The sequence below is a fragment of the uncultured Enterococcus sp. genome (assembly GCF_913775425.1).
GTDB lineage: Bacteria > Bacillota > Bacilli > Lactobacillales > Enterococcaceae > Enterococcus_G.
Window position 1 is genome coordinate 1 of record NZ_CAJYIS010000079.1, and the last position, 51,421, is coordinate 51,421.

Sequence of the window (51,421 nt, forward strand, 5' to 3'; positions counted from 1 at the left end):
AACATGAGAGTGATATATTAATTTCAAGTCATTTTTCATTAGTTTTTATCAGCATCCTGTTCTGATAAAAGTTAGTGAAGAGAGCTTCACTAACGTAACGACTCGCCGTGCTTGATCACCGAGTTGGTACGTTTTTTTTATTTTAATCATACATGCATTACGCATAGTCGACTATCAAAGGAGTCCTTTTTTGTGAACCATATCGTCTTATTTGAACCACTTATCCCAGCGAATACTGGGAACATTTCGCGCACTTGTGCAGCGACAAATAGTCCATTACATCTGATTGAACCTTTAGGGTTTTCAACAGATGATAAACAATTAAAACGTGCTGGACTAGATTATTGGGAAGCAGTAGATATTACGTATCATAAAAGCTTAGCAGCTTTCATGGAGTATTTAGGAGATCGCCAGTTGCATTTGATCTCAAAATTTGCCAATGCGACTTACTCAGATGTCGATTTTAATGACAATGAGGATCATTTCTTTTTATTTGGAAAAGAAACAACGGGACTACCAGAAGAATTTATGCGTGAACATGCAGATAAATGCTTGCGTATTCCAATGAATGACGAGCATGTCCGTTCGCTAAATCTATCGAATACAGCAGCATTGATCTTATATGAAGCATTGCGTCAACAAGATTTTCCAAATCTTGAACGCACACATCATTATCCAAACGATAAAATCGATTAATCATCAAAGGAGCACTCACATGGACCTTTATTTTACGAGACACGGAAAAACCGAATGGAATTTGGAACGTCGTTTTCAGGGGATGAAGGGAGATTCTCCTTTATTAGCGAGTAGTTACGAAGAAGTTGCGCGTCTGGGTCAAGAACTTTCTGATGTAGCATTTGAAGCGATCTATTGTAGTACGGCCAAACGAGCTGTCGATACGGCGCATGCTATTGAAGCGCAATTGTCTCATTCTGTGCCCATCATCCAAAAATCCGGACTTTTAGAGATGGGATATGGTGCATTAGAAGGCCAATTGATCGACGAGATGCGCCGAAAGTATGGCTCAAGTCTGGAACAGATGCGCTATCGCTTAGATTTGTATGACCCAAGTGCATTTGCCGGTGAGACAGTCGATGAGATGCTGACACGAATGACGTCAACAATCACAACAGCTGTACAAAAACATGACGGACCATTATTATTTGTAGGACATGGAACTTCGATGACAGCCGCGATCCAATCGTTGATCGGCAAAGAAATCGCGCAATTACGTGAGATGGGTGGATTGTATAATAATAGTTTGACGATTGCCCATACTCAAGATAAACAAGTCCCTTATACACTAGTGAAATGGAATGACGTTTCGTTTTTGGACGACCCAACTAGTGCGGATTCATTACTTTAAACAGAAAGGAGCGGAGACCTATGCCAGAAAAAGAAGTTTTTGTCGGCAAGGTAGCCGCTATTTTTTATCAAAATCCAACGAACTTTTATAAAGTACTTTTAGTAAAAGTCGAGGAAACGACTGCGCAATATCGGGAAAAGGAAATCGTGGTGACGGGGAGTTTTGGCGATATTCAAGAAGAAGAGAGTTATCGATTCCACGGACAACTGATTGAGCATCCTAAATACGGCACACAATTAAACGCTGAAACGTATCAAAAAGAGCAACCGACTTCAGCTGCAGGAATCGTCCATTATTTATCGAGCGATAAATTTCCAGGGATTGGTAAAAAAACGGCACAAGGAATCGTAGATGCTTTTGGTGAACAGGCAATTGAAAAAATCTTAGATGATCCAAGTATTTTAAGTTCACTCCCTCATCTAAATAAGAAAAAACGCGACATGATCGTAGAAACGCTACGCTTGAATCACGGGATGGATCAAGTGATCGTAGGATTGACAGAATATGGGTTTGGTAGTCGTCTATCGTTTGCGATCTATCAAAAGTACCGCAATGAAGCGCTTGAAATCATCCAAGAAAATCCGTATCAACTCGTAGAAGATATTGATGGGATCGGATTTAAAAAAGCTGATATGATCGCAGCGCAGCTTGGTATCACGCCTCATGCAACGACACGGATCAAAGCTGCGTTGTTCCACCAGTTGATGCAAGTCTCGATTCAAACAGGAGATACGTATGTACAAGCAAAACAGTTATTGGAACAAACGATCTCGTTACTTGAAACGAGTCGACCAGTCGAAATGTCTGCAGAACAAGTAGCCGATGGGTTGATCGAATTGGTCGAAGAAGAAAAAGTTCATCAAGAAGGGACCGCAATTTACGAGAAGCGCTTGTATTTTTCAGAAATCGGAATCGCACAATCGATCCATCGTTTGATGAAACGCAAACAGACGATCAAGTATACAGATAAGGAATTAGATCAAACCTTTAAAAAAGTTGAAAAAGAATTAGGGATCCGTTATGGTGCTTCTCAAGAAGAGGCTATCAAAGAGGCGATTCGTTCTCCATTTTTTCTATTGACAGGTGGTCCTGGAACGGGGAAAACCACAGTGATCAACGGAATCGTGAGAATGTTTGCGCACTTAAATGAAGTTGAACTTGATCCTAGTCAATATACCAGTGAAACGTTCCCGATCTTATTAGCAGCCCCGACTGGACGAGCAGCAAAACGGATGAATGAAACGACTGGATTACCAAGTGGTACGATTCACCGTATGCTAGGGTTGAACAATCAAGAACAAGACGTCGAGATGGAAACAAAAGAATTAGAAGGTGGGTTATTGATTGTTGATGAAATGTCAATGGTCGATACTTGGTTAGCACATGCTTTGTTCAAAGCCTTGGCGACAAATATGCAGATTATTTTAGTCGGCGATAAAGACCAGTTACCATCTGTGGGACCAGGTCAAGTCTTGCATGATTTATTGCAAACCCCATTTTTGCCAAAGTTTGAGTTGACTGAAATTTATCGACAAGGTGATGGTTCGAGTGTGATTTCGTTAGCACATGAAATCAAAAATGGCCGCTTGTCTCAAAATTTTGCGCAAAATCAAGCAGATCGTTCTTTTTTTGCTTGTGATGCCTATCAGATCGAGCCGATTATTGCCACGATCGTACAGCGTGCAAAAGAAAAGGGCTTCACTGCACAGGATATTCAAGTCTTAGCACCGATGTATAAAGGATCTGCGGGTGTCGATGCTTTAAATAAAATGATGCAAGAAATCTTTAATCCAAACGATGGTCGTAAAAAAGAAGTGAAATTCAATGACACGGTGTATCGCATCGGTGATAAGGTCTTACAATTGGTCAATTCACCAGAAGATAACGTGTTCAATGGAGATATGGGGCAGATCGTCGGGATCACGTATGCCAAAGATTCTGAAGATAAAGTCGATGAATTGACGATCCAGTTTGATGCGACTGAGGTGGTGTATCGCCGAAATGATTGGCAAAAAATCACGCTATCGTATTGTTGCACAATCCATAAATCTCAAGGTAGCGAATTTAAAATGGTCATACTGCCGATGGTGCACCAATACCAACGAATGCTACAACGCAACTTGTTGTATACGGCGATCACACGGAGTAAAGAAAAACTGATTCTACTTGGAGAAATCGAAGCGTACCAGCGTTGTGTCACGCAAGAATCAAACTTGCGTATGACGACATTAAAAGAACGTTTATTAGAAGTAGAAGGAAAGGCTCGTGCTGTTCAGACACCATCTGAAGAGAAAGCGTTCATTTCAGAAGAAGAAGAACAATTGCCGAGCGAGCCGATCTTGACTTTAGAGTTGATCCAACAACATGCTATCGATCCGATGATCGGAATGGATGGAATTACACCAAACGATTACGAAAATAAAGTGTAACAGAAGTCTGTTACACTTTTGAAAATAAGCCGAACCATTATCGAAAGTGATAATGGTTCGGCTTATTTCTTGGCGCTATCCATCTGTCACAATCTGATGGGGTTACCAGAAAAATTGTGAAGTCAAGGTGATCGTCAAATCGTAACTTTTACCTTCAAAAGACTCGCCATCAAGGTGGACATCTTGAGGAGTCGTCGTGATCACACGCAATTTTTTAAGAGAATAGTGCTTAAAGTAACGCGAGCGCAATTGTTTTTTACGTAAAATAAGATAAAACAAATGCACGAGTTTAAAGAATGCTGTTTTTTGGACGACGACCAATTTGAAGCTATCATCTTTCAAATCAGCATGTGGTGCAATGGCGATGCCGCCACCAAAATAAGGATGATTGGTAACGGTAAATAAAAGTGTTTTTCGAAAAATCCGTTCTTGCCCATTGAATTCTACACGAATGGGAAAGGGACGTTGTTGAAAAAAGCTCGTCAAGATACTAGAAAAGTAGCTCATTTTGCCGATATGTAGTGAATGAAACCACTTTTTTCGTTTGCTATGATTGACTTTTTTGACGATTTTGCCATCCAGACCGATTCCTAGATTATTGCAAAAGACACCTGTTTGATTGGTTACCGCTTCTTGATAACGTAAAATCGGGATTTTGACTGGCGCTGTTTGCTCTAAAATTTTCCAAAAAGCTTCCTCTGGTGTTTTGGTCATACGAAATGCCCGTGCAAAATCATTGCCGCTCCCCGCTTTGATATAGGCTACAGGATACCTTGTGCTATAGGCATGCAATTGGTTTAAGACCTGATGTAGTGTTCCATCGCCACCGATTACGACAAAAATCGGTACGATATCTTGTTCTGAAAAAACAGGCTCGTTTGAAAGTGGGGTGATTTTTTTTGTCTGTATCAGCATTTGGGTCAGTTCGATCTCGTGACCAGGATATTCCGTTGCATAAAGAAAATAAGTATAGCGGTATTTTTTCAACAATTCAATGATCTGTTTTGCTGTTTTGGCACCTCGTCCACCACCGGCATCCGGATTGACGAGTATATGAAAGATTCGTTTCATGAGTACACTCCAGTAAAAATCAAATTGACCTTTATTATACCATATCTCTTTTAGAACCAAATAAAAAAGGACCTGATCGAAAATAAAGGTGGTCTGCACACGTACTGCACTTTATTTTGCGATCAGGTCATGGATAATGGTGAGTAAGGAGCGAGTCCAATTCCCACTTGATTTGATAGAGGCCTACTTGAAAATTCTGTTTAGACATTACCTACATCGAATGTCTGACTGGGAATTCAGCGTTCCTCCTTACAACTTTAGTATACTAAAACTCTCTTTTTTTAGCAAGCGTTTACATTTTTAAAGCAGGCAAAATCGCTTGCTTTCTCTTTATTTTTTGACTATACTTTTGCAAGCGAAGGGGTGACACTATGAAATATTATCATTTGATTGGGGCTTCTTTAGGATTAGCAATTATTCAATGGGCATTACAAGGTCCACTAGCAACAGTACGCTGGCTGAGTTATCTTTTTTTGAGTATACAAGGGCTCTTATTAGGCAGTTATGTTGTCTTGATGTGTGGTTATTTTATCTTAATGCGACCGACTAAAGCAATTGAAGAAGAACCTGTAGTCGAATCGACAACTAACACATCACACAGACAAGCAGCACATTATACGCGATCAACACAGAGTCAAAAAGCAGCTTGACATTTTACTTGAATTTATTTAGACTTGCTAACGGTGCTAAGCACACGTCACGCGGTTCATCAACCATCCCGCGTAATCAAAACTTGGAGAAAGTAGGAACTAATACATGATAAAATCTAAACAAGCAACATCGGTACGTACCTTAACTGCAAATGCCGTGATTATGGCCATTTATGTCGTTTTGTGTTTTATTTTACCGTACCAATCAGGTGCGATCCAATTTCGATTATCTGAAAGTTTGAATCACTTAGTGGTATTCAATCGTAAATTTATTTGGGGCGTATTTGGTGGGGTAGTCATCTACAATTTATTCTTTGGAAATGGGCCATTAGATGTCTTATTTGGTGGGGGCCAAACGTTACTTGCATTAGCGGCAACGATTTGGGTCGGTAAATTTGTAGAAAACAAACTCGTATTGATGATTTGTAATATTTTCTTCTTCACGATCAGTATGTGTTTGATCGCCTGGATGTTGCAATTAACGTTAGATTTACCATTTTGGCCAACGTATGCGACGACTGCATTAAGTGAATTGATCATTATGACAATTTCGGCACCCGTCATGTTTGCGGTAGATAAAGTGGTTCATTTTAAAGATCGTATTTAAAAAGACGAACGAAGTGTTTCCTTAATCGCTTGTGTGAGTAAGGGTCACCTCGTCGTCTTTTTTTAGCGTTCTGCTTTTAGATCTTCGATTTCAACAACTTTAAAGAGTTTGCTTTCCAGTTGTTCGATGATTTTGTCTAATGTTGTTTGAGTCGTTTCAGCTGGTAACGTGATCAACGTTCGACGAATAAACTCATCTTTGCCGATATCTAACGTAATACAACTGGCAATACTGCTGTATTTGGCAATGATTTTCGAGATAGCTGCCAAATCACCTTTTTTACCAGTAGAAGCAATCGTTAAGACATAACTTCCTTGTTCGACATTCCAAGATTGCGCCAGGACTGAAAGTAAAGAACTATGTGTTAAAATGCCATAAAAATGGTCATTTTCATCTAATACAGCAATGTAAGGCAATTCTTTGATCGTAAAGAATACATTGAAGAATGAAGAATTGACATAGATAAATTTTGTTGCATTTTTTAATAATGATGTAACAGGTAAGCTCATATCGCCACCATTAGCCTTATGCCGGTAAATGTGCATCTTATAGATATTTCCACGGAAGATTTTACCCGTTTCATCTAAAATCGGTACACAACGATAACCAGAATCTTCTAAGATCGTCAAGGCTTCGGCTAAAGTTGCCGTTTCTAAAACCGTCGTCAAGTCAGCTTTTTTGTAAACCATTGATTTTAATAACATAAATAAACCTCCTTATCCTTTGGGTTTATGATAGCATACCTAACCGAAAAACTATAGAAATAATTTTGATCCTGATTGACAGTTTTTTTAAATCATGCTAACTTTAAGAAGTGAGAAAAGAGACGGACAGGAGGCTATTTTATGGCAACAAAAAAAGCAGCATTGGCTTGCTCTGTTTGTGGTTCTCGAAATTATTCGAAATCAGTCAGCGAAGGCAAAAAAGGCGATCGCTTAGAGATCAATAAGTTTTGTAAATATTGTAACCAATATACAATACATAGAGAAACAAAATAAAAAACGGAGGCAGCTCTCATGAAATTTATTCGCAGTGTAATTCACGAAATGAAAAATGTTACTTGGCCTTCAGGAAAACAATTGCGCAAAGATACGATCGTAGTCATTGAAACATCATTGATTTTTGCTGTGTTGTTCTTCTTGATGGATACTGCTATTCAAAATGTATTTTCATGGATTTTAAAGTAGACTTATTCGTTTACGACTAGAATTATTCGCTATTCCATGCTATACTTTGGTACGAGAGAAAAAACTTCGGTGTGACTGAGGTTTTTTTATTTTAGAAAAAAATAAAAGGAGTCCTTATGTGATGGAATCTTTTGAGAGAAGTTGGTATGTACTTCACACATACTCAGGATACGAAAATAAAGTAAAAACAAATATCGAGTCTCGTGCGCAAAGTATGCGAATGGGAGACTACATTTTCCGTGTAGTGGTACCTGAAGAAGTCGAAACAGAAGTAAAAAATGGAAAAGAAAAAGAGATCGTACACAAAACATTCCCTGGATATGTGTTAGTTGAAATGATCATGACAGATGAATCTTGGTATGTGATTCGAAACACACCAGGTGTTACCGGATTTGTCGGTTCTCATGGAGCGGGAAGCAAACCTGCACCACTATTACCTGAAGAAATCAACAGCATCTTGCGTTCATTAGGAATGAGTACACGTGCAGTTGAATTGAATGTCGAACTTGGCCAAACAGTGAAGATCATCGAAGGCGCGTTTTCTGGTCTAGAAGGTCAAGTTGTTGAAATCGACGAAGAAAAACAAAAATTAAAAGTAAATATCGACATGTTTGGTCGTGAAACCAGCACTGAGCTTGACTTTGATCAAGTAGACGATATCGACTAATGCAAAACCGTAAGCGAAATTTCGTTTGCGGTTTTTTTAAGGAGTGATAGGATGTACAAATGGATTGGATTGTGGCTAAGTATGTTGTTACTTCTTTCAGGATGCGGGGGAGCACTGCATGAACAAAAAACTGCAGCTTCTAGTTCTAAACCTGTAGCTAAAACATCAGAACCTGAAAAAACGGCGATCCCGACAGTATTTTTCCATGGTTATTCAGGAGGGAAGAATTCGTTTGGAGGGATGATGACACGTTTAACGTCTTTAGTTGGTGCAAAAAAAGAAGCAGTGATCACCGTTTCTGCCACAGGAGAATTAACGCAAGAAGGAGAGTTGACTAAACAAAAAGATGATCCCATGATTCAAGTGCTTTTTGAAGACAATACTAGCACTCAAGAAAATCAAGTTAGCTGGATCACTGAAGTTCTTGCTTCTTTAAAAACACAAGGGATCAACACGGTCAATATCGTGGGGCACTCAATGGGAGGCGTAAGCGTTATGGATTATCTCATGCAAGCACAAGAAGAAACGCAACCAAACGTAGCCAAAGTCATTGCGATTGGTGCGCCATTTAATGAGTTTTTAGATACACTTACGACACAAACGCAACAAGAATTGCTTCGCGACGGACCAGATCAAGTTTCCCCACGCTATCAAGCTTACCAAGAAAGAGTAGCACTTTTTCCTAAGACGACTCAAGTCGAGATCATTAGTGGTCAGTTAAGTGCTGATGAACTAAGTGATGGAACGGTGCCACTTGCCAGTAGTTTAGCGATAATTCCATTATTAGTAGCACAAGAAATCGATGTGCACTCAACGATTATTACTGGCGAGGACGCACAACACAGTGCATTGCATGAAAATCGTGCTGTTGATCGTGTTGTTGCTGATTTTTTATGGAAATAAATAAAGCGTCCCTTTTTGTAATGGTCATCAAAGCCGTACAAAAAGGGACGTTTTAGTGTTATTCACCCATGATCTCTTTGGTCAATCGTCTAGCAGTAGGTGTTGCAGCAAGTCCACCTTCACCAGTTTCTCTAAAGATCGACGGCATTTGGCGTCCGACTTGATACATGGCTTCGACGACTTCATCTGGTGGAATGACGCTTTCGATCCCAGCTAAAGCCATGTCTGCTGAGATAAACGCTTGTGAGGAACCAAGTGCATTGCGCTTGACACAAGGCACTTCTACAAGCCCTGCAACAGGATCACAAATCAGTCCCATCATATTTTTTAACGTAATTGCGACGGCTTGAGCCGACTGATGTGCAGATCCGCCATTAATTGCTACAAGTGCTGCAGCTGCCATGGCACTAGCTGATCCGACTTCTGCTTGACAACCACCTTCAGCTCCTGAGATCGAGGCATTGTTGGCAATGACTAGTCCAAATGCACCAGCCGTAAATAAAAAGTCGAGTTGTTGCTGATGAGTGAGATTGAGGCGTTCACGACAAGCCATCAATACTCCCGGAACGACACCGGCACTTCCAGCAGTAGGCGTCGCACAGATCAATCCCATTTTCGCATTGACTTCATTGACTGCGATCGCATTGCGCACAGCTGTCAGAATCGTTTCGCCGCTTAAAAATTGACCATGTTCTAAGTAATCGTTCATTTTTACCGCATCACCACCGGTCAAACCGGTTACAGACGTTACGCCATTCACACCTTCTACGATCGATTGTTCCATGACTTGTAAGTTACGTTCCATCAAGGCATAGATCTCTTCTCGTGTCCGTCCAGTCATCTCGATTTCTGTAGCGATCATCAGTTCAGCTACTGAGGGGTAATTCGCGCTTTGTGCCACAAGATCTTCTATTGAATAAAACATATTTGTACTCCTTTAGTCAAAATACGAGGCACTATGGATCTGTGCGATTTGACGGATTTTTTCTAATACTTCTTGGTTACGTTCATCGACTTCGATGATCATAATGGCATTTTCACCTTTTGATTCACGTGTAACGGTCATCGTCCCGATATTGACATTGGCTTCAGATAAGACGTTACTCACACGTGCGATCATGCCTGGGACATCTTGGTGGACGATAATAAAAGTTGGTGTACCAAGCGTCAATGAAAGTTTAAAGCCGTTGACTTCAGAAATCTGAATGTTCCCGCCACCAATAGAGATACCAGTGACCGATAATTTACGTGTTCCTTTTGACACGATCATTTGCACCATATTTGGGTGTTCTGCTTTTTCTTTTTTTGGGGTAAAGAGGACTTCCATCCCCGATTCATAGGCAAGTTTTAGTGAATCGCCCAACCGTGGATCGTCGGGTTCCATTCCAAGCAGACCGCCGACGAGTGCGATGTCCGTTCCATGACCACGATAGGTCTTAGCAAATGATTCATATAAAAAAATATCGACGACTTCAGGTTGTTCACCGAAAATATGACGAATCACTTTTCCGATTCTAGCAGCTCCTGCAGTATGTGAGCTACTAGGGCCTACCATAACAGGTCCGATAATATCAAAGACGCTACGATAATTTAATTGTTCCATATTGTTTCTCCTCAATCTTTAGGTTTCGTTTGTAGTGTAGCACAGGAACGAATGAAGCGTATGAAATTTGTTTGAAAATGAGAGAGAAATTAGTTGAAATTTATTTTTTCTTTGCTATAATATACCAGTATGCTTCAATTCGTGTTGAAGTATGTTTTTAACGTGGGAGGAGAAATACGTATCTCCAATTCACCACATCACGGACTTAAGGAGGTTTGTCTCGTGGCAAAAAAAGTAGAAAAAATCGTTAAATTGCAAATTCCTGCAGGTAAAGCAACACCAGCACCACCAGTAGGTCCTGCATTAGGTCAAGCGGGTGTAAACATCATGGGATTCACTAAAGAATTCAACGCTCGTACTGCTGATCAAGCAGGTTTAATCATTCCTGTAGTGATTTCTGTATACGAAGACCGTTCATTCACATTCGTTACAAAAACACCACCGGCTGCAGTATTATTGAAAAAAGCTGCAAACATCGAAAAAGGTTCTGGTGAACCAAACAAAACTAAAGTTGCAACTGTTTCTAGCGATCAAGTTAAAGAAATCGCTGAATTGAAAATGGAAGATCTAAACGCTGCTAGCTTAGAAGCTGCTATGCGCATGGTCGAAGGAACTGCACGAAGCATGGGAATTATCGTAGAATAAGACCCTAAGGAAGTAGCTTCTCAGTTCGTTCTATATTGAAAGATAAAGAACACGTGGGAGGTTCTACCGCTATAACCACATCCAAGGAGGAAACACAAAATGGCTAAAAAAAGCAAAAAAATGCAAGATGCATTGAAAAAAGTTGATGCGACAAAAGCTTACTCTGTTGAAGAAGCTGTTGCATTAGCGAAAGATACAAATATCGCGAAATTCGACGCAACTGTTGAAGTTGCTTACCGTTTGAACGTAGATCCTAAGAAAGCAGACCAACAAATTCGTGGTGCTGTGGTTCTACCTAACGGAACTGGTAAAACACAAAAAGTTTTAGTATTCGCTAAAGGCGATAAAGCTAAAGAAGCTGAAGCTGCTGGTGCTGACTATGTTGGCGATGCAGATATGGCGAAAAAAATCCAAGGCGGATGGTTCGACTTTGACGTTGTTGTCGCTACACCTGACATGATGGCTGAAGTTGGTAAACTAGGACGCGTTTTAGGACCAAAAGGTTTAATGCCTAACCCTAAAACTGGTACGGTAACAATGGACGTTACAAAAGCAATCAACGAAGTAAAAGCTGGTAAAGTAACTTACCGTGTTGATAAAGTAGGAAACGTTCACGTACCAATCGGTAAAGTTTCTTTCGACAACGAAAAATTAGTTGAAAACTTTAAAACAATCAATGATGTATTAGTGAAAGCTAAACCATCAGCTGCAAAAGGTCAATACATGAAAAATATCACGATCACAACAACATTTGGTCCTGGTATCCATGTAGATCAAGCTTCTTTCTAAGAAAAAAGCAAAAAACACTTGACTTCCACGCTTTATCTATGATAAGGTGTGGAAGGTTAATAATTAACTGTACCGAAGACAGTAGGTGGCCTAGCCATAATTCCTACCGAGGACACGTATTGAAGCGATTCAATTGTCCCTCTATGTCTACGGTGGCATAGGGTTTTTTTATTGTAAAAAAACTCTTCCATCAAAATCAGGAGGTGAAACATAAAATGAGTGAAGCAGCTATCGCAAAAAAAGCCGCTATCGTTGAAGAAGTATCTGTAAAATTCAAAGACGCTGCATCTGTAGTCGTTGTGGATTACCGCGGATTAACTGTTGACGAAGTGACTCGTTTACGTAAACAATTACGTGACGCTAACGTAGAAATGAAAGTAATCAAAAACTCTATCTTATCTCGTGCGGCTAAAGCAGCTGGATTAGAAGGACTTGATGAAGTATTCACAGGACCGACTGCCGTTGCATTTAGTAACGAAGACGTAGTAGCTCCAGCGAAGATTATCGATGAATTTGCACAAGAAGCAAAAGCATTGGAAATCAAAGGTGGGATCATCGAAGGTAAAGTTTCTTCTTTGGAAGAAATCACAGCTTTGGCGAAATTACCAAACCGCGAAGGAATGCTATCTATGCTTTTATCTGTACTACAAGCGCCTGTGCGCAACGTGGCTTACGCTGTCAAAGCAGTGGCAGAAAAAGAAGACGGAGATGCAGCTTAATCGCCGCATAATGATTCATTATTTTATATAAAAAAACCTAATTAAATGGAGGAACTCAATCATGGCATTGAACATTGAAAACATTGTTGAAGAGCTTAAAGGCGCAACAATCTTAGAATTAAACGACTTAGTTAAAGCTATCGAAGAAGAATTTGGCGTTACTGCTGCTGCTCCTGTAGCGGCTGCTGCAGCTGGTGGTGCTGCTGCTGAAGAACAAACAGAATTTACTGTTGAATTAACTGCAGCTGGCGATCAAAAAGTTAAAGTTATCAAAGCAGTTCGTGAAGCAACTGGCTTAGGCTTAAAAGAAGCTAAAGCTGTAGTTGATGGTGCTCCATCAGCAGTTAAAGAAGGCGTTTCTAAAGAAGAAGCAGAAGCTTTAAAAGCTGCTTTAGAAGAAGTTGGCGCTTCAATCACATTAAAATAATTTTAATGTTTAAACTAGTAACTGGATTTCCAGTTGCTAGTTTTTTTGTATTCATGGGTGTATACTTAAATCAAAAAGGGTGATTTCCATGAAAGCAAAATGGTATGAAAAAAAACGTGTGTATATTCCGTTGTCGATCGTACTTGGTCTTTTGGGATTTGATATTTTATACGGGACATTGTCTGCTAAAAAAGATGATGAAGAGTTTAATCCGGAGTATTATAGCCATAAAAATGCACCTATGTTTCGTAAAAAGCAGGCGTCTGAAAAATGATTTATTTGTTTTTTTATGTATAAAAAATATTAAAGAAACGTTGTTATAAAAGAAAAATATTCAGATTAGAATAAAAATCTATAGTTATTTAATTGTTAAAGAAAATTCTTATAGCAAAAATATTGTAGTCCAAAACATTTCATGGTATGATGTCTTGGTAATAATCTGATATGCAGTAATGGGTTTACCATATAAATGGATTTAGCTTCATTTCGCATGATCAATTACAATTAAGCACAAGATGTGTTATGGAGGTAAGTTATCAATGAATAACGGTACAGTAAAATGGTTTAACTCAGAAAAAGGATTTGGCTTTATTACAGATGCTGATGGAAACGATGTATTCGTACACTTTTCAGCTATCCAAGGTGAAGGCTTCAAAACTTTAGAAGAAGGCCAAGCAGTTACTTTCGATGTTGAAGATGGTCAACGTGGACCACAAGCGACTAACGTAGTTAAAGCTTAATTCACATCCCAACTTGTGCTGACAGTAGTGTCAGCACTTTTTTTATGCACAAAAAAAGGCTATGACACTGCTGTCGTAGCCTTTTTCTTTAAGCTTCAATGGTAAAGATCCAACCTTCAGGAGCTTCTTTATCTCCAAATTGGATGCCAACTAATTCTTCGTATAATGATTTTGTCACAGGACCTACTTCAGTTTCGCTATAAAAAACATGGAAGTCATTTTTAGTCTGGATTCCGCCGATCGGTGAGATAACAGCAGCAGTACCACAAGCACCAGCTTCAACAAATTCATCTAAACGATCGATATAAATATCGCCTTCAATCGCTTCTAATCCCAAGCGCTCGCTTGCTAAATAGAGCAATGAATATTTTGTGATACTTGGTAAAATCGATGGCGATTTTGGTGTGATAAATCGGTTATCTGCAGTGATTCCAAAGAAGTTTGCTGAACCGACTTCTTCGATTTTTGTATGTGTTTCTGGATCGAGATAGATACAGTCTGAAAAGTTTTTCTTGTGTGCTTCTTCTCCTGGTAACATACTCGCAGCATAGTTTCCACCAGTTTTCGCTGCTCCGGTTCCATTTGGTGCTGCACGATCATAATCTGATACGATAAAGTTTGTCGGCACTAATCCGCCTTTAAAGTAAGGTCCGACTGGCATACAAAAAACAGTGAAGATAAATTCTTTAGCGGGTTTTACGCCAATAATATCCCCAACACCAATCAATAGCGGGCGAAGATATAGCGTAGCACCTGTTCCATATGGAGGAACAAACGCTTCATTTGCTTTGACTACTTGTGTTACGGCTTCTAAAAATAATTCTTGAGGTACTTCAGGCATACGTAAGCGTGAAGCACTTTTATTTAGACGTTTACTGTTTTCATCTGGACGAAATAAATTGATACCGCCATCTTTTCTACGGTAAGCTTTTAATCCTTCAAAGCACTGTTGACCATAATGAAGTGCAGGAGAGGATTCGGAAATATGAAGCACATTATCTTCAGTTAGGGTGCCGTTATCCCAAGCGCCGTCTTTATATGTCGCTAAAAAGCGATAAGGGGTTTTGATGTAGTCAAATCCCAAATTTTCCCAATCAATTGTTACTGCCATGTAATCCACTCCTTTTGTTTTTCACAGTATATCATTTCTTGATTTTATTGTCATTATTTTCTGAAAATTCATGCATTAAAAAAGGAGATAGCAGTAGTGTGCTATCTCCTCTAAAAAGCGAATACTCCGTATTTAAAAATGAACTATTTCAATAATAAATCGATGAATTATCGACATAGATAAAGTGATTATTCGGATTGTTCGTCTTCTTTTTTAGAACGCTCCATTTTGTGCCAGCTCAGAGACTAAAATTTTCCACCGCCACCACCAAATGTTCCGCCACCGCTAGAATGGGTCGTACTTCCGCCACCAAATCCACCACCGTTATTATTATTGGCTTTAGGGATTCTACGTGTCGTGACAAAAGAGTTAGTCAATCGATCTTGTTGTAAGGTCAATTCCAAGCTTGATTTTTCTGATAACGGGTAGTGATATGTTTTACCTTTTAGTTGATAGCGCGCTTTGATGATGATAAAAAAGCCTACGCTAAAAATGAGTGCGACCACTAAGGAAATCGTGATTTCTAAAGGAGTCAAGGATTTGTAATACGTGATTTTTCCAGTATCACGATCGATTTGATACTGGCCACTGGGAACACCATCTTTGACAAATGTCGTCAATTCGTTTAGATAGCTCGCCGCCGCTTGATAATAGTCACCAGCTGACAGTTGTGTTTGGATCGTATCTGTAAGTTTACTTAATCGACGATCGGTAACGTAATCGATCATATTCCCAGAGGTAGAAATGTGATAGCCGCGATTCCCCATATCGATCAAAAAAACGGAACCGTTGTTATTGTTGCCGATTTGATCGCGTAGAAAATCATCAGCGTAAGTTTCTTCGTCATCCTGATTTTCTGTCGTCGTGACAACAAAGACTTGACCTTTGATACGTTCATTTAAAGGTGTGGCTAGTGCATCTAATTGCTCGATCTCACTTTGCGTAAATAAGTTTGCTTGATCAAATACCGTTTGTGCATAAGCTTTTGATGAAAAAAATAAGCAGCTAGCAAATAAAACAAGTAGCAAAAAGTAACGTTTTTTCATATGAAATAGCCTCCAATCATCAGTAGGATGGCTAAAATAACAAAAATCCCAGCAGATGCTAGACCTAATTTTTGATAACTCAATGGTAAGACACCGCTTGTTTTTCCGGTTTGACCGTTCATTGCGTAATAAAAAGGGGTCTGACGATCTTGTGCTTGATACGTCACAAGCCATACGGGTAATAACACATATTCATTTTGTTCATTTAGAATTTGCGCAGAGCTTTGTGTTGTACGAAACGTAGTGTAACCATTGACCGTATTGCGTAATAATTGGCTACTAGCTTCAGTCAGTTCTTGATCGACAGTTGGCTTGATCTCGATAAATTCTAGATCACGTTTTTCTGCCTGAAAACCAGAGAGATATTGGTTTTGAAAAGGAACAGCTTTTTCTAAAGGAAACGGTTGTACGCCGGTCACCATTTTTTGTTGGGTATTTTTGGATAGAGCATGTTTGATAAATTCTCTAAACTGCATCTTTCCTTGTCGTCTTACGGCAAATGTTTTCGTTTCCGTGTATTCAATGTCGCCTACGATCCAGACACGAATCGAGGTTCCGACACCAGATAATTCTCCTTTTGTTTGTGCATCGACCGACCAGTAGGGGAAGTAGACACCGGTCAATTTTTCGACTTGTGCTTCATCAAAAAAGTTTTTTGGCACAAACCATTTCTTTTTCGCCCAAGCTAAGAATGTTTCTTTTGCTTCTTCTTTGTCGATGGCAAAAGGCAAGACACGACTAGGTAAGAATTTACCGCTTAAACGTCCAGTCAAGACGACTGGATTATGGCAAAAGTAACAATAAGTTGCCGCAGTCGTTGCATCGGTCACGATCTCAGCACCACAACTTGGACAAGTAAACAGTTCCATCTCTGCTTCTTCTTGACCCACATTGGTTTCAGAGATGACCGGGTCTACATCGACGTGGGCTTCTTGTTGTGCTTGTTCAGCTTGGGTGACTTCTTGTGCGGTGAAAATACTTAAACAATAAGGGCAGTGAAACTTTTGATCACTCGGATCAAAAGTGAGTGCACCGCCACAATTAGGACATTTATGTGTTATGACGTCCATCGATCTTCATCACCTCCAACTAATCTAAGGGTATTGCCTGAAATGGTTGGCCACACTCTGGACAGAACTTAGGCACACCATTTGATAAATCTACGACTTCATGACAAGCCGCACACTTCATCTTGATGCTAGGAGTGGTGCTGGGTTTTGGTGTTCCACAATTACTGCAGAATTTCCCTTGGTTTTCTTGCCCACATTCTGTACACGTCCAACTATTTGTTTGTTGCTGTTGCTGTTGTTGCATTTGGGCTTGATTGTTTTGTGACGCTTGGTTCATAAAACCGCCAGCCGCATTCATCCCAAGGTTGACTCCCATAAACCCATTTGTAGCACCATTTGGGTTACTCCCAGCATTTTTAATCCCTTCTGCAACAGCACCTTGCACATAACCTTCGCGAATACCAGGATCTCCTAACATCGCCCCTTGATTACGCATATTGATCAATTTCATTGAATCATCGGTATACGAAATACTTGCGACTGCAACTGAGACGATTTCCATTCCACGAAGGTCACGCCATTCATCGTCTAGTACTTGGCTCATGTATTTGCTTAGCGCCATGCTTTTAGAAGGAACATAAGAAATTCGTTCTCCATCAGCTGACATTTGATTGATCGATGTTTGCAAAGCTGTTAAAAATTCAGCTAAGTATTGTTCGTTGATATCTTGAATATCGACTTGTGTACGATCATGAGGAATCGCATTTTTATAAAACAAGATCGGATCTGTGATCTTGATTGAATAGGTTCCATGTGCACGTAAAAATAATTCGGCGTTGTAGAAATTATCAAAATAATTCAAAGGTGAAGCCGTCCCGAAGCGAATTCCTTTGATCTCTTGTAGATTGATATAGAAAATTTGTTGTTTTTGAGGTGTCACACCACCGTATTTAAACCGATCAAACGTTTCGGCAATGGCTTCTTTCAATGAACCATTGAGCATTGAAGGAGCAGAATGATTTGCGATCGTATAATAGCCTTCTTCAGCAGTGTAGTCGATGATTTTTCCGCCGTCGACTAACAACATCATCATATTTGGATAAACGTGAACGACAGTACCGTCTGTTAACACATCATCGGTTCCTTTTTTATTCGCGCCACGTTTACTGTCTTTGCGAACCTTGACTCCTTTGGTCAAGACAGTGGTATCACTCATGCGATCAGGTTCGATGACTTCGACCCATTGATCGGCTAATCCGCCGCCGATCATACTTGTTGCTGCTTTGATTAATCCCATTCTAAATTCCTCCTTAAAGTGGTTATAAAACTGTCTTTAGTATACCATATCTTGAATTTAAACGGATATCCGTCCAAGGTCTTAGAGCTTTTCATAGAAATGAGTAGCGGTGCTTTATTTTTAAGGGGAAATTTCGTATAATGGTAGTTAGTAAATTTTTTTAAGAGGGGATAAATTATGGCCTATCAAGCACTTTATCGAGTATTTCGTTCGCAACGCTTTGATGCGATCGTCGGGCAACGTGCGATCACGCAAACGCTAAAAAATGCGATCGTGCAAGAACAGATCTCGCATGCCTATTTGTTTACTGGACCGAGAGGAACGGGAAAAACAAGTGCGGCTAAAATTTTCGCCAAAGCAATCAACTGTCCCAATAGTGTGGATGGGGAGCCATGTAATGAATGTGAGATGTGTCTGTCGATTACAAATGGGAGTCAAGAAGATGTGATCGAAATCGATGCGGCAAGTAACAATGGTGTCGAAGAGATTCGTTTTATTCGTGACCGTGCCAACTATGCACCGACACAAGCAATGTACAAAATCTATATTATTGATGAAGTCCACATGTTGTCGACTGGGGCATTTAATGCCTTGTTAAAAACATTAGAAGAACCAAAGAAAAATGTGATTTTTATCTTAGCCACAACGGAACCACACAAAATTCCAGCAACGATCATCTCTAGAACGCAACGCTTTGATTTCAAACGGATCCAAGTGGCCGATATCGTCGATCATCTAGCAGAGATCTTACAGGAACTACATGTCGAATACGAGTCAAACGCACTGACGATCATCGCTCGTTCTGCAGAAGGTGGAATGCGGGATGCGCTAAGTATTTTAGACCAAGCCATCGCATTTAGTGACGGACAAATTACCGAACAACATGCATTAGAAGTAACAGGAAGTTTGACCAATGAGAAAATGGATCATTTTTTACAAGCTTGTCTAAATGAAGAAGTATCGGATGCATTGAGACAATTACAGCTGATGTTAGAAGATGGCAAAGAGAGCAATCGATTATTGGAAAATTTATTGTTTTATTGTCGAGACATCTTACTCTATCAACAAGCACCTGATTTATTGATCCAAGAAGGAAAGCAATTGAGTGAAGGATTTGAACAATTGACGCAACAAGTGCCAGCTGAACAAATCTATACATGGATCAAAATTTTAAATGAGACCCAACAAGAAATACGGTTTACGACAAGTCCAGGAATTTATCTGGAAGTTGCGACGGTGAAACTAGCGGCAAAACAACAACCGACAGTCGTTGGAACCACACAAGCAAATCCCAATCAACTGCAAGCTGTTCAGCAAGAAATCGACGAATTACGCCAACAGCTCAAACAAGTCACAAGCCGTCCACAAGAAGCACCGAAACCTAAAAATCAAGTACGCCAAGTCACGAGTACGTATCGTGTTCCAAGAGAACGGGTCAATCAAGTGTTAGCAAAAGCGACCAAAGAACGGATGCTACAAGTCAAAGAAATCTGGGAAGATCTACTTGCTTCACTTAGTCCAACACAAAAAGCAATGTTGCGTGCTAGTGAACCAAAGGCTGCTAGTGATAATGGATTGGTTATTGCATTTGATTATGAGATTATCTGTCAACGGGCAACGAGTGATGCGGAATTTTCGTTAGCGATCCATAATCAAATCAGCCGCTTTATTGCAGATTATGCACCAGAGTCGATTTTTATTACTCAAGGTGATTGGCCTGAACTACGAAATGATTTTCTTGCAGGAAATCAAGGAGATGGTACACTAGAGGTAGAAGATGCTGCAGATGGAGAAGTTTCACTTTTACCAGAAACTGAGGATCTTGTCGTCACCAAAGCACAAGAGTTATTTGGTGATTTGATTAAAATAGAAGAAAATTAAATGAAATGAGGATATAAATTATGATGCGTGGAATGGGAAATATGCAAGGCATGATGAAACAAGTACAAAAAATGCAAAAAGAGATGGGACAAGCGCAAGAAGCGTTAAATCAAAAAGAATTTACTGGTGAATCAACAAACGGTTATGTAAAAGTAACCGTAACGGGAGACCGTAAAGTCAAAGCAGTCACAATCGCACCAGAAGTCGTGGATCCAGACGATGTGGAAATGTTAGAAGATCTAGTAGCATTAGCTGTGAATGATGTGATCAGTAAAGTCGAAAAAGAAATCGAATCAACGATGGGCAAATATACTAAAGGCTTACCAGGATTCTAAGATAGGGGCAAAATGGTATGCAATATCCAGAACCAATCGCGCGTTTGATCGCGAGTTATATGAATTTACCCGGTATTGGCCAAAAGACGGCGACACGACTAGCTTTTTATACGATCGATATGAAAGATGAAACCGTAAATGAATTTGCTAAATCGTTACTAAGTGCTAAACGTGATCTACATTTTTGTTCAGTGTGTGGCAATATTACACAAGAAGATCCTTGTGAAATCTGTGCAGATACAACACGTGACAAAAGCATTATTTTAGTCGTCGAAGAGCCTAAAGATGTGATGTCATTAGAGAAAATGCGCGAGTATCGTGGATTGTATCATGTGTTGCACGGGGTATTGTCTCCGATGGAAGGAACGGGTCCAGAAGATATCAATTTATCTTCTTTGATCGAACGCTTGCATGATGATAGTGTCAAAGAAGTCATTATCGCAACGAATGCAACGACTGAAGGAGAAGCGACAGCGATGTATCTTTCGCGATTGATCAAACCTGCAGGAATCAAAGTGACGCGACTAGCGCATGGGTTATCTGTAGGAAGCGATATCGAGTACGCAGATGAAGTCACGTTATTAAAAGCTGTTGAAGGCAGAAGAGAAATCTAGTGTGAACTAGTAAGATGGAGGAAAAACGTTGAACGGTTTATTTATCACAATCGAAGGACCAGATGGAGCAGGGAAAACAACAGTTATGAACGAGTTGTTCCCGATTTTACAACGCACCATGAAAAAAGAAATTATTCGGACAAGAGAACCTGGGGGCAGCCAGATCGCAGAACGGATCCGTAAGATCATTTTAGATCCAACACATGAAGAAATGGACGAACGCACAGAAGCATTGCTTTATGCCGCAGCAAGACGTCAGCATTTGATCGAAGTGATCTTGCCTAATCTAGAAAAAGGAAATGTCATTTTGTGTGACCGCTTTGTAGATAGCTCGCTAGCCTATCAAGGGTCTGGTCGTCGCATTGGAGTCGATAAAATCGCGCAGATCAATGAGTTTGCTACAGAAGGGTTGAGCCCTGACTTCACGCTTTATCTTGATATCGATTCTGATGAAGGATTACGTCGAATCGCACGTCATCGGAATACACAGGTTGACCGATTGGAGCTTGAAGGGTTAGAATTTCATCAAAGGGTCCGTCACTCTTATTTAAAATTGGCGGAAGCAAATCCAGAACGAATCCATACGATCAATGCAAAACAGGGGATTCAAGTCGTTGTCGATGAATGTTTTGCAAAAATCAAAGAGACTTACCCAAACTTTTTTGAGGAGTGAGAGACATGAAATTAGTAATCGCGATTGTACAAGACAAGGATAGTAACCGTTTGGCAAATGAGTTTATCGATGCAAATATCCGCGCGACCAAATTATCTTCTACTGGTGGATTTTTAAAAGCCGGAAATAGTACGTTTATCGTAGGGATTGAAGATGAACGCGTGGAAGAAGCTTTAGGATTGATCAAAAAAACGTGTCAATCAAGACATCAATACGTCTCAACGCCGATGTCTTTAGACATCTCACTAGATGGTCAAGTACCTTATCCAGTTGAAGTTGAAGTAGGTGGTGCGACTGTCTTTGTCCTACCAATGGAAGGATTTTATCACTACTAAACAGTTGAGGAGAGGCTATGGAGGAAACTGAATTTTTACGTGAATACCAACCACGTCTCTTAACGCAAATGACAAAAATGATGGAGCATGAGCATCTCGCTCATGCTTATCTTTTTGAAGGCGATGAAGGGACAGGTAAACATGAGTTAAGTATGTGGCTCGCAAAGCGGATGTTTTGTGAGCAAATACAAGATGGCAATCCTTGTGATCAATGCTTACAATGTATGCGGATCGACCAAAATGAGCATCCTAACGTACAAGTCATTAAACCAGACGGACAAATGATCAAAGTCGATCAGATTCGCCAGTTGCAAGCGGAATTTTCAAAAACAGGATTTGAAACACGGGATCAATGTTTTATTATCCGTCAAGCAGATACGATGAGTAGCAGTGCTGCGAATAGTTTATTGAAGTTTTTAGAAGAGCCGCCAGGTAGTTTCGTTGCGATACTTGAAACAAATAGTTTAGGAAAAGTGCTCCCGACGATCCAATCACGCTGCCAATTGATCCACTTCTCTCCGTTATCTAAAGCACATTTGATTGAAAAATTACACGCAACAGGAATTTCTGAGAAGACGGCTGCTTTGTTGGCGCAATTGACCAATAGTTTTTCAAAAGCAGTTGAAATCTCTGAAGATGAATGGTTTAATGAAAGTAAAGAGATTGCGAAAAAGTGGTTCGATCAATTGAGTGCAAAAACACCAGATGCGTTTTTATTTGTACAAAAACAGTTGGTACCACTCGCTAAAGAAAAACACCAACAACTGATGTTGCTAAAAATCATTCAAGGCTATTATGAAGAAGCATTCCAAACAGGTAAGATTTCATATCAAGAAATCGAATGTTTATTGCAAGCACAACGAAAAATACAAGCGAATGTTTCGTTTCAAAATAGTATGGAACAATTTGCGTTGCGTGTGGTCTCAAGTTAAAGGAGGGTCTAAATGGTTGAAGTAATCGGCATTCGTTATCGTGCTGCCGGCCAAATCTATTATTTTTCGCCTGGCTCAGAAACTTTTTTATACAATGATCAAGTCATCGTCCACGCTCAAGAAGCAATTCAGTTTGCAACTGTGGCGATTCCAAATAAACATGTATCTCCTGAGGATCTACCAAATGAGGTGCGTCCGATCCTTCGTCGTGCGAGTGCACAAGATATCGAAAAACATGAAGCAAATTTAAAAGATGCTAAAGCTGCATTACAAGTCGGAAAACAAAAAATTCGTGAACATGAACTGGCGATGAAGTTGATCCATATTGAATATACGTTTGATCGTGCGAAAATGATTTTCCAATTTACGGCAGATAATCGTATCGATTTTCGTGAATTGGTCAAAGAATTAGCAAGTATTTTTAAAACCCGTATCGAGCTAAGACAAGTCGGGGTGCGGGATGAGGCAAAGATTCTAGGGGGGATCGGTCCATGTGGACGCCAACTGTGTTGTTCGACTTTCTTAGGTGATTTTGTTCCCGTATCGATCAAAATGGCAAAAGATCAAGGCTTGTCATTGAATCCTGCTAAAATTTCTGGATTGTGTGGCCGTTTGATGTGTTGTTTGAATTATGAAAACGACGAATACGAACAAGCGAAAAAAGAGTTGCCAGACTATGGTCAAGAAGTCGTTACACCAGAAGGTAAGGGGAAAGTTGTGGGCTTGAATCTTTTAAGTCGCATCGTGCAAGTACGCTTATTTGGTGGACCACCGACTGCTGTCGAATATGAGTATGAAGAATTAAAAGCAGGTGAAGGGCATGAAAATGGATAAACGTTCGTTATATGATGGGTTAAACCAATTCGAAGGTGAATTTCGTGCATTATTGGCGAATTTAGTCGAAATGAAAACCTCTTTACAAGAAGTCGTGGAGAAGAACACTCAGCTAGAACTTGAAAATCAACGCTTGCGTGATCATATCCGTGAGTTGAATCAAACAGCTGAAACACCTGCTGAAAAAGTTACACAAGAATTATCAAAATCACGGATGAACTTAGAAAAAATCTATGAAGAAGGATTTCATGTTTGCTATGACCTTTATGGCTCAAGACGTGAGCATGATGAACCGTGTGCCTTTTGTCTAGAAGTAATTTATCGAGAGATCGGTAAATAGTTTAATACGAAAAAAACTAGAAGAAAGCAAATCTTGCTTTCTTCTTTTTTAAAGGAGTACCGTATGCAACAGCAAAAAAGTTATAAACAAGCGACTCGTGGGGCACTTTACCTTGTTCCCACACCGATTGGAAATTTAGAAGATATGACGTTTCGAGCAGTTAAAATTTTGAATCAAGCTGATTTGATTGCCAGTGAAGACACTCGAAACACACAGAAATTACTCAATCATTTTGAAATCCAAACCCCACAAAAAAGTTTCCATGAACACAATTACCAAGAACGAATCCCGCAATTACTGAATTTGTTAACTGAAGGAAAAATGATCGCACAAGTCAGTGATGCAGGAATGCCTTCAATCAGTGATCCTGGTCAAGAATTAGTGGCAGCTTGCCTTGAACAAGAAATCCCAGTCATCTCATTGCCAGGGCCGACCGCAGGATTGACAGCGTTGATCGCTTCAGGACTTAAAGCGCAACCGAATCTATTTTATGGGTTTTTACCTCGTAAAAAAAAGGTGCAACAAGAAGCACTAGCAGCACTCGAATCACAAGAGGCGACGATAATGTTTTACGAATCTCCTCATCGTGTTCACGCGACATTAAGTGCAATGGTCGAAGTATTTGGACCAACTAGACAAGCAGTCATTTGTCGGGAGTTGACGAAGATTCATGAAGAATATTTACGTGGTACATTAGCTGAATTAGTCGCGTATACAAAAGACGCGACGTTAAAAGGTGAATGTTGTCTATTGGTTTCAGGTAAACTAGCTTCTGACGAACCGTTGAGTACTGTCCCGCTCAAAGAACAAGTCGAAGAATTGATTACACAAGGGATGAAACCCAATGCTGCAATCAAAGAAGTAGCCAAAAAAATGCAGGTAACGCGCCAAGAAGTCTACGCGATTTATCATGAATTAACGTAAAATAAGCCGAATCATTCTCGAAATAGGTGAACCTATTTTCGAAAAGAATTCGGCTTATTTTTTTCGATCACACTCTCTTATTTGTAGTGCTGATAAAGGGTTTCTAAATCGCTCATTTCAAGTAATAGATCATGGCCAATATTGGTTTCTTTTACTGTAGTACGATTGTCGACCGTTTCCACTAGACGCTTGGTCGAAACGATATCTGTTCCGTATAATACTGCTTCTTCAATGGAAGAAAAGGGTTGATGTGCGGCTAATTGTAATCCATAGCTATTTGAAAGTAAGGTGTAGCCGGCGATTCCTGTTTCTTTTTGATAACTTTTTGCAAACCCACCGTCGATTACGATCATTTGCCCATTTGCCTTGATTGGGTTTTCGCCATCTTTTTCCTTAACAGGGGTATGGCCATTGATGATATGTCCACCTATCGGAAGCGAGAAAGCTTGTAAAATATCTTGGCATACTTGTTGGTCATTGCGTAATTTATAATAAGCATTTTTATGTTCGATATGTGTACAGTGATCGACTAAATAATAGCGTTCGAATGTCGTCATAGCCGTTTTACCAAATAATGAAGAACACTCACCTGACCACAGGTACCATAAAAGATCCGTTGCTAGATCTTCAGATTGATTTTTTTGACGGTAGCTGATACGAACTTGTTTTTCAAAAAAGTCGAGTAAGTCTTTTCCGGCGTACTGGACATTATCGATTCTTAAAGATTTAAAGTCACCATTTTCATGAAGAGGAATACAGCCGTGGATCAATAGATTGTCGTTATAGCACAAATACATGCTTCCTTTTTCGATGAGAAAATCCATATGTCGTTTTAATCGTTCAGATTGTTGGACGGATTGGATCAATTGGTCGACTAAATGGAGTTCTTCTTCAGTTAGTGCTGTAGGCTGTTTTGGATCGATTGTAGGTCCGAAGAATCCATCTAAGGGGAATTCACCTTGTTCCAATGTGATCGTTTGTGTCGTATAGTCGATCGCTTCTAGTAAACGTCGTTTTTCCATCCGAAAATCTGGTCGGCGATCGATCAGTTGTCCTTCTAATTTAAACTGTAAAATCGCCGTGGCTTGTTGGACAACATTTAAAGTATCTTGTTCTAATAAAGAGATCTCGCTTTTAGTTGATAATTTTGGTGCGAATTTTTTTTGTGGGGTATAGTGTGTCCGACTGTATTCGACTAAAGGTCTTAACGCGATACCATAGCGTTCTTCGATAATATCTAAGTTCCCATAACGCGCGCTGATTCGCAATAAATTCATCAAAGCGACCTTTGAACCTGCCATAGCGGCCATCCAGATAATATCGTGATTTCCCCACTGGATATCGACTGAATGGTATGCGATCAAACGATCCATAATGGCATCAGGTGCAGGTCCGCGATCGTAAATATCTCCGACAACATGCAAATGATCGACAACAAGGCGTTGGATCGTATAGGCTAGATCTTCAATCAGTTCATCGGCTTGTTTTAATGCAATGATTTTATCGATAATCGCATGTAAATAATGCTCTTTGTCGTGATTTTCGTAACTTTCTGTCAACAATTCTTCGATGATATAACTAAAACGTGGTGGTAATGCCTTGCGGACTTTAGAACGAGTATATTTTTTACTCGCATAATTTGTGGCACTAACGAGCAAGGTGATATTTTTTTGATACCAATTGTGTAAAGAGGCACCTTGTTTTTGGCGTTTGATTTCTTGAATCTTTTGTTCAGGATAATAAATCAAGACGGCTAAGGCATTGATATCGACTTGCTTTTTATCAAAGCATTCACGAAGTTTTTCTTTTACACTACCAGAACCATTGCGTAAAACATGGTCAAAAGCCAAAAATTCACCGTGTACATCACTGATAAAATGTTCAGTGCCTTTAGGTAGGTGTAAAATCGCCTCTAGATTAATAATTTCAGTAGCTACATGTTCTTTCGTTGGGAACTTTTCCTTTAACAACGTATAATATTTTTTATCATCCATTCTCATCACCTCATCCAATAGAAAAACTATAGCAGAAAAAAAAGCACTTGTATAGCTAAAACGGACAAGTGAAATACTGCACGTTGTAAACAAACGCATGTTTGCATTATAATAGAGTTGAGGTGAGGACGATGAGTGGATTAGAATTTCCTTTACATAATGATACAACGCGCAAGATTATTCATATCGACATGGATGCTTTTTTTGCATCAGTCGAAGAACGAGATCAGCCTGAATTAGCGAAAGCGCCATTAGTCATCGCGCGTCATCCTAAAGACACTGGTGGAAGAGGGGTGGTGACGACGGCAAATTATCATGCCAGAAAATTTGGGATCCACTCTGCGATGAGTGCCCAAAAAGCTTATGAGCTTTGTCCTAAAGCAATCTTTATTCCAGGAAATCATGAAAAATATCGCGAAGTCTCAAAACAAGTTCGTGAAATTTTTTTTCGGTATACCGATCTCGTTGAACCAGTATCGATCGATGAGGCCTATCTAGATGTAACAAAAAATCATCTAGACAGTAAATCGGCAATCAAGGTCGCCAAATGTATCCAACATGATATTTTTAACGAGTTACACCTGACGTGTTCGGCGGGAGTGAGTTACAATAAATTTTTAGCAAAACTAGCATCTGATTACCAAAAACCACGTGGATTGACGGTGATTCGTCCAGAAGACGCGCAAGCCTTTTTAGACGCATTACCAATCGAGAAATTTCATGGTGTTGGGAAAAAAACCATTCCGAAAATGCATGAATTAGGGATTTACACAGGAAAAGATCTCGCAAATCAATCAGAAATGGATTTGATCCAACAATTTGGGAAGATGGGCTATTCTTTGTATCGGAAGGTTCGCGGAATTCATTTGGCACCAGTCGAGATTCATCGTGAACGTAAATCGCTAGGGAGAGAACGCACGTATGGACAAGCATTGCGCACAGAAGAGCAGTGTCTTGCTCAATTACGACAGCTCGCTCAAGATGTTGAAGCCCAATTGATCAAAGAACAAAAGCATGGTACGGTGATTGTTTTAAAATTACGATACGATGACTTTACAACAAAAACCAAGAGGCATAGTTTACGCCAAGCGATTCATCGAAAAGAAGAGTTATTTTCCAATGCTAGTCTCTTATTTGAAGAGTTGTATCAAGAAGAGCAAGGCGTGCGATTATTAGGGATTACGGTGACAAGTCTAGATCCAATTGCTTATGAACATATTGAATTACCATTATGGCCAGAAAAAAAGATGTGACAAAAGTGTATCGTACCTTCTAACCAATCGAATAAACGGTATCTCAGAAGTATCTTAAATAAGCCGCATCACGACCGAAATAGATACATCTATTATCGGAATGATGCGGCTTATTTATCAGAGCTGCCTACTTCTGTCACAATTATTTGTCCACAAAGAACACGTTTGTGTTGCCAGTGAAGTTTTTACATCCACGATTCGTTGGTTCGAACTACCGCGAAAGGCAAGATTAAGGTCACGTTTTTTGATATCAAAAGGGCCATCGACCAATACGTCTACATATGAAAGTAATGTTTGTTTATCTGCTGAACCATGTAGCAATTGTTCAAATGTATACCCGCTATATGCCCAAATATCTTTTTTGTCACCATAAGTCCTACGAATCGCTTGGACGATTTGTAAGCAGACTGGGGTATTTAAAAAAGGTTCGCCCCCTAATAACGTAATTCCTTGAATCGCTTCATGCCCGCAGTCTTGTACGATTTTAGTTAAAAAATCATCATCAAAAAGGGTCCCGTATTCAAAGTTTTGAGCCGCCTGATTGAAACAACCTTTACAAGCAAATAAACAACCACTGACATAAATACTGTTGCGTACGCCTTGACCATCTACAAAGGTAAAGGGCTGGTAGGAAGCGATACGGCATTTTGTATAAGTCTGTGCTTCCCAAGACATTGGATCCATCACGAGGCCTTCTTTCTATAAATGTTTTTTTCGTGCGGTGATTTCTTGATGACGACCATGAACCATCGGACGAGCTTGAGGATTGCCAAGGTAGCCACAAGTTCGTTTGACAACTTCACATTGTTTAGGATCCCGATTATGACAAGTCGGACATTCAAATCCGCGCGCAGTAGGCGAAAATTCTCCTTCAAATCCACAAAGAAAACAACGATCGATCGGCGTATTGGTTCCTAAATAGCCCACTCGAGTATAAGAATAGTCCCAAACAGCTTCTAACGCCTTAATATTATGCGTCAATACAGGATATTCGCAGTAGTGGATAAAGCCGCCAGAAGAATATTTAGGGTAGACTTGTTCAAAATCGATTTTTTCAAAAGGTGTTGGTTGTTTGCGAACGTCATAATGAAAACTGTTTGTATAATAGTCTTTATCGGTAATGGCAGGGATCTGACCAAAGCGTTGTTGATCCAAGCGACAAAAACGATCTGTCAAACTTTCACTAGGTGTAGCATAAACACTAAAATGATAGCCATATTGATCGCTCCATTGTTTTGTTTGTTGGTCCATTTTCTTGACGATCTCCAAGGTAAAATCTTTTGCTTCTAAGTTATTTTCCCAATTGGGCCCATAAAAGGCCGTTGCCACTTCATATAATCCGATATAACCAAGCGAGATCGTGGCGCGCTTATTGCGAAATACGGTATCTACCGCTTCTTCATCTGTCAAACGTATTCCAAAAGCACCCGATTGATAAAGGATTGGTGCATTTTTAGGGACTGCTTCTTTACAACGCTCGATTCGATAAAGCAAGGCTTCTTTTGCCAAGGTTAATTTTTCGTCAAGCAGGCGCCAAAAATAAGCTTGATCTTGACGTGCACGTAAGGCCAAACGCGGGAGATTCAAAGTAACAACACCTAAATTCATTCGGCCACTGGTCACTTCTTGTTCGTGATGATCTTTAAAGCTTTGTAAAAAAGAACGACATCCCATAGGCACTTTGAAACTCCCAGTTAATTCCACGATTTTATCGTAATTTAAAATATCTGGATACATCCTACGCGCTGAACAAGTTAAGGCCAATTGTTTGATGTCATAGTTTGGATCTGTCGGTGCGAAATTCGTTCCTTTTTTAATTGTAAAAATCAACTTTGGAAAAATCGCTGTCCGTTTCTTGATCCCAAGCCCTTCGATACGGATCGTTAAAATCGCTTTTTGGATCTCGCGTTCAAACCAATTCGTTCCTAGACCAAAACCTACAGAAGTAAAAGGCGTTTGTCCATTGGATGTAAATAAGGTATTGATTTCGTATTCCAAACTTTGCATCGCATCATAGATATCTTTTTGTGTGCGCATGGTTGCATAGTCTTGTTGTTGTGTAGTATCAAGCCAAACACTAGCAACTTGAAGATGTTTCTCATAGTTTTTTTGTGCAAAAGGTGCAAGTAATTCATCGATCCGATCGACGGAACAGCCGCCGTATTGACTAGAGGCAACGTTGGCGATGATCTGTGAGATTTGAGCGGTCGCGGTTTGGATCGAGTGGGGGCTTTCTACTTCAGCATTCCCGATCTTAAATCCGTGATCAAGCATTTCTTTAAAATCGATCAAACAACAATTTGTCATCGGAGCATATGGATGGTAATCCAGATCATGATAATGCAGATCACCTTTAAGATGTGCCTTAGCGATTTGTTTTGGAAGTAACTTTAAGCCTGTCGTTTTGGCAACAAGTCCTGCAGTTAGGTCGCGTTGTGTATTGAAGATATCGCTATCTTTATTGGCATTCTCATTTGCGATCGTTTGGTCTTTTTGTTGCAAACGGGCCACAAGCAAATTTAGATCTTGTTGTTCGGTGTACAGTGTCGCAAATTTCTCGTCATACGTCTGAATGGCTTGACGTAATACTGGAAATTGTTGTAACGCATCCATGATGATCGTTTTTAGCGTTTGCGTTGTGCGCAAGTTGTCTTCTAGCGTTTGCCAAGTGTTTAAAACGGTTGTCGACAATTGATCGACTAAATTTGGATCGAGTTGTTCTTGTTCGATCAATTGCGAAAATAAAGTGTCTACATGTTTAGGATCAAATAAAACCCATTGACCAGAACGTTTTAAAATCTTGTTAGATTTGTTTAACGGTACACGAATACTTGGAAAAGTATTAGTTGTTACGCTCATATATTTCCCCTCATTTCTCCAAAACTTCTTCTCTATCATAAGGAAAAAAAACAGATAAAACAACTATATATTGTGTTTTTAAAAATGTTCACACACTATATATAGGATGAAAAGCAATGAAAACAAATGGATTCAAACTTTCGTTTTGATTAAAAAAAAGTTTGTGATTTATTTTTTTTATTAGGTATTTTATCATTAGTAGACTCGTGGGAAGTCTAAAAATATGATAGGATAAATATAAGATGAGAGGTGAAGAGATGAAAAAAATTATTCAAGTAGATCATTTAACAAAATCATTTGGCAGTCGTTTCAATCAAAATAAAATCTTAGATAATTTATCATTTAGTGTTGAAAAAGGAGAGTTTGTGGGGATCATGGGCCCAAGTGGTGCAGGGAAGACGACGTTGATGAATTTGCTTGCAACAATTACCTTACCGACACTTGGTTCGATCACGATCGCTGATGAGCAAATCACGAAGATGACTGAAGATGAGCGCAGTCGTTTCCGTCGCAATAAGATCGGCTTTATTTTTCAAGACTTTAATTTATTGGAAACCTTGAATGTTCAAGATAATATTAGCTTACCTTTAGCAATTGAGCACTTAGGTCCAAAGGAGATCGAGTCACGGGTCAAAGAAGTGACCAAAATGTTGGGAATCGATCATTTGCTTTTGCGCTATCCCAATGAACTGTCGATTGGACAAAAACAAAGAGTCGCGGCTTCACGTGCGATTGTGAAAAAGCCCAAAGTAGTATTTGCCGATGAACCAACTGGCTCACTGGATTCAAAAGCTGCAACAGAACTACTAAATTATCTCGTCGAAATCAATCAAACTCAAGCCACAACTATTCTAATGGTGACGCATGATCCGTTTACTGCAAGTTATTGTGACCGTATTCTTTTTTTAAAAGATGGTGTCTTTTTCTCAGAAGTCGTACGTAGAGGAAGTCGTAAAGAGTTCTTCGATCAAGTCATCGATATGCAAGCGACGATCGGTGGAGGAGGACGAATGAATGCTCGTTAAAATCTTATTAAGGAGTTTTTTTAAACAACTTAAATCATACCTGATCTATTTTTTATGTATGTCGACATCCGTTATGATTTTTTATTCGTTTAGTGCGATCAACTATGATCAACCTTTGATTGTAAACGTCAAGCAAGATGTTCAAATTTCTGGTTCATTGTTATTTGGAAACATTATGGTCGCTGTCATTGTATTGATTTTTTCATTAAGCGCCAATCGCTTTTTTATCAATAAACGCCGCAATGAAATGGGACTGTATCGATTATTTGGGATGCAAAAACGACAAATCGTGGGTGTCTTTTTAATTGAAACCCTTTTTTTAAATACCATCTCTTTAGTGATCGGGATTTTAGAAGGAATCTTATTCTCAAAATTATTTTCGATGATGCTTGTTAAAGCGATGAACTTAAATATAGAAAGTCGGTTTTTTATTTCAGTAACATCGGTCATCCTAACGATTGGTGTTTTTTTACTTGCGATCGTATTGATTTTTATTCAGGATTTATTGTTGATACGTCATTATCAATTGAGTGACTTGTTTCAAATGACGAAACAAGAAGCCAGTTTTCAATCGGTTATTGATCGCAAGCGGTTCATTTTCGCTATTTTAGGTGTCGTATTTATTGGATTAGGGTATTATTTTTCGTTTACTTTTGTATCTTCTTTACGTTTTTATATCGTCACGACGGATGATTATACCGCGATTTTTTGGTTGCCCTTTTTGATTATTTTACTTTGTGGTGTTGGGACATATATGGTATTTGCCTATACGCTTCCGGCACTACTCTACTATTTATCGCGCTCAAAAAAAGTACGAACGAATGGGCTTACGAGCTTTTTACTAAGCAATACCCGTCTGCATCTTCATAAAAGCTGGAAAACTTTCTCATTTATTACGGTATCGCTAGGATTATCTATTTTTTTGATTGGAGGCATATTAGGGAGTTTTTCTTTGATTTATAATGTGGTCGAATTGTCTAATCCAACGACATTTCAAATCGTTCCACAACAAGTCAATCAACTTGAAAATTTGATCGACCAAGCTGATGGGGAGATCTCGGCAAAAAAAGAATTGACTTATAAATTAACTGCGTTTCGTTTAGAACAAACCAATTTATTTGATGATGATTTATATAGTAAAGTCGAACTAGTCAACCTGCTTTCACTTTCTGAATACCAAGAGTTAAATAAGATGGTCGGCTATTTTCCTAAAATTGAATTTACAAATGATCAAGAAGCCATCTATTTTTATCAAAACTACTTAGTCGATGGCCGATTGGTGTCAACGGATAAACAAATCACATTAGAAGACGGAACGCATTTAACGCTCAAACATATCTATACGGATATATTTGGTGACGCACGAATGCGTTATACGAAAAATGTTTTAGTGGTTTCAGATGAATTGTTCCAAAAATACCAAGGATTCGAACACAAGTTGACTTATATCAATGCGACAGGATATAACGCTAGTGTGATTGAGTATTTATTAGCTAGTCGTATTGAAGAAAACTGGGGTGATCCCATCTATTATAGTTACAAATCTACCGACCAAGGGATCGACGGTCAAATCAGTCTAGAAAAACCAAATGGAATCAAAGAAAATGCAGAAAATATGTTGATTTCAGGTGAGAAAACACGGTTGAACTTTAAAGATCGATATGCAGAAGTACGCGCTGGAAGACGTACGTTAGGCTTAGAAGTTTATATCTTTGTGTTTATTGGATTTACGATCTTAGTCAGTACAGCTGCAGCCTTGCTTGTTCGACAATTTACATTAGTCGAAACGGAACGAAAAACCTATCAACTACTGCGAAATATCGGGATCGATCAGCATATGATCCGTAAATTGATCTATTACCGTAATGCACTTGTATTAGGACCGATATCCTTATTAGCGACATTACATGGGATTGTTTCTGTCCATGTGATACGAACGCTTATCCATGGAACAAATTATTGGATCGTTTATTTGTTTGCATTTTTAAGCGTCGTGGTATATGTGATTGTCTATATTGTGTGTTCACTGGTCTCGATTCGTATTACTGAAGAGCATGATATTTCTTAAAAGAGTTAAAATATTCTTAATATGCTCAAAAGTTTCCCTCATTTTTGCGCTATTGAGCGCTTTACAGTGGTAAAATGACAAAAGTTAATGATCTTACTGAAAAATCATTGAAAATTAAAATTGGAATTGAGGGAGAGCGGAATGAATCAAGCGATTCGTGCATTTTTTGCGAAAGATTGGGTGCGTTTTGTTGGACGAACGTGTCTGTATATTTTCATTTTCGTTATGTTGATTTATTTGTATCATTACAAAAATATACAAGGAGGCTCATTTATTTATAATGAATTTTAATTCAAGCATAGATGACCGTTTCGTGTATCAAGTCATCGATACATGGGCACAAAATCATCCGGAACAAATCGTGTATCAACATCAAGATACAACGTATACGTACGGACAGTTAAAAAGCTACTCTGATCGTGTGGCTTGTTATTTGACCAAAGAATTCCCCGATCGACGGCCGATCGTAGTGTTTGGTGGGCAGCAGATGGAAATGCTCGTTTTATTTTTAGCCGCGAGTAAATCTGGACACGCGTATATCCCAATCGATACGCATACGCCAGTAGAGAGAATCGAACTGATCTTATCAGTTGCCGATCCGTCTATGATTTTCGCTGTCGATCAATGGCCGCTAAAAACGAGTGATTATCCAGTTATTATTAGTGAGGAACTATCGACAATCATCGAAACATTTGAAGAAGTTGTACCGTTACAAGGAATCACGTTAGATGAAACTTACTATATTATTTTTACTTCAGGGACAACAGGAGTGCCAAAAGGGGTCCAGATCAGCCAACGAAATCTCTGGTCATTTATAGAATGGGAGTGTCGTGCGTTAGGCATTAAACAAAATGATCGCTTCTTATCTCAAGCACCATTTTCGTTTGATTTATCAGTTATGTCGATCTATCCAGCGCTTGTTACTGGCGGTGCGCTTGTTCCGATGGAGAAAACAGTGATCGAAGACTTTAAGCAGTTATTTGCTACGTTACCAACGTTACCGATCGATGTTTGGGTCTCTACACCTTCGTTTATGGACATTTGTTTGATGGAAAAACACTTCGATCAACAACATTTGCCACAGTTACGCGTCTTTTTATTTTGTGGGGAAGAATTGACCAAAGAAACCGCAACATTATTAATGACACGCTTTCCAGAAGCTGAGATCTACAATACGTATGGTCCAACGGAGGCAACGGTCGCAGTCAGTGGTATAAACATCACATCAACAATCGTGGAACAGTATCCACGCTTACCGATCGGAAAAGTCAAAGAAGATACGACTGTGGTGATTTTAGATGAAGGTCGTGTTTGCGAGCCATTAGAAAAAGGCGAAATCGTGATTGTTGGGCCTAGCGTTTCAAAAGGCTATCTAAATAACCCCGAAAAAACGGCGCAGGCCTTTTTTGAATTTGAAGGTCAACCAGCTTATCGGACAGGAGATGCAGGATTTTTCACAACAGATCACGTATTGTGTTATGACGGCCGATTGGATTTCCAAATCAAATTACATGGCTATCGCATGGAACTAGAAGAAATCGATCATCATTTAATGAACGTTTCTTTAGTCAAACAAGCCAGCACTGTACCAAAATATAAAGACCACAAAGTTCAACAGCTAGTAGCGTATATCGTCGCCGAAGACAACGAATATGAAAAAGCGTTCCAATTGACGAAAGCGATCAAAGCAGAACTAGCGCAACAAGTAATGCCGTATATGATTCCACAAAAATTCGTCTATGTATCTCAACTACCGCGTACGATCAATGGCAAGATTGACCGCAAAGCATTGATCGCTGAGGTGAATGCGATATGAGTTTGACGCATATGATTCCTTATGCACAGCCGTTATACTTTGCTTATTTACTAGTTGCGCTCTTACCAATTGCAATCGGACTTTGGTTTGGTCGCAGATTCCGAATATACGAAGCTTTTGTGACGGTATTGTTTTTATGGATCAGTTTTGGTGGTGAATTTGCACATCAAGGCTTGGCTTTGATTGGCTATGTGCTCTATCAGTGTGTATTAGTCGGTGGCTATTTTACATTGAAACAAAATAAAAACAGTACGCCAATGTTTTACATAGCCGTTTTATTGGCTATTTTACCTTTAGCGATCACGAAAATTGTCCCCTTTTTTACAGCAGGGCAGCCGTCGATTTTAGGTTTCTTGGGTATTTCTTACCTAACGTTTCGCTCGGTGCAGATGATCATGGAAACACGCGATGGATTGATCAAAACGTATAGTTGGATCGATTATTTACGCTTTTTGTTATTTTTCCCTACGATCTCTTCAGGTCCGATTGATCGCTACCGTCGCTTTTTAAAAGATGAACAAGAAGCGCCGCAAAAAGCGCAGTATATCGAACTATTGGGTAAGGGTGTCCGATCGATCATGCTCGGCTTATTGTACAAATTTATCATTGGGTATTATCTAGGAACCGTCTTATTGCCAATCGTCTCGCAAGATGCTTTGATTTCAGGTGGATTGTCTCTTAGTTTAGTCGGATATATGTATGTGTATAGTCTGTATTTATTCTTCGACTTTGCAGGTTATAGTCTATTCGCTGTGGGAACAAGTTACATTATGGGGTATAACGTGCCAATCAACTTTAATAAGCCATTTTTATCCCCGAATATCAAGGAATTTTGGAATCGTTGGCACATGTCCCTTTCTTTTTGGTTCCGTGATTATGTTTACATGCGCCTGATGTTTACTTTGATGAAAAAGAAAGTATTTAAGAGCCGGATCGTATCGTCAAATGTCGGCTATTTTGCCTTATTTTTATTAATGGGTGTTTGGCACGGATTGACTTGGTATTACCTTTTATATGGAGTGTATCATGCAGCATGGATTTGTTTGAATGATGCTTGGATTCGCTATAAGAAAAAACATAAACAGTTGCCTTCCAATCGTTTTACGTATGCTTTTTCGGTTGTGGCAACATTTCATGGCGTTTGTTTGAGTTTCCTGATTTTTTCAGGGTTTTTAGATACATTGTTCTTTAAATAATAGACGAAGAAAGAGTGAAAAAAATGGAAGAAACAGTATTAGCGATTTTAGAAGAATTGACAGGAACAGATGAAGTACGGGAAGATTTAGATTTGGCTTTATTTGACGAAGGGTTATTGGATTCACTAGGAAGCGTCCAATTGCTTGTAGAATTAGAAGGACAATTAGATGTTCAAGTACCAGTTTCAGAATTTGAACGTGAATCATGGGCAACACCTAGAAAAATCATCGAACAAGTTCGCATCTTACAAGGCGCATGAGAAAACAATTATGGATGATCTTTGGTCCGATCGTTTGTGCTCTCGTGATCATTGGAGCCGTTTTTTTAGCTCCTTTTTTTACGAGTACCACGAGTCCTGCAGTATGGCAAAATGCGTCTAGTTCGATGGCGGCAAATGTCTTGCGTGGAAATAGCATCAAAAATGCAGCAATCGATTCAGGAGAATACGTGCCTTTTTTTGGATCTTCTGAACTGAGTCGGATCGACTCGTTTCATCCTTCTGCTTTAGCAAAAGCCTATGATCGTAACTACACTCCTTTTTTATTAGGAGCACCTGGTACGCAATCACTTACTCAATTTATGATGATGCAATCGATGGAAACTGAGTTAGAAAATAAACCAGTCGTCTTTATTATTTCACCGCAATGGTTTGTAAGAGATGGACTTAAGGAAGATTATTTCAATGCGTATTTTTCTGAGTTGCAAACCTATCAATGGGTGTTAAATATCAAAAACGTGACGTCTAGTGATCAATACCTTGCGTCGCGTTTGCTTCAATACGAAACGGTCGCTAAAAACCAAGCATTGGTACATGTGCTAAAACAGATCCAACAAAATCAAGTTCCATCAGGTCTCAGTCGTACAAAACTAGAGTTCGAATCGCGCATATTAGCTCGAGAAGATCAATTGTTTAGTCGCTTTGGTTTATTGTCTAAGCAAAAGAAAATTGACAAGGCCGCAAAACAGTTACCTCAAACTTACGATTATGCAGCGTTAGAAAAATTAGCCAATACGCAAGGGAAAAAAAGTACGTCGAATAATTCTTTTGAAATCGACAATCATTTTTACACTCAACGTGTAAAGAAAAACATCCATCGGTTAAAAGGATCGCAAAAAAACTACAATTATTTGACGTCACCTGAATATGGAGATTTTCAGTTAGTACTAGAAGAATTAGCAAAAGTGCATGCAAAGCCGTTGTTTATTATCCCGCCAGTCAATGAAAAGTGGCAAGCGTATACCGGATTATCTCCTAAGATGTTGAATGGTTTTAGCCAAAAAATCAATTATCAGTTACATGAACAAGGATTTGATCAAGTCGTCGATTTTACAAAAGAGCGAACAATCCCGTACTTCATGGCAGATACGATTCATTTGGGTTGGCGTGGATGGTTGGAAGCTGACCGCTATATCGAACCATTTTTGACTAACGAACAACCAACACCTGTGTATCAGTTATCAAACGATTTTTATTCAACAGACTGGCAAAAAGTGAAACCAAATCACTTGCCTGAAAAAACAGAGAAGTAGAAGAATCTAAGTGTTCTTCTACTTCTTTGCTTTTTTATTGCCCTTTTTTTCGGTATAATGGAACACAAATCAAGCAATTGACAAGCTTGTAAAAGATAGGAGAGCGACACGGATGGACAAAAAAGAAGAACAACTACTGATTGACTTAACCTCAGCTAGAGGAGTACCTGGTAATGAAGAAGAAGTTCGTGAGATTTTTAAAGAGTACGCCAAAGATTTCGCAGAAGATATTTTCTTTGATAATTTAGGAAGTGTCATTGCAAAACATACAGGTGAAGGAAATGGTCCTAAGATCTTTATTTCAGGGCACATGGACGAAGTTGGATTTATGGTCACGAAAATCACTAAAGAAGGATTCATCGAATTCCAAACTCTTGGGGGTTGGTGGAATCAAGTGATGCTCGCTCAACAAGTAGAGATCAAAACGCGTGAAGGGAAATTGATCCACGGTGTCATTGGCTCAAAACCACCTCATGTGTTGACACCAGAAGCACGTTCAAAACCCTATGAAATCGGCGAGATGTTTATCGATATCGGTGCCTCTTCTAAAGAAGAAGCACAAGAGTGGGGCGTGCGCCCAAGTGATATGATCACGCCTTATATCGAGTACAAGCGTCTAAATGGGGGCAAGTTCTTATTGGCCAAAGCTTGGGATAATCGTGTAGGGACAGCAGTTTCATTGCGCGTATTAGAAAATTTAGCTAAAGAAGGCCATCCAAACTGTTTATTTGCAGGAAGCGATGTGATGGAAGAAGTCGGATTACGTGGTGCTAGAACGAGTACGCATATGGTCAATCCTGATATTGCGATCGCGTTAGATACAGGGACTGCTGGAGATACTCCAGGAATGACACCAAAAGAAGCCGATTCAGAGCTGGGAAAAGGACCGCAAGTCTTGATCTTTGATGCCTCTATGATTCCGCATAAAAAATTGTTAAATTTTGTAACGGATACCGCAGAAGAATTGGAAATTCCATTCCAATATACAGTCATTACTGGTGGCGGAACAGATGCCGGTCAAATGCATCTAACACGTGATGGTGTTCCATCGATTGCCATCACAGTACCGGTACGCTACTTGCATTCTCATACTTCGATTATCCATGAAGATGACTACTTAAATACCGTACGCCTTGTTACTGAAATCGTGCGTCGTTTAGATGATGAAAAAGTGAAAGAAATCCGTAGTTATTAATCGAATCGATCAGACAGATCGCTGACAAACAAAAGGAGGTCATCACAATGAAATTAACGGTTTTAGGTTGTTTAGGTGCATATCCTTATCAAGGACAAGGAACTACTGGATTTTTGTTGCAATCTGAAGGATTTAATCTGTTGATAGACGCTGGGAGTACGACGTTAGTTGAACTTGAAAAATATGTAGACCCACTAATGTTAGATGCAGTGATTTTGAGTCATTATCATCATGATCATATTGCGGACCTAGGTGTGTTACAGTACCAATGGCAACTTTCTCCTAAACGCGACCAGACTAAACAATTGTCGATTTACGGTCATGGAAGAGATCAAGCGCATTTTCAAGCATTAACGCTAGCAGAGGTATCACAAGGCTATGATTATCTCGCACAACCGGTACTTGATCTAGGTCCGTTTACCATCACGTTTATGGAAACAATCCATCCTGTCGTGTGTTACGCGATGCGAATTGAAGAAAAAGCGACAAATCGCGTTCTCGTATTCACAGGAGATTCAGGTTATCTAGAGGAGTTCACAACGTTTGCTAAAGATGCGGATCTGTTTTTAGCAGACACCTATCTATTTAAAGGAAACGAGCACCACCACGCGCATTTTACCGCACCAGAAGCCGGAGAATTTGCTAAAAAAGCAAATGTCGCAAAACTGGTATTGACACACTTGCCGCAATTTGGAGATCTGAATGAATTGAAACAACAAGCACAAGTCGAAGCAGGCGTGATTCCAGTCGAATTAGCAGCTGTCGGCAAGGTTTTTACAATAGGGGGAAACTAAATGATTTTTGTACCAAATGATTTGCGTGATCCACGCTTAAACTTAGCAATTGAAACATTTTTATTACAAGAAATGCAAACGGATGAGCCAATTTTATTGTTTTACATCAACGAGCCATCGATTATTATCGGGCGTAATCAAAATACGATCGCTGAGATCAATCAACATTACGTCGATGAGCACAATATCCATGTTGTCCGTCGTTTTAGTGGTGGTGGTGCAGTGTACCATGATGAAGGGAATTTAAACTTCAGTTTTATCATGCCAGATGACGGACAATCGTTTCGTGATTTTGAAAAATTGACCAAACCGATTGTTCAAGCGCTACAAGATCTAGGTGTGAAAGGGGCGCAACTTAAAGGTCGAAATGATCTTGTGATCAATGATCAAAAATTCTCAGGCAATGCGATGTATGCGACAAATGGTCGCATGTTTGCACACGGCACGATCATGTTTGATAGTGATATCAATGAAGTGGTCAATGCCTTAAAAGTACGTAAGGATAAGATTGAATCAAAGGGAATCAAATCGATCCGCTCTCGTGTAACCAATATCAAACCATTTTTACCAGAAGACCAGCAAGAGATGACTACAGAAGAGTTTAGCCAAGAAATTTTATTGAAAGTCTTTGGCGTGGAAGATCTTTCTGATATCCAAACCTATGAATTGACAGAAACAGATTGGGAAAAAGTTCGCGAGATCTCAAAACAATATTATGCGAATTGGGATTGGAATTACGGTAAGTCACCAGAATTTGATATCGAACGTACAAAACGTTTCCCAATTGGATCGATCGATATCCATTTCAATGTGACAGAAGGTAAAATTACGGCAATGAAAATCTATGGCGATTTCTTTGGTTTAGGAGATATTAAGGAAGTAGAAGATCAATTTATTGGTGTGAAATATGAAAAAGAAGCATTAAAAAATGTTGTGGATCAAATCGACGTCAAAAAATACTTTGGCAATATCGAAGCACAAGAATTATTTGATTTGATTTACTAATAAAAAAGGGGCTGTGACAGACTTCTGTCACAGCCCCTTATAAATAGAATAAACGGCGTTCCAGAAGTAGCTCCTTAAGAAATAAGCCAGATCATTACCGAAATAGGTAAATCTATTATCGGAATGATTTGGCTTATTTCCTGGAGCTGCCCACTTCTGTCACAGCCTTTTTTTAATAAGCGCGAGCGATCCAAACAGTATGTTTCGCTGGCGTACCATTGACAAGATCGACTGTTTTTTCAACAGGAACATCAAATGGAATATTACGAGTCGTAAATCCAGTTTCTTCTTTGATTTTCGCTTCAGTTTCTTCAGTACCGTCCCAACCGATCAAAACAAATCCAGTTGGTCGATTTTCTTGTTTACACGTTTCGATATGTGCTTTTAATTCATCTAATGTCTCGATCGTGGTATATTCATTTTCTTGATTGCGTTTTCTAGCATTTTCTAAAAGACGTGTAGGCATTTTTTCAAGTTCAGTTGCAATATAGGTGTCTAGCTCGTCAAAAGCTACAGCGACTTTTCCGTCGATATCGCGGATTTTCGTCATGACATGTCCATTTTCAAGATCACGTGGGCCACATTCGATACGGATACACGCACCTTTTAATTCCCATTCATGGAATTTGTAACCAGGAGAATTATCGGTATCATCTAAACGTACACGGTAGCCTTGTGCTTTAAAGTGGGCATAAAGTGCATCTAATTTTTCCATGATGGCTGGATTTTTCTTCCAAGGTCCCACAGGCATCATCACGATTTGTGTTGGGGCAACTGTTGGAGGAAAGACTAATCCATTCTCATCGCCATGTGTCATGATCAATGAACCAAGAAGACGAGTAGAGACTCCCCAAGAAGTCGTATGCGTAGGGACGTGTTTGTTTTCTTTATTTAAGTAATTGATTTCAAACGCTTCAGCAAATTTGGTTCCCATATAATGAGAAGTACCGGCTTGGACCGCTTTCCCGTCTTTCATCATGGCTTCGATTGAATAGGTATCAACAGCACCAGCAAAACGTTCGGACGGCGTTTTTTGTCCTTTATAAACCGGGATCGCTAAAAATTCTTCACATAGACGAGCATACTCATCTAATACACGCATAGTGCGACGACGTGCATCTTCTTCATCTGCGTGTGCCGTATGTCCTTCTTGCCATAAAAATTCTGAAGTGCGCAAGAAAGGCAACGTTTTTTTCTCCCAACGAAAGACATTGGCCCATTGATTGATCTCGTAAGGAAGATCACGATAAGAATTGATCCAATCTGAAAAGGCTGAACCAATCATCGTTTCAGAAGTCGGACGTAGAGCTAACGGCTCTTCTAATTTTTCATCACCGACTTCAGTGACCCAAGGAAGCTCTGGAGCGAAACCTTCGATATGATCCGCTTCTTTCATGAAAAAGCTTTTTGGGATCAGCATTGGGAAATACGCATTACGAATCCCTTCTGCTTTTAAGAAACGGTTAAACTCTTCTTGGATATGTTCCCATAATTCAAAACCATCGGGACGGAAGATGATCGATCCGCGTACAGGTGAATACGACATCAATTCTGCTTGTTGAACGGTCTGCAAGTACCATTGGGTAAAATCATTTGTTTGTTCTGACATAGTCAAACTCCTTTAATTAATTCATTTTGGACACAAAAAAAGCCTTCCATCCTCTAAAAGGACGAAATGCTTGGACATGTTCGCGGTACCACCTTTGTTGATCGACTGACTCGACCCTACTTGAAAGATGATAAGGCATCCACGCCGACCAGGTTAGTGATCTTCTCATTGGTAGGTTCACTTCTGCTAGTGGTATCGAAGTTCCAGCCTCGCTCCGACTCTCTAAAACATACGCATAAGTTACTAATCCAAATCCTGTTACTAGACTAATCAATGTTGAAAAAAAAAGCAAGCATTTTATGAGAAAAATTCCTGTTCGTTTGCGCCTTTTCTAAAAAATTCGTATAATATGACGAGAAACAATAAAGGAGACTCGTTATGCGCAATGAAATGATGCACCGACCAGTTGTCAAAGAAGAACTGGTTCAGTATTTACGTACTGCTCAAAAAGCTTTACCAGGAGAATTAGGAGCAATCGAAAAGGAAGCCAATGAACAAGAAATCCCGATCATTCCACACGAAACCGTGATGTTCTTACAATTTTTATTGGGGCAAATCAAACCGAAACAAATTTTAGAAATCGGAGCAGCGATCGGGTTTTCTTCTAGTCTAATGGCACAGTTTGTCGGCGATGATGGACACGTGACGACGATCGATCGCTTCGACGTGATGATTAGAAAAGCCAAAAAAACCTATGAACGTCTAGGATTAGAAGATAAAGTGACGTTGTTAGAAGGCCAGGCTGCTGATATTCTGCCGACGTTGACTGGTCCTTATGATTTGATTTTTATGGATAGTGCCAAATCAAAATATATCGAATTTTTACCAGAATGTATGCGTTTATTGAAAAAAGGTGGCGCATTGATCGTAGATGACATCTTCCAAGGTGGCACTGTTTTAGATCCAATCGAAGAGATTCCACGCAATCGCCGCACGATCTATCGCAAATTAAATCGTTTTTTAAAAGAAATCAATGAGCATCCTGATTTGACGACCGCTCTTGTTCCTTTAGGTGATGGAATTGCGTTGATTCGTAAAGAAGCGGATGTAGTTGAATTTGAGTTGAGTGATTTGTTTCCTGTAGAATCCTAAACAGAGGAGATGAGTAGGATGTATCGCAAAAAATGGCTTCGTTGGAGTAGCCTAGTCGTAATCGTCGGTAGTTTTTTTGCCCTGTCCGTATCGGAAAAGTTAGCAGCAGATACGTTTACCTCTAATTTTTTACAACAAAAGCGTCCCTTGCAACTGACCCAAATCCCACTTATCATGGTGCCTGGCACCGGGGGGACAACAGAACGCTTTGATGGTCTGATTACGTCTTTACAAACGACGAATGTCTTAAAAGTAACCGTCCATAAAGATGAACAAGTCACCATGACGGGGAAATTGACCAATAAATCAAATCGACCGATTATTGTGATCGCATTTGAAGATGCGAGCGACGAGGCTTTAGTCGAGCAAGGGAAATGGTTTCAAATCGGTCTACAGGCAGTAGTTGCCCGTTATGCATTTTCGGAGTATACGTTTTTGGGACACTCGAATGGTGGGTTGATCCTCACACAATACTTAGAAGATTATTATACCAAAAAAGACCCGATGATTTTGCGAGCCATGACACTAGGTACACCTTATAACGATATGCCTGAGCGTTACAATGAGCAAAAAATGACATTCGATACACCAAAAGAATACAGTCCACAACTCACAAATTATTTAGCCAATCAAGCACGTATCCCATCAATCGACGTTTACAATATCATTGGAGATACTGGAGAAGCAACAGATGAAGTCGTTACGATGACAAGTGTGTTATCAGGGCGGCTAGTCTATCAAGATAAGGGAGCGTATCAAGAAAAAATTATTACAGATGATGCTGAACATAGTGCATTAGTAGAAAATGTTGAAGTCATCTCTTTGATTCATACCTTTCTTTGGCAAGAAAATAAATAACAAAAAGCATTGACAATCAGACAACACTTGCCTATAATAATCTTTGTTGCTGATTTGTCATAGTAGCTCAGCCGGATAGAGCATCCGCCTTCTAAGCGGACGGTCGGGGGTTCGAATCCCTCCTGTGACGCTAGTAGACCTCTAGAGATTTCTAGAGGTCTTTTTTTGTTATCTTTTAGCAGACCTGTTTAAATCATCCGTAAGGTCGATCAGGATTTATTTATTTTTCTTTGTTATAAATAAACAAAATATTCAGAAAATTTAGAAAAAGTGGTTGACTTCTTTTTTATTTCTCGGTATGCTCAGTAACAAGAAATCAGTTAAAGGAGCTTGCCTTATGATTAAAACGAACAATGTACTTTCACTAAACTTATTATTATTATGACCCAGGATTCTTCGACGTAGTATTTGAAGAGTCCTATTCACATTGCATGAAGGAAAACCTTTGTGGAATGTTTTTTTTATACCCAAATTCAATTTAAAGGAGCGAAAACAGATGAGAAATATTCAATTTTTTGATACCACATTACGTGATGGCGAACAAACACCAGGTGTTCATTTTAATAAAAAAGAAAAGGTCCAACTCGCTTTACAATTAGAAAAATGGGGGATCGATACGATTGAAGCAGGGTTTCCGATTGCGTCACAGGGTGATTTTGAAGCTGTCAAAGCAATTGCTGAAGCTGTGAAAACGGCGACTGTTGCAGCTTTAGCTCGCTGTCAAAAAAAGGATATCGATCGTGCTTATGAAGCATTGGCGCAAGCAAGATCACCGCAACTCCATGTGTTTTTAGCGACTAGTCCGATCCATCGTAAGGACAAATTGAACATGACGAAAGAAGAGGTTATACAATCGATTCATGAACATGTAACCTATGCACGTTCTTTATTTGAGATCGTCCAATTCTCACCAGAAGATGCGTCCCGTACTGAAAAAGACTTTTTATTACAAGCTGTGCAAACCGCAATCGATGCGGGGGCGACGATCATCAATATTCCCGATACAGTTGGCTTTGCCACACCGACAGAATATGGCGAACTTTTTCGCTATTTGATCGACCATATTCGTAGTCAGACCCCAATCACGTTTTCTTCCCATTGCCATGATGATTTAGGGATGGCAACAGCGAATGCACTCGCAGCAATCGAAAACGGTGCAGACCGAGTCGAAGGAACGATCAATGGTATCGGTGAACGTGCAGGCAATACCGCATTAGAAGAAATCGCGGTCGCACTGTACATCAGACGTGATTTTTATCAATGCCAATCGAAAATTAAGTTACAAGAAACGAAAAATACTAGTGATTTGGTCTCTCGTTTATCTGGTCTTCACGTTCCAAAAAATAAAGCGGTAATTGGCGGGAACGCCTATGCACATGAATCAGGGATCCATCAAGATGGTGTTTTGAAGAATCCAGAAACATACGAAATTATCACACCACAATTGGTAGGGGTCAAAACCAACTCACTGCCTTTAGGAAAATTATCTGGTAAACATGCATTTCATGAAAAAATGAAGCAATTAGGTTATGACTATTCAGCAGAAGCAATCAGTGACTTGTTTAAAAAATTTAAAACGTTAGCAGACAAAAAAAATCAATTAAGCGATAGCGATCTTCATGCACTTGTCAGTGATCAATTAAATCAAGAAGACGAAATCTTCTTGACGCGATTACAAGTTCAATATGTATCCAATGGTTATCAATGTGCGGTTATCGAAGTGCAGATCAATAACGAATTAAAAGTAGCTTCTGCGGTAGGAGATGGGAGTATTCAAGCGATCTATCATGCAATCGATCAACTATTCGATCATGAACCATTACTCTTAGACTATACGATAACATCTTTGACACAAGGTGAGGATGCACAAGCGCAAGTTCACGTCAGCATCAGCGATCAAAAGCAGCAACTATTCAGTGGCAATGGGATCGACTTTGACGTGCTAGAAGCATCTGCCAAAGCCTATGTACAGGCAAGTGGGAAAATGTATCAACGAGTAGGAGGAAGAAAATGAAGACGATCGTAACATTAGCCGGTGATGGCATTGGCCCAGAAATTATGGAAAGTGCGCTAGTCATACTGGATTATGTAATTGAAAAGCACCATTTGCCACTGCAACATCAAGCGCATTTATTTGGAGGGAGCGCGATTGACCAAGTGCACGTTCCTTTGCCAAATACCACACTAGAAGCTTGCCAAAAAGCAGATGCGATTTTACTTGCTGCAATTGGTGGACCCAAATGGACAACGGCTGAAACGACACCAGAACAAGGGCTATTAGAACTGCGAAAAACGTTGGCGTTGTATGCGAATATTCGGCCGGTCAAAGTCAGTGATAGTTTAGTTAACTTTTCACCGCTAAAAAAAGAAATCGTCAATGGAACAGATCTTATTGTTGTACGTGAATTGACCAGTGGGATTTATTTTGGAACTCCACGTGAAAAAACAGATCACGAGGCTATCGATACGAATTATTATCATGTAGATGAAATCACACGTGTTGTGCGTTATGCATTTGAATTAGCCAAGACTAGACGGCAAAAAGTATGCGCAGTCGATAAAGCCAATGTCTTAGCGACAAGTCGTCTATGGCGTGAAACAGTAGCTAAAATCGCGTTGGATTATCCAGAGTGTGAAGTTTCCTATCAATATGTCGATTCGGTGGCAATGGATTTGATCAAACATCCAACTCGCTTTGACGTGATCGTGACCGAGAATCTATTTGGAGACATTTTAAGCGATGAGACTTCTGTTTTACCTGGATCACTTGGCGTATTGCCTAGTGCTAGTCATGGTATAGGTGTTTCGTTATATGAACCGATCCACGGTTCAGCTCCTGACATTGCAGGCAAACATCAAGCAAATCCAATCTCGATGATCTTGTCAGTTGCAATGATGTTACGAGAAAGTTTTGGTTATGAAGAAATTGCCAGCGACTTAGAACAAGCCTGTGCGCAGGCATTATCGACGACACGAACACCAGATTTAAATGGACAAGCGACAACAACTGACGTCACACATGCTGTTTTGGCAGCGTATAAAGGAGGAGTAGTATGAATACACTATTTGATAAAGTTTGGCAACAACATGTCATCACAGGTGCAGAAAATGAAGCACAATTGCTCTATATCGACCTACAATTGATCCATGAAGTGACGTCACCACAAGCATTTGAAGGTCTACGTCAAGCGGGGCGTAAAGTAAGACGACCAGATAAGACATTTGGTATGATGGATCATAATGTCCCAACGAAAGATATCCATACGATCACCGACTTAGTATCTAAAAAACAAATGGATACATTACGTCAAAATTGTGCGGAATTTGAAATCGAATTGTGTGATAACGGATCAAAAAATCAAGGGATCGTACATATGGTTGGACCAGAACTAGGGTTGACTCAACCGGGGAAAACGATTGTTTGTGGAGATTCCCACACGGCGACTCATGGTGCTTTTGGAGCGATCGCATTTGGGATTGGAACTAGTGAAGTCGAGCATGTGTTGGCTACACAAACACTATGGCAAAAAAAACCAAAAACGATGGGGATTGAGATCACCGGTACCTTACAGCCAGGCGTCTATGCAAAAGACATTATTCTCGCGTTAATTGCAACATTGGGTGTCGATTTTGGTGTGGGATATGCAGTAGAGTTTTACGGCGAAACCATCCGTAGCCTTTCAATGGAAGAGCGGATGACGATTTGCAACATGTCGATCGAAGGCGGAGCGAAGATGGGGATGATTGCTCCGGATGAAAAGACAATCGATTACCTTAAAGGACGTCCTTATGCACCAGAAGATATCGAGATGTATAGTAAGACGTGGCTTGATTTAAAAACAGATGCACCAAGTTGTTATGATGCCTACCGTCATTTAGATATTTCGGCATTATCTCCTTACATTACGTGGGGTACCAATCCGGAAATGGGTGTTTCGATCGAAGACGCATTTCCAAAGATAACGGACCATAATGATCAAATGGCATATGACTATATGGCGCTATCACCTGGTCAGTTTGCAAAAGATATCCCAATCGAATATGTTTTTATTGGTTCTTGTACCAATGGTCGTTTGTCCGATTTAAAGGAAGCGGCAGCCATCATCAAAGGCAAAACGATCGATCCTAAGGTAACAGGGATTGTCGTTCCCGGGTCGCGTCCAGTTCGTAAGGCCGCAGAAGCGATTGGATTGGATCAAATTTTTATAGCAGCAGGCTTTGAATGGCGTGAACCAGGTTGCTCGATGTGTCTAGGCATGAACCCAGACCAAGTCCCGGAATTTGTTCACTGTGCATCGACGTCAAACCGTAACTTCGTTGGACGACAAGGAAAAAATGCCAGAACGCATTTATGTAGTCCGGCAATGGCCGCTGCCGCTGCACTGCATGGACATTTCGTCGATGTGAGACCACTTGTAAAGGAGCGTGCATAACATGAAGGCGATTCAAACGGTAACAAGTCAAGCGATTCCATTGATGAACGACAATATCGATACGGATCAGTTGGTTCCAAAAACCTATCTAAAACGGATTGAAAAAACTGGATTTGGTGAGTTTTTATTTGATGATTGGCGTTATTTACGTGACCGGACGCCAAATCCAGACTTTATTTTAAACGATAACACCTATCAAGATGCTAAAATTTTAGTCACAGGTGACAATTTTGGTTCTGGATCGTCGCGAGAACATGCAGCGTGGGCCTTGTTGGACTATGGTTTTCAAGTGATTATTGCCGGTAGTTTTAGTGACATTTTCTATATGAATGCGACTAAAAATGGGCTATTGCCAATCGTATTGGATGAAACAAGTCGTCAAGAACTTGTCAAAGATCCGATAGCAGTGGTGACAGTCGATTTGATCAAGCAAGAAGTCCAGTGTGGAGCACAACGATTTTCTTTTGATATCGATGCGACTTGGAAACATAAACTACTCAACGGTTTAGATGAGATTGCGATCACATTACAATATGAAGAAAAAATCCACGCTTACGAAAAAAAGATGTAAGAGAACAACTTTTTCTTGACTCGGCCTGTGAAATTTGATAAATTAGTATTGTTGTAATTGTGGACTCCACAGCTACAACCGCACAGAACAAGTTTTAAGTATCGTTAGATCACTTGGGATGGCGAGTCTAAGTCTAAAAGAAGGAGGTGCTATATAGCATGTACGCAATTATCAAAACTGGTGGTAAACAAATCAAAGTTGAAGTTGGTCAAGCAATCTACGTTGAAAAATTAGACGTTGAAGCTGGACAACAAGTAACATTTGACGAGGTGATTTTAGTTGGTGGTGAATCAACTAAAGTAGGTGCTCCAACTGTTGCAGGCGCAACTGTTGTAGGAACTGTTGAAAAACACGGTAAACAAAAGAAAGTCGTGACTTTCAAATACAAACCTAAAAAACATTCTCACACTAAACAAGGTCATCGTCAACCATATACAAAAGTGGTTATCGAAGCGATCAACGCATAATTAATCAAAAAGTAGGGTAAATAGTTATGATCAATGGAACTTTCAATCGCGATGCTTCTGGTCGCATTGTAGCATTTGAATTATCAGGTCACGCAAATGCGGGAGAATACGGAATGGACATCGTCTGTGCCGCAGTTTCAGCATTATCCATCAGTACAGTCAATGGGATTGAAGCCTTAGCGGGTTTTGAGCCGAATGTTGTAGTGGATAATGAAGCAGGTGGCTACTTGTCGATGGAATTGCCGTTTTCTAAAAATCAGGAGCAAACCAACATTGCGCAAATTTTATTAGAAAATTTGTTGCTTGGTTTACAAGCAGTTCAAAATGAGAATAGCGACTCTATCCAAATTAAAACACAAATTATTAAATAGGAGGTGCATTCCATGTTATTGAATATGAATTTACAATTATTCGCCCACAAAAAAGGTGGAGGTTCTACTTCCAACGGACGTGACTCTCAATCAAAACGTTTAGGTGCTAAACGTGCTGATGGTCAAACAGTTAGTGGTGGATCAATCTT

56 protein-coding genes, 1 tRNA gene and 2 other annotated features are annotated in these 51,421 nt (G+C 39.7%); of the genes, 45 read left to right on the forward strand and 12 right to left on the reverse strand.

Features of this window, described 5'->3' with window-relative positions; genetic code table 11:
- The first annotated feature begins 192 nt into the window (after window positions 1–192).
- From trmL to QZ413_RS09110, 3 genes are read left to right on the forward strand one after another with little or no spacing between them, the layout of a single operon-like run.
- Window positions 193–696, forward strand: coding sequence for a tRNA (uridine(34)/cytosine(34)/5-carboxymethylaminomethyluridine(34)-2'-O)-methyltransferase TrmL (gene trmL, locus QZ413_RS09100; RefSeq protein WP_297079479.1), 504 nt, complete (start codon window positions 193–195; stop codon window positions 694–696).
- 19 nt (window positions 697–715) lie between these two features.
- Complete coding sequence (locus tag QZ413_RS09105) at window positions 716–1,366, forward strand: histidine phosphatase family protein (RefSeq protein ID WP_297079481.1); 651 nt, start codon at window positions 716–718, stop codon at window positions 1,364–1,366.
- Between the two features lie 20 nt (window positions 1,367–1,386).
- Entirely contained in the window at window positions 1,387–3,795 is a 2,409-nt protein-coding gene (locus QZ413_RS09110) for an ATP-dependent RecD-like DNA helicase (RefSeq protein WP_297079483.1), read from the forward strand.
- 102 nt (window positions 3,796–3,897) lie between these two features.
- Here the strand turns inward: QZ413_RS09110 and QZ413_RS09115 are convergent, their stop codons facing one another.
- The gene (locus QZ413_RS09115) at window positions 3,898–4,866 is read right to left on the reverse strand and encodes a diacylglycerol kinase family protein (RefSeq protein WP_297079485.1); all 969 of its coding nucleotides are present in this window, start codon (window positions 4,864–4,866) and stop codon (window positions 3,898–3,900) included.
- A 371-nt stretch (window positions 4,867–5,237) separates the two neighbouring features.
- Here QZ413_RS09115 and QZ413_RS09120 point away from each other — a divergent pair, with 371 nt between their 5' ends.
- Together QZ413_RS09120 and QZ413_RS09125 are read left to right on the forward strand one after the other, a co-directional pair.
- Window positions 5,238–5,516 carry a hypothetical protein gene (locus tag QZ413_RS09120; RefSeq protein WP_297079488.1) on the forward strand — a complete coding sequence of 93 codons (279 nt, stop codon included), beginning with the start codon at window positions 5,238–5,240 and terminating at the stop codon, window positions 5,514–5,516.
- 106 nt (window positions 5,517–5,622) lie between these two features.
- The gene (locus tag QZ413_RS09125; protein WP_297079489.1) at window positions 5,623–6,123 is read left to right on the forward strand and encodes a QueT transporter family protein; all 501 of its coding nucleotides are present in this window, start codon (window positions 5,623–5,625) and stop codon (window positions 6,121–6,123) included.
- A gap of 62 nt (window positions 6,124–6,185) precedes the next feature.
- On the opposite strand, the gene cbpA is transcribed toward QZ413_RS09125, so the two are convergent.
- Entirely contained in the window at window positions 6,186–6,827 is a 642-nt protein-coding gene (gene cbpA / locus QZ413_RS09130) for a cyclic di-AMP binding protein CbpA (protein WP_297079491.1), read from the reverse strand.
- A 141-nt stretch (window positions 6,828–6,968) separates the two neighbouring features.
- On the opposite strand from cbpA, the gene rpmG reads away from it, so the two are divergent.
- From rpmG to QZ413_RS09150, 4 genes are all read left to right on the forward strand, one after another.
- The gene (gene rpmG / locus QZ413_RS09135) at window positions 6,969–7,121 is read left to right on the forward strand and encodes a 50S ribosomal protein L33 (RefSeq protein ID WP_016184665.1); all 153 of its coding nucleotides are present in this window, start codon (window positions 6,969–6,971) and stop codon (window positions 7,119–7,121) included.
- Window positions 7,122–7,139: 18 nt separating this feature from the next.
- Window positions 7,140–7,310, forward strand: coding sequence for a preprotein translocase subunit SecE (gene secE / locus QZ413_RS09140; protein WP_297079494.1), 171 nt, complete (start codon window positions 7,140–7,142; stop codon window positions 7,308–7,310).
- Window positions 7,311–7,431: 121 nt separating this feature from the next.
- On the forward strand, window positions 7,432–7,977 hold the full coding sequence (nusG, locus tag QZ413_RS09145; RefSeq protein WP_297079496.1) for a transcription termination/antitermination protein NusG: 546 nt from the start codon (window positions 7,432–7,434) through the stop codon (window positions 7,975–7,977).
- A 51-nt stretch (window positions 7,978–8,028) separates the two neighbouring features.
- Window positions 8,029–8,880, forward strand: coding sequence for an alpha/beta hydrolase (locus QZ413_RS09150; protein WP_297079498.1), 852 nt, complete (start codon window positions 8,029–8,031; stop codon window positions 8,878–8,880).
- A 58-nt stretch (window positions 8,881–8,938) separates the two neighbouring features.
- On the opposite strand, the gene sdaAA is transcribed toward QZ413_RS09150, so the two are convergent.
- Together sdaAA and sdaAB are read right to left on the reverse strand one after the other, a co-directional pair.
- Window positions 8,939–9,805: an L-serine ammonia-lyase, iron-sulfur-dependent, subunit alpha gene (gene sdaAA / locus QZ413_RS09155; RefSeq protein WP_297079500.1), complete on the reverse strand. Its 867-nt coding sequence runs from the start codon at window positions 9,803–9,805 to the stop codon at window positions 8,939–8,941.
- A 12-nt stretch (window positions 9,806–9,817) separates the two neighbouring features.
- Entirely contained in the window at window positions 9,818–10,483 is a 666-nt protein-coding gene (gene sdaAB / locus QZ413_RS09160) for an L-serine ammonia-lyase, iron-sulfur-dependent subunit beta (RefSeq protein ID WP_297079502.1), read from the reverse strand.
- Between the two features lie 222 nt (window positions 10,484–10,705).
- Here sdaAB and rplK point away from each other — a divergent pair, with 222 nt between their 5' ends.
- The 6 genes from rplK (at window position 10,706) to QZ413_RS09190 (ending at window position 13,803) form a co-directional block, all read left to right on the forward strand.
- Complete coding sequence (gene rplK / locus QZ413_RS09165; protein WP_297079504.1) at window positions 10,706–11,128, forward strand: 50S ribosomal protein L11; 423 nt, start codon at window positions 10,706–10,708, stop codon at window positions 11,126–11,128.
- A gap of 99 nt (window positions 11,129–11,227) precedes the next feature.
- Window positions 11,228–11,917, forward strand: coding sequence for a 50S ribosomal protein L1 (gene rplA, locus QZ413_RS09170; protein ID WP_297079506.1), 690 nt, complete (start codon window positions 11,228–11,230; stop codon window positions 11,915–11,917).
- Between the two features lie 54 nt (window positions 11,918–11,971).
- Window positions 11,972–12,096: a sequence feature (ribosomal protein L10 leader region), on the forward strand.
- A 36-nt stretch (window positions 12,097–12,132) separates the two neighbouring features.
- A complete protein-coding gene (rplJ, locus tag QZ413_RS09175) occupies window positions 12,133–12,636 on the forward strand; it encodes a 50S ribosomal protein L10 (RefSeq protein ID WP_016184657.1) in 504 nt (167 codons plus the stop codon).
- 61 nt (window positions 12,637–12,697) lie between these two features.
- The gene (gene rplL / locus QZ413_RS09180; protein ID WP_016184656.1) at window positions 12,698–13,063 is read left to right on the forward strand and encodes a 50S ribosomal protein L7/L12; all 366 of its coding nucleotides are present in this window, start codon (window positions 12,698–12,700) and stop codon (window positions 13,061–13,063) included.
- An 88-nt stretch (window positions 13,064–13,151) separates the two neighbouring features.
- Window positions 13,152–13,337 (forward strand): hypothetical protein, encoded by a 186-nt coding sequence (locus tag QZ413_RS09185; protein ID WP_297079509.1) that lies wholly within the window; start codon window positions 13,152–13,154, stop codon window positions 13,335–13,337.
- Between the two features lie 265 nt (window positions 13,338–13,602).
- The gene (locus tag QZ413_RS09190; RefSeq protein ID WP_297079511.1) at window positions 13,603–13,803 is read left to right on the forward strand and encodes a cold-shock protein; all 201 of its coding nucleotides are present in this window, start codon (window positions 13,603–13,605) and stop codon (window positions 13,801–13,803) included.
- Window positions 13,804–13,891: 88 nt separating this feature from the next.
- Here the strand turns inward: QZ413_RS09190 and QZ413_RS09195 are convergent, their stop codons facing one another.
- The 4 genes from QZ413_RS09195 to QZ413_RS09210 form a co-directional block, all read right to left on the reverse strand.
- Window positions 13,892–14,914: a branched-chain amino acid aminotransferase gene (locus QZ413_RS09195; protein ID WP_297079513.1), complete on the reverse strand. Its 1,023-nt coding sequence runs from the start codon at window positions 14,912–14,914 to the stop codon at window positions 13,892–13,894.
- 245 nt (window positions 14,915–15,159) lie between these two features.
- Entirely contained in the window at window positions 15,160–15,960 is an 801-nt protein-coding gene (locus QZ413_RS09200) for a TPM domain-containing protein (protein ID WP_297079515.1), read from the reverse strand.
- On the reverse strand, window positions 15,957–17,030 hold the full coding sequence (locus QZ413_RS09205; protein WP_297079516.1) for a TFIIB-type zinc ribbon-containing protein: 1,074 nt from the start codon (window positions 17,028–17,030) through the stop codon (window positions 15,957–15,959). The genes QZ413_RS09200 and QZ413_RS09205 overlap by 4 nt, the downstream gene beginning before the upstream one ends.
- Before the next feature lie 19 nt (window positions 17,031–17,049).
- Window positions 17,050–18,267, reverse strand: a complete 1,218-nt coding sequence (locus tag QZ413_RS09210; protein ID WP_297079518.1) for an SPFH domain-containing protein — start codon at window positions 18,265–18,267, stop codon at window positions 17,050–17,052.
- 177 nt (window positions 18,268–18,444) lie between these two features.
- Between QZ413_RS09210 and dnaX the strand changes: the two genes are divergently transcribed.
- From dnaX to rsmI, 9 genes are all read left to right on the forward strand, one after another.
- On the forward strand, window positions 18,445–20,148 hold the full coding sequence (gene dnaX, locus QZ413_RS09215) for a DNA polymerase III subunit gamma/tau (RefSeq protein WP_297079521.1): 1,704 nt from the start codon (window positions 18,445–18,447) through the stop codon (window positions 20,146–20,148).
- Between the two features lie 20 nt (window positions 20,149–20,168).
- On the forward strand, window positions 20,169–20,483 hold the full coding sequence (locus QZ413_RS09220) for a YbaB/EbfC family nucleoid-associated protein (protein ID WP_297079522.1): 315 nt from the start codon (window positions 20,169–20,171) through the stop codon (window positions 20,481–20,483).
- A gap of 17 nt (window positions 20,484–20,500) precedes the next feature.
- A complete protein-coding gene (recR, locus tag QZ413_RS09225) occupies window positions 20,501–21,097 on the forward strand; it encodes a recombination mediator RecR (RefSeq protein ID WP_297079524.1) in 597 nt (198 codons plus the stop codon).
- Window positions 21,098–21,125: 28 nt separating this feature from the next.
- Window positions 21,126–21,770 carry a dTMP kinase gene (gene tmk, locus QZ413_RS09230; RefSeq protein WP_297079526.1) on the forward strand — a complete coding sequence of 215 codons (645 nt, stop codon included), beginning with the start codon at window positions 21,126–21,128 and terminating at the stop codon, window positions 21,768–21,770.
- A 5-nt stretch (window positions 21,771–21,775) separates the two neighbouring features.
- Window positions 21,776–22,105 carry a cyclic-di-AMP receptor gene (locus tag QZ413_RS09235; RefSeq protein ID WP_016184645.1) on the forward strand — a complete coding sequence of 110 codons (330 nt, stop codon included), beginning with the start codon at window positions 21,776–21,778 and terminating at the stop codon, window positions 22,103–22,105.
- Window positions 22,106–22,122: 17 nt separating this feature from the next.
- Window positions 22,123–23,037: a DNA polymerase III subunit delta' gene (holB, locus tag QZ413_RS09240; RefSeq protein WP_297079530.1), complete on the forward strand. Its 915-nt coding sequence runs from the start codon at window positions 22,123–22,125 to the stop codon at window positions 23,035–23,037.
- Window positions 23,038–23,049: 12 nt separating this feature from the next.
- Window positions 23,050–23,871 (forward strand): stage 0 sporulation family protein, encoded by an 822-nt coding sequence (locus QZ413_RS09245; protein WP_297079532.1) that lies wholly within the window; start codon window positions 23,050–23,052, stop codon window positions 23,869–23,871.
- Window positions 23,864–24,211, forward strand: coding sequence for a DNA replication initiation control protein YabA (locus QZ413_RS09250; RefSeq protein ID WP_297079583.1), 348 nt, complete (start codon window positions 23,864–23,866; stop codon window positions 24,209–24,211). The genes QZ413_RS09245 and QZ413_RS09250 overlap by 8 nt, the downstream gene beginning before the upstream one ends.
- A 63-nt stretch (window positions 24,212–24,274) precedes the next feature.
- Window positions 24,275–25,135, forward strand: coding sequence for a 16S rRNA (cytidine(1402)-2'-O)-methyltransferase (rsmI, locus tag QZ413_RS09255; protein WP_297079534.1), 861 nt, complete (start codon window positions 24,275–24,277; stop codon window positions 25,133–25,135).
- A gap of 77 nt (window positions 25,136–25,212) precedes the next feature.
- Here rsmI and QZ413_RS09260 read toward each other — a convergent pair whose 3' ends face one another.
- The gene (locus tag QZ413_RS09260; protein ID WP_297079536.1) at window positions 25,213–27,129 is read right to left on the reverse strand and encodes a fructose-1,6-bisphosphatase; all 1,917 of its coding nucleotides are present in this window, start codon (window positions 27,127–27,129) and stop codon (window positions 25,213–25,215) included.
- A 131-nt stretch (window positions 27,130–27,260) separates the two neighbouring features.
- On the opposite strand from QZ413_RS09260, the gene dinB reads away from it, so the two are divergent.
- The gene (gene dinB / locus QZ413_RS09265; RefSeq protein ID WP_297079538.1) at window positions 27,261–28,382 is read left to right on the forward strand and encodes a DNA polymerase IV; all 1,122 of its coding nucleotides are present in this window, start codon (window positions 27,261–27,263) and stop codon (window positions 28,380–28,382) included.
- A 117-nt stretch (window positions 28,383–28,499) separates the two neighbouring features.
- Here the strand turns inward: dinB and nrdG are convergent, their stop codons facing one another.
- Together nrdG and nrdD are read right to left on the reverse strand one after the other, a co-directional pair.
- A complete protein-coding gene (nrdG, locus tag QZ413_RS09270; protein WP_297079540.1) occupies window positions 28,500–29,066 on the reverse strand; it encodes an anaerobic ribonucleoside-triphosphate reductase activating protein in 567 nt (188 codons plus the stop codon).
- 15 nt (window positions 29,067–29,081) lie between these two features.
- Window positions 29,082–31,241 (reverse strand): anaerobic ribonucleoside-triphosphate reductase, encoded by a 2,160-nt coding sequence (gene nrdD / locus QZ413_RS09275; RefSeq protein ID WP_297079541.1) that lies wholly within the window; start codon window positions 31,239–31,241, stop codon window positions 29,082–29,084.
- 257 nt (window positions 31,242–31,498) lie between these two features.
- Here nrdD and QZ413_RS09280 point away from each other — a divergent pair, with 257 nt between their 5' ends.
- The 10 genes from QZ413_RS09280 (at window position 31,499) to QZ413_RS09325 (ending at window position 41,871) form a co-directional block, all read left to right on the forward strand.
- Window positions 31,499–32,266, forward strand: coding sequence for an ABC transporter ATP-binding protein (locus QZ413_RS09280; protein ID WP_297079543.1), 768 nt, complete (start codon window positions 31,499–31,501; stop codon window positions 32,264–32,266).
- Window positions 32,256–34,334, forward strand: coding sequence for an FtsX-like permease family protein (locus QZ413_RS09285; protein WP_297079545.1), 2,079 nt, complete (start codon window positions 32,256–32,258; stop codon window positions 34,332–34,334). Before QZ413_RS09280 ends, QZ413_RS09285 begins: the two co-directional genes overlap by 11 nt.
- A 141-nt stretch (window positions 34,335–34,475) precedes the next feature.
- Window positions 34,476–34,625, forward strand: a complete 150-nt coding sequence (locus QZ413_RS09290) for a teichoic acid D-Ala incorporation-associated protein DltX (RefSeq protein ID WP_297079547.1) — start codon at window positions 34,476–34,478, stop codon at window positions 34,623–34,625.
- Window positions 34,615–36,150 carry a D-alanine--poly(phosphoribitol) ligase subunit DltA gene (dltA, locus tag QZ413_RS09295; protein WP_297079549.1) on the forward strand — a complete coding sequence of 512 codons (1,536 nt, stop codon included), beginning with the start codon at window positions 34,615–34,617 and terminating at the stop codon, window positions 36,148–36,150. Before QZ413_RS09290 ends, dltA begins: the two co-directional genes overlap by 11 nt.
- Window positions 36,147–37,346, forward strand: coding sequence for a D-alanyl-lipoteichoic acid biosynthesis protein DltB (gene dltB / locus QZ413_RS09300; RefSeq protein ID WP_297079551.1), 1,200 nt, complete (start codon window positions 36,147–36,149; stop codon window positions 37,344–37,346). The genes dltA and dltB overlap by 4 nt, the downstream gene beginning before the upstream one ends.
- Window positions 37,347–37,369: 23 nt before the next feature.
- Window positions 37,370–37,606, forward strand: a complete 237-nt coding sequence (dltC, locus tag QZ413_RS09305; RefSeq protein ID WP_297079553.1) for a D-alanine--poly(phosphoribitol) ligase subunit DltC — start codon at window positions 37,370–37,372, stop codon at window positions 37,604–37,606.
- Window positions 37,603–38,877 (forward strand): D-alanyl-lipoteichoic acid biosynthesis protein DltD, encoded by a 1,275-nt coding sequence (gene dltD, locus QZ413_RS09310; RefSeq protein WP_297079556.1) that lies wholly within the window; start codon window positions 37,603–37,605, stop codon window positions 38,875–38,877. Before dltC ends, dltD begins: the two co-directional genes overlap by 4 nt.
- A gap of 112 nt (window positions 38,878–38,989) precedes the next feature.
- Window positions 38,990–40,072 (forward strand): M42 family metallopeptidase, encoded by a 1,083-nt coding sequence (locus QZ413_RS09315; protein ID WP_297079558.1) that lies wholly within the window; start codon window positions 38,990–38,992, stop codon window positions 40,070–40,072.
- Window positions 40,073–40,119: 47 nt separating this feature from the next.
- Window positions 40,120–40,866, forward strand: a complete 747-nt coding sequence (locus QZ413_RS09320) for an MBL fold metallo-hydrolase (protein ID WP_297079560.1) — start codon at window positions 40,120–40,122, stop codon at window positions 40,864–40,866.
- Window positions 40,867–41,871, forward strand: coding sequence for a lipoate--protein ligase (locus QZ413_RS09325; protein WP_297079564.1), 1,005 nt, complete (start codon window positions 40,867–40,869; stop codon window positions 41,869–41,871). It begins immediately after the preceding gene.
- A gap of 172 nt (window positions 41,872–42,043) precedes the next feature.
- On the opposite strand, the gene proS is transcribed toward QZ413_RS09325, so the two are convergent.
- Window positions 42,044–43,480 carry a proline--tRNA ligase gene (proS, locus tag QZ413_RS09330; protein WP_297079566.1) on the reverse strand — a complete coding sequence of 479 codons (1,437 nt, stop codon included), beginning with the start codon at window positions 43,478–43,480 and terminating at the stop codon, window positions 42,044–42,046.
- A gap of 378 nt (window positions 43,481–43,858) precedes the next feature.
- Between proS and QZ413_RS09335 the strand changes: the two genes are divergently transcribed.
- The 10 genes from QZ413_RS09335 to QZ413_RS09380 all read left to right on the forward strand — a co-directional run.
- Window positions 43,859–44,572, forward strand: a complete 714-nt coding sequence (locus QZ413_RS09335) for an O-methyltransferase (RefSeq protein WP_297079568.1) — start codon at window positions 43,859–43,861, stop codon at window positions 44,570–44,572.
- 18 nt (window positions 44,573–44,590) lie between these two features.
- Window positions 44,591–45,430, forward strand: a complete 840-nt coding sequence (locus QZ413_RS09340) for an alpha/beta hydrolase (protein ID WP_297079570.1) — start codon at window positions 44,591–44,593, stop codon at window positions 45,428–45,430.
- 56 nt (window positions 45,431–45,486) lie between these two features.
- A tRNA-Arg gene (locus tag QZ413_RS09345) sits at window positions 45,487–45,560 on the forward strand.
- Window positions 45,561–45,926: 366 nt separating this feature from the next.
- A complete protein-coding gene (locus QZ413_RS09350) occupies window positions 45,927–47,444 on the forward strand; it encodes a 2-isopropylmalate synthase (RefSeq protein WP_297079572.1) in 1,518 nt (505 codons plus the stop codon).
- Window positions 47,441–48,487 carry a 3-isopropylmalate dehydrogenase gene (leuB, locus tag QZ413_RS09355; RefSeq protein ID WP_297079574.1) on the forward strand — a complete coding sequence of 349 codons (1,047 nt, stop codon included), beginning with the start codon at window positions 47,441–47,443 and terminating at the stop codon, window positions 48,485–48,487. Before QZ413_RS09350 ends, leuB begins: the two co-directional genes overlap by 4 nt.
- Entirely contained in the window at window positions 48,484–49,863 is a 1,380-nt protein-coding gene (leuC, locus tag QZ413_RS09360) for a 3-isopropylmalate dehydratase large subunit (RefSeq protein WP_297079576.1), read from the forward strand. Before leuB ends, leuC begins: the two co-directional genes overlap by 4 nt.
- A gap of 1 nt (window position 49,864) precedes the next feature.
- Window positions 49,865–50,434 (forward strand): 3-isopropylmalate dehydratase small subunit, encoded by a 570-nt coding sequence (leuD, locus tag QZ413_RS09365; RefSeq protein WP_297079578.1) that lies wholly within the window; start codon window positions 49,865–49,867, stop codon window positions 50,432–50,434.
- Window positions 50,435–50,500: 66 nt separating this feature from the next.
- Window positions 50,501–50,573, forward strand: a sequence feature (ribosomal protein L21 leader region).
- Between the two features lie 19 nt (window positions 50,574–50,592).
- Window positions 50,593–50,901, forward strand: coding sequence for a 50S ribosomal protein L21 (gene rplU / locus QZ413_RS09370; protein WP_297079579.1), 309 nt, complete (start codon window positions 50,593–50,595; stop codon window positions 50,899–50,901).
- Between the two features lie 26 nt (window positions 50,902–50,927).
- Window positions 50,928–51,272 carry a ribosomal-processing cysteine protease Prp gene (locus QZ413_RS09375; protein ID WP_297079581.1) on the forward strand — a complete coding sequence of 115 codons (345 nt, stop codon included), beginning with the start codon at window positions 50,928–50,930 and terminating at the stop codon, window positions 51,270–51,272.
- A 12-nt stretch (window positions 51,273–51,284) separates the two neighbouring features.
- On the forward strand, window positions 51,285–51,421 hold a 137-nt coding region (locus tag QZ413_RS09380; protein ID WP_297079585.1), incomplete at its 3' end, for a 50S ribosomal protein L27.

Coding starts and splice junctions, on each gene's coding strand:
- QZ413_RS09105 (WP_297079481.1), top strand. CDS start 716: ATGGACCTTTATTTTACGAGACACGGAAAAACCGAATGGAATTTGGAA.
- QZ413_RS09110 (WP_297079483.1), top strand. CDS start 1,387: ATGCCAGAAAAAGAAGTTTTTGTCGGCAAGGTAGCCGCTATTTTTTAT.
- QZ413_RS09115 (WP_297079485.1), bottom strand. CDS start 4,866: ATGAAACGAATCTTTCATATACTCGTCAATCCGGATGCCGGTGGTGGA.
- QZ413_RS09120 (WP_297079488.1), top strand. CDS start 5,238: ATGAAATATTATCATTTGATTGGGGCTTCTTTAGGATTAGCAATTATT.
- QZ413_RS09125 (WP_297079489.1), top strand. CDS start 5,623: ATGATAAAATCTAAACAAGCAACATCGGTACGTACCTTAACTGCAAAT.
- cbpA (WP_297079491.1), bottom strand. CDS start 6,827: ATGTTATTAAAATCAATGGTTTACAAAAAAGCTGACTTGACGACGGTT.
- rpmG (WP_016184665.1), top strand. CDS start 6,969: ATGGCAACAAAAAAAGCAGCATTGGCTTGCTCTGTTTGTGGTTCTCGA.
- secE (WP_297079494.1), top strand. CDS start 7,140: ATGAAATTTATTCGCAGTGTAATTCACGAAATGAAAAATGTTACTTGG.
- nusG (WP_297079496.1), top strand. CDS start 7,432: ATGGAATCTTTTGAGAGAAGTTGGTATGTACTTCACACATACTCAGGA.
- QZ413_RS09150 (WP_297079498.1), top strand. CDS start 8,029: ATGTACAAATGGATTGGATTGTGGCTAAGTATGTTGTTACTTCTTTCA.
- sdaAA (WP_297079500.1), bottom strand. CDS start 9,805: ATGTTTTATTCAATAGAAGATCTTGTGGCACAAAGCGCGAATTACCCC.
- sdaAB (WP_297079502.1), bottom strand. CDS start 10,483: ATGGAACAATTAAATTATCGTAGCGTCTTTGATATTATCGGACCTGTT.
- rplA (WP_297079506.1), top strand. CDS start 11,228: ATGGCTAAAAAAAGCAAAAAAATGCAAGATGCATTGAAAAAAGTTGAT.
- rplJ (WP_016184657.1), top strand. CDS start 12,133: ATGAGTGAAGCAGCTATCGCAAAAAAAGCCGCTATCGTTGAAGAAGTA.
- rplL (WP_016184656.1), top strand. CDS start 12,698: ATGGCATTGAACATTGAAAACATTGTTGAAGAGCTTAAAGGCGCAACA.
- QZ413_RS09185 (WP_297079509.1), top strand. CDS start 13,152: ATGAAAGCAAAATGGTATGAAAAAAAACGTGTGTATATTCCGTTGTCG.
- QZ413_RS09190 (WP_297079511.1), top strand. CDS start 13,603: ATGAATAACGGTACAGTAAAATGGTTTAACTCAGAAAAAGGATTTGGC.
- QZ413_RS09195 (WP_297079513.1), bottom strand. CDS start 14,914: ATGGCAGTAACAATTGATTGGGAAAATTTGGGATTTGACTACATCAAA.
- QZ413_RS09200 (WP_297079515.1), bottom strand. CDS start 15,960: ATGAAAAAACGTTACTTTTTGCTACTTGTTTTATTTGCTAGCTGCTTA.
- QZ413_RS09205 (WP_297079516.1), bottom strand. CDS start 17,030: ATGGACGTCATAACACATAAATGTCCTAATTGTGGCGGTGCACTCACT.
- QZ413_RS09210 (WP_297079518.1), bottom strand. CDS start 18,267: ATGGGATTAATCAAAGCAGCAACAAGTATGATCGGCGGCGGATTAGCC.
- dnaX (WP_297079521.1), top strand. CDS start 18,445: ATGGCCTATCAAGCACTTTATCGAGTATTTCGTTCGCAACGCTTTGAT.
- QZ413_RS09220 (WP_297079522.1), top strand. CDS start 20,169: ATGATGCGTGGAATGGGAAATATGCAAGGCATGATGAAACAAGTACAA.
- recR (WP_297079524.1), top strand. CDS start 20,501: ATGCAATATCCAGAACCAATCGCGCGTTTGATCGCGAGTTATATGAAT.
- QZ413_RS09235 (WP_016184645.1), top strand. CDS start 21,776: ATGAAATTAGTAATCGCGATTGTACAAGACAAGGATAGTAACCGTTTG.
- holB (WP_297079530.1), top strand. CDS start 22,123: ATGGAGGAAACTGAATTTTTACGTGAATACCAACCACGTCTCTTAACG.
- QZ413_RS09245 (WP_297079532.1), top strand. CDS start 23,050: ATGGTTGAAGTAATCGGCATTCGTTATCGTGCTGCCGGCCAAATCTAT.
- QZ413_RS09250 (WP_297079583.1), top strand. CDS start 23,864: ATGGATAAACGTTCGTTATATGATGGGTTAAACCAATTCGAAGGTGAA.
- rsmI (WP_297079534.1), top strand. CDS start 24,275: ATGCAACAGCAAAAAAGTTATAAACAAGCGACTCGTGGGGCACTTTAC.
- QZ413_RS09260 (WP_297079536.1), bottom strand. CDS start 27,129: ATGGATGATAAAAAATATTATACGTTGTTAAAGGAAAAGTTCCCAACG.
- dinB (WP_297079538.1), top strand. CDS start 27,261: ATGAGTGGATTAGAATTTCCTTTACATAATGATACAACGCGCAAGATT.
- nrdG (WP_297079540.1), bottom strand. CDS start 29,066: ATGGATCCAATGTCTTGGGAAGCACAGACTTATACAAAATGCCGTATC.
- nrdD (WP_297079541.1), bottom strand. CDS start 31,241: ATGAGCGTAACAACTAATACTTTTCCAAGTATTCGTGTACCGTTAAAC.
- QZ413_RS09280 (WP_297079543.1), top strand. CDS start 31,499: ATGAAAAAAATTATTCAAGTAGATCATTTAACAAAATCATTTGGCAGT.
- QZ413_RS09285 (WP_297079545.1), top strand. CDS start 32,256: ATGCTCGTTAAAATCTTATTAAGGAGTTTTTTTAAACAACTTAAATCA.
- QZ413_RS09290 (WP_297079547.1), top strand. CDS start 34,476: ATGAATCAAGCGATTCGTGCATTTTTTGCGAAAGATTGGGTGCGTTTT.
- dltA (WP_297079549.1), top strand. CDS start 34,615: ATGAATTTTAATTCAAGCATAGATGACCGTTTCGTGTATCAAGTCATC.
- dltB (WP_297079551.1), top strand. CDS start 36,147: ATGAGTTTGACGCATATGATTCCTTATGCACAGCCGTTATACTTTGCT.
- dltC (WP_297079553.1), top strand. CDS start 37,370: ATGGAAGAAACAGTATTAGCGATTTTAGAAGAATTGACAGGAACAGAT.
- dltD (WP_297079556.1), top strand. CDS start 37,603: ATGAGAAAACAATTATGGATGATCTTTGGTCCGATCGTTTGTGCTCTC.
- QZ413_RS09315 (WP_297079558.1), top strand. CDS start 38,990: ATGGACAAAAAAGAAGAACAACTACTGATTGACTTAACCTCAGCTAGA.
- QZ413_RS09320 (WP_297079560.1), top strand. CDS start 40,120: ATGAAATTAACGGTTTTAGGTTGTTTAGGTGCATATCCTTATCAAGGA.
- QZ413_RS09325 (WP_297079564.1), top strand. CDS start 40,867: ATGATTTTTGTACCAAATGATTTGCGTGATCCACGCTTAAACTTAGCA.
- proS (WP_297079566.1), bottom strand. CDS start 43,480: ATGTCAGAACAAACAAATGATTTTACCCAATGGTACTTGCAGACCGTT.
- QZ413_RS09335 (WP_297079568.1), top strand. CDS start 43,859: ATGCGCAATGAAATGATGCACCGACCAGTTGTCAAAGAAGAACTGGTT.
- QZ413_RS09340 (WP_297079570.1), top strand. CDS start 44,591: ATGTATCGCAAAAAATGGCTTCGTTGGAGTAGCCTAGTCGTAATCGTC.
- QZ413_RS09350 (WP_297079572.1), top strand. CDS start 45,927: ATGAGAAATATTCAATTTTTTGATACCACATTACGTGATGGCGAACAA.
- leuB (WP_297079574.1), top strand. CDS start 47,441: ATGAAGACGATCGTAACATTAGCCGGTGATGGCATTGGCCCAGAAATT.
- leuC (WP_297079576.1), top strand. CDS start 48,484: ATGAATACACTATTTGATAAAGTTTGGCAACAACATGTCATCACAGGT.
- leuD (WP_297079578.1), top strand. CDS start 49,865: ATGAAGGCGATTCAAACGGTAACAAGTCAAGCGATTCCATTGATGAAC.
- rplU (WP_297079579.1), top strand. CDS start 50,593: ATGTACGCAATTATCAAAACTGGTGGTAAACAAATCAAAGTTGAAGTT.
- QZ413_RS09375 (WP_297079581.1), top strand. CDS start 50,928: ATGATCAATGGAACTTTCAATCGCGATGCTTCTGGTCGCATTGTAGCA.